The sequence below is a fragment of the Enterobacter sp. JBIWA008 genome (genome assembly GCF_019968765.1).
Classification (GTDB): domain Bacteria; phylum Pseudomonadota; class Gammaproteobacteria; order Enterobacterales; family Enterobacteriaceae; genus Enterobacter.
Window position 1 is genome coordinate 743,909 of sequence record NZ_CP074149.1, and the last position, 57,671, is coordinate 801,579.

At 56.4% G+C, this 57,671-nt stretch carries 47 protein-coding genes and 1 riboswitch (2 of these 48 running past the window's edge); of the genes, 25 read left to right on the forward strand and 22 right to left on the reverse strand.

Annotated elements, in window-relative coordinates; all coding sequences use genetic code 11:
* From carB to folA, 5 genes are all read left to right on the forward strand, one after another.
* Nucleotides 1-2,435 carry the 3' portion of a carbamoyl-phosphate synthase large subunit gene (gene carB / locus KGP24_RS03590; RefSeq protein WP_023310356.1) on the forward strand. 790 nt of this gene lie to the left of the window's left edge, so the window shows 2,435 of its 3,225 coding nt (coding positions 791-3,225); its start codon lies beyond the left edge, outside the window; it ends in the stop codon at nucleotides 2,433-2,435.
* A gap of 139 nt (nucleotides 2,436-2,574) precedes the next feature.
* Nucleotides 2,575-2,808: a YgdI/YgdR family lipoprotein gene (locus tag KGP24_RS03595; RefSeq protein WP_003856439.1), complete on the forward strand. Its 234-nt coding sequence runs from the start codon at nucleotides 2,575-2,577 to the stop codon at nucleotides 2,806-2,808.
* Nucleotides 2,809-2,911: 103 nt separating this feature from the next.
* Nucleotides 2,912-3,442: a glutathione-regulated potassium-efflux system oxidoreductase KefF gene (kefF, locus tag KGP24_RS03600; RefSeq protein WP_024907429.1), complete on the forward strand. Its 531-nt coding sequence runs from the start codon at nucleotides 2,912-2,914 to the stop codon at nucleotides 3,440-3,442.
* On the forward strand, nucleotides 3,435-5,300 hold the full coding sequence (gene kefC / locus KGP24_RS03605) for a glutathione-regulated potassium-efflux system protein KefC (protein ID WP_223562396.1): 1,866 nt from the start codon (nucleotides 3,435-3,437) through the stop codon (nucleotides 5,298-5,300). Before kefF ends, kefC begins: the two co-directional genes overlap by 8 nt.
* Before the next feature lie 114 nt (nucleotides 5,301-5,414).
* On the forward strand, nucleotides 5,415-5,894 hold the full coding sequence (folA, locus tag KGP24_RS03610) for a type 3 dihydrofolate reductase (protein ID WP_008502023.1): 480 nt from the start codon (nucleotides 5,415-5,417) through the stop codon (nucleotides 5,892-5,894).
* A 39-nt stretch (nucleotides 5,895-5,933) separates the two neighbouring features.
* On the opposite strand, the gene apaH is transcribed toward folA, so the two are convergent.
* Genes apaH through lptD form a run of 6 tightly spaced genes read right to left on the reverse strand, consistent with a single transcriptional unit; the run spans nucleotide 5,934 to nucleotide 12,663 of the window.
* Nucleotides 5,934-6,782, reverse strand: coding sequence for a bis(5'-nucleosyl)-tetraphosphatase (symmetrical) ApaH (gene apaH, locus KGP24_RS03615; protein ID WP_223562397.1), 849 nt, complete (start codon nucleotides 6,780-6,782; stop codon nucleotides 5,934-5,936).
* Nucleotides 6,783-6,786: 4 nt separating this feature from the next.
* Nucleotides 6,787-7,164: a Co2+/Mg2+ efflux protein ApaG gene (gene apaG / locus KGP24_RS03620; protein WP_047346321.1), complete on the reverse strand. Its 378-nt coding sequence runs from the start codon at nucleotides 7,162-7,164 to the stop codon at nucleotides 6,787-6,789.
* A 3-nt stretch (nucleotides 7,165-7,167) separates the two neighbouring features.
* A complete protein-coding gene (gene rsmA / locus KGP24_RS03625) occupies nucleotides 7,168-7,989 on the reverse strand; it encodes a 16S rRNA (adenine(1518)-N(6)/adenine(1519)-N(6))-dimethyltransferase RsmA (RefSeq protein ID WP_023310362.1) in 822 nt (273 codons plus the stop codon).
* Nucleotides 7,986-8,972, reverse strand: coding sequence for a 4-hydroxythreonine-4-phosphate dehydrogenase PdxA (gene pdxA / locus KGP24_RS03630; protein ID WP_223562398.1), 987 nt, complete (start codon nucleotides 8,970-8,972; stop codon nucleotides 7,986-7,988). Before pdxA ends, rsmA begins: the two co-directional genes overlap by 4 nt.
* The gene (gene surA, locus KGP24_RS03635; RefSeq protein ID WP_045907775.1) at nucleotides 8,972-10,258 is read right to left on the reverse strand and encodes a peptidylprolyl isomerase SurA; all 1,287 of its coding nucleotides are present in this window, start codon (nucleotides 10,256-10,258) and stop codon (nucleotides 8,972-8,974) included. The genes pdxA and surA overlap by 1 nt, the downstream gene beginning before the upstream one ends.
* A 53-nt stretch (nucleotides 10,259-10,311) precedes the next feature.
* Nucleotides 10,312-12,663 (reverse strand): LPS assembly protein LptD, encoded by a 2,352-nt coding sequence (gene lptD / locus KGP24_RS03640; RefSeq protein ID WP_223562399.1) that lies wholly within the window; start codon nucleotides 12,661-12,663, stop codon nucleotides 10,312-10,314.
* Nucleotides 12,664-12,902: 239 nt separating this feature from the next.
* Here lptD and djlA point away from each other — a divergent pair, with 239 nt between their 5' ends.
* A complete protein-coding gene (djlA, locus tag KGP24_RS03645) occupies nucleotides 12,903-13,718 on the forward strand; it encodes a co-chaperone DjlA (protein WP_008502016.1) in 816 nt (271 codons plus the stop codon).
* Between the two features lie 28 nt (nucleotides 13,719-13,746).
* Here the strand turns inward: djlA and rluA are convergent, their stop codons facing one another.
* The 6 genes from rluA to araB form a co-directional block, all read right to left on the reverse strand.
* Nucleotides 13,747-14,406, reverse strand: a complete 660-nt coding sequence (rluA, locus tag KGP24_RS03650) for a bifunctional tRNA pseudouridine(32) synthase/23S rRNA pseudouridine(746) synthase RluA (protein ID WP_223562400.1) — start codon at nucleotides 14,404-14,406, stop codon at nucleotides 13,747-13,749.
* A 12-nt stretch (nucleotides 14,407-14,418) separates the two neighbouring features.
* Nucleotides 14,419-17,325 (reverse strand): RNA polymerase-associated protein RapA, encoded by a 2,907-nt coding sequence (rapA, locus tag KGP24_RS03655; protein ID WP_223562401.1) that lies wholly within the window; start codon nucleotides 17,323-17,325, stop codon nucleotides 14,419-14,421.
* 128 nt (nucleotides 17,326-17,453) lie between these two features.
* A complete protein-coding gene (polB, locus tag KGP24_RS03660) occupies nucleotides 17,454-19,811 on the reverse strand; it encodes a DNA polymerase II (RefSeq protein WP_223562402.1) in 2,358 nt (785 codons plus the stop codon).
* A 74-nt stretch (nucleotides 19,812-19,885) separates the two neighbouring features.
* Nucleotides 19,886-20,581 carry an L-ribulose-5-phosphate 4-epimerase gene (gene araD / locus KGP24_RS03665; RefSeq protein ID WP_032660728.1) on the reverse strand — a complete coding sequence of 232 codons (696 nt, stop codon included), beginning with the start codon at nucleotides 20,579-20,581 and terminating at the stop codon, nucleotides 19,886-19,888.
* Between the two features lie 47 nt (nucleotides 20,582-20,628).
* Nucleotides 20,629-22,131 carry an L-arabinose isomerase gene (gene araA / locus KGP24_RS03670; protein WP_223563446.1) on the reverse strand — a complete coding sequence of 501 codons (1,503 nt, stop codon included), beginning with the start codon at nucleotides 22,129-22,131 and terminating at the stop codon, nucleotides 20,629-20,631.
* Between the two features lie 10 nt (nucleotides 22,132-22,141).
* Nucleotides 22,142-23,851, reverse strand: coding sequence for a ribulokinase (gene araB / locus KGP24_RS03675; RefSeq protein WP_223562403.1), 1,710 nt, complete (start codon nucleotides 23,849-23,851; stop codon nucleotides 22,142-22,144).
* 337 nt (nucleotides 23,852-24,188) lie between these two features.
* Between araB and araC the strand changes: the two genes are divergently transcribed.
* Nucleotides 24,189-25,034, forward strand: a complete 846-nt coding sequence (gene araC, locus KGP24_RS03680; RefSeq protein WP_023310373.1) for an arabinose operon transcriptional regulator AraC — start codon at nucleotides 24,189-24,191, stop codon at nucleotides 25,032-25,034.
* 128 nt (nucleotides 25,035-25,162) lie between these two features.
* Nucleotides 25,163-25,930: a DedA family protein gene (locus KGP24_RS03685; protein WP_223562404.1), complete on the forward strand. Its 768-nt coding sequence runs from the start codon at nucleotides 25,163-25,165 to the stop codon at nucleotides 25,928-25,930.
* A gap of 31 nt (nucleotides 25,931-25,961) precedes the next feature.
* Here KGP24_RS03685 and thiQ read toward each other — a convergent pair whose 3' ends face one another.
* The 4 genes from thiQ to sgrR form a co-directional block, all read right to left on the reverse strand.
* Nucleotides 25,962-26,663: a thiamine ABC transporter ATP-binding protein ThiQ gene (gene thiQ, locus KGP24_RS03690; RefSeq protein WP_223562405.1), complete on the reverse strand. Its 702-nt coding sequence runs from the start codon at nucleotides 26,661-26,663 to the stop codon at nucleotides 25,962-25,964.
* Nucleotides 26,647-28,257 (reverse strand): thiamine/thiamine pyrophosphate ABC transporter permease ThiP, encoded by a 1,611-nt coding sequence (gene thiP, locus KGP24_RS03695; RefSeq protein WP_223562406.1) that lies wholly within the window; start codon nucleotides 28,255-28,257, stop codon nucleotides 26,647-26,649. Before thiP ends, thiQ begins: the two co-directional genes overlap by 17 nt.
* Nucleotides 28,233-29,216, reverse strand: coding sequence for a thiamine ABC transporter substrate binding subunit (gene thiB / locus KGP24_RS03700; protein WP_223562407.1), 984 nt, complete (start codon nucleotides 29,214-29,216; stop codon nucleotides 28,233-28,235). Before thiB ends, thiP begins: the two co-directional genes overlap by 25 nt.
* Nucleotides 29,217-29,247: 31 nt before the next feature.
* A riboswitch (TPP riboswitch) is annotated at nucleotides 29,248-29,348 on the reverse strand.
* A gap of 36 nt (nucleotides 29,349-29,384) precedes the next feature.
* A complete protein-coding gene (gene sgrR, locus KGP24_RS03705; protein ID WP_223562408.1) occupies nucleotides 29,385-31,040 on the reverse strand; it encodes an HTH-type transcriptional regulator SgrR in 1,656 nt (551 codons plus the stop codon).
* 88 nt (nucleotides 31,041-31,128) lie between these two features.
* On the opposite strand from sgrR, the gene sgrT reads away from it, so the two are divergent.
* Together sgrT and KGP24_RS03715 are read left to right on the forward strand one after the other, a co-directional pair.
* Nucleotides 31,129-31,281, forward strand: a complete 153-nt coding sequence (sgrT, locus tag KGP24_RS03710; RefSeq protein WP_198886619.1) for a glucose uptake inhibitor SgrT — start codon at nucleotides 31,129-31,131, stop codon at nucleotides 31,279-31,281.
* A 120-nt stretch (nucleotides 31,282-31,401) separates the two neighbouring features.
* Nucleotides 31,402-32,580, forward strand: coding sequence for a sugar efflux transporter (locus tag KGP24_RS03715; RefSeq protein ID WP_223562409.1), 1,179 nt, complete (start codon nucleotides 31,402-31,404; stop codon nucleotides 32,578-32,580).
* Nucleotides 32,581-32,628: 48 nt separating this feature from the next.
* Here the strand turns inward: KGP24_RS03715 and KGP24_RS03720 are convergent, their stop codons facing one another.
* From KGP24_RS03720 to leuA, 6 genes are all read right to left on the reverse strand, one after another.
* The gene (locus KGP24_RS03720) at nucleotides 32,629-33,210 is read right to left on the reverse strand and encodes a cytochrome b/b6 domain-containing protein (protein WP_223562410.1); all 582 of its coding nucleotides are present in this window, start codon (nucleotides 33,208-33,210) and stop codon (nucleotides 32,629-32,631) included.
* A 105-nt stretch (nucleotides 33,211-33,315) separates the two neighbouring features.
* Nucleotides 33,316-34,206: a cation diffusion facilitator family transporter gene (locus KGP24_RS03725; protein ID WP_223562411.1), complete on the reverse strand. Its 891-nt coding sequence runs from the start codon at nucleotides 34,204-34,206 to the stop codon at nucleotides 33,316-33,318.
* Nucleotides 34,207-34,367: 161 nt separating this feature from the next.
* Nucleotides 34,368-34,973 carry a 3-isopropylmalate dehydratase small subunit gene (gene leuD, locus KGP24_RS03730; protein ID WP_039260825.1) on the reverse strand — a complete coding sequence of 202 codons (606 nt, stop codon included), beginning with the start codon at nucleotides 34,971-34,973 and terminating at the stop codon, nucleotides 34,368-34,370.
* 10 nt (nucleotides 34,974-34,983) lie between these two features.
* Nucleotides 34,984-36,384, reverse strand: a complete 1,401-nt coding sequence (leuC, locus tag KGP24_RS03735) for a 3-isopropylmalate dehydratase large subunit (RefSeq protein ID WP_223562412.1) — start codon at nucleotides 36,382-36,384, stop codon at nucleotides 34,984-34,986.
* Nucleotides 36,385-36,386: 2 nt separating this feature from the next.
* On the reverse strand, nucleotides 36,387-37,478 hold the full coding sequence (gene leuB / locus KGP24_RS03740; protein WP_223562413.1) for a 3-isopropylmalate dehydrogenase: 1,092 nt from the start codon (nucleotides 37,476-37,478) through the stop codon (nucleotides 36,387-36,389).
* Nucleotides 37,478-39,049: a 2-isopropylmalate synthase gene (gene leuA, locus KGP24_RS03745; RefSeq protein WP_223562414.1), complete on the reverse strand. Its 1,572-nt coding sequence runs from the start codon at nucleotides 39,047-39,049 to the stop codon at nucleotides 37,478-37,480. Before leuA ends, leuB begins: the two co-directional genes overlap by 1 nt.
* A 783-nt stretch (nucleotides 39,050-39,832) precedes the next feature.
* On the opposite strand from leuA, the gene leuO reads away from it, so the two are divergent.
* From leuO to murC, 15 genes are all read left to right on the forward strand, one after another.
* The gene (leuO, locus tag KGP24_RS03755; RefSeq protein WP_223563447.1) at nucleotides 39,833-40,777 is read left to right on the forward strand and encodes a transcriptional regulator LeuO; all 945 of its coding nucleotides are present in this window, start codon (nucleotides 39,833-39,835) and stop codon (nucleotides 40,775-40,777) included.
* 380 nt (nucleotides 40,778-41,157) lie between these two features.
* The gene (ilvI, locus tag KGP24_RS03760; protein ID WP_223562415.1) at nucleotides 41,158-42,882 is read left to right on the forward strand and encodes an acetolactate synthase 3 large subunit; all 1,725 of its coding nucleotides are present in this window, start codon (nucleotides 41,158-41,160) and stop codon (nucleotides 42,880-42,882) included.
* Between the two features lies 1 nt (nucleotide 42,883).
* A complete protein-coding gene (ilvN, locus tag KGP24_RS03765) occupies nucleotides 42,884-43,375 on the forward strand; it encodes an acetolactate synthase small subunit (protein ID WP_223562416.1) in 492 nt (163 codons plus the stop codon).
* 179 nt (nucleotides 43,376-43,554) lie between these two features.
* Nucleotides 43,555-44,562: a catabolite repressor/activator gene (cra, locus tag KGP24_RS03770; RefSeq protein WP_008501993.1), complete on the forward strand. Its 1,008-nt coding sequence runs from the start codon at nucleotides 43,555-43,557 to the stop codon at nucleotides 44,560-44,562.
* Nucleotides 44,563-45,162: 600 nt separating this feature from the next.
* The gene (mraZ, locus tag KGP24_RS03775) at nucleotides 45,163-45,621 is read left to right on the forward strand and encodes a division/cell wall cluster transcriptional repressor MraZ (RefSeq protein WP_021240528.1); all 459 of its coding nucleotides are present in this window, start codon (nucleotides 45,163-45,165) and stop codon (nucleotides 45,619-45,621) included.
* Between the two features lie 2 nt (nucleotides 45,622-45,623).
* Nucleotides 45,624-46,565 carry a 16S rRNA (cytosine(1402)-N(4))-methyltransferase RsmH gene (rsmH, locus tag KGP24_RS03780; RefSeq protein ID WP_021240527.1) on the forward strand — a complete coding sequence of 314 codons (942 nt, stop codon included), beginning with the start codon at nucleotides 45,624-45,626 and terminating at the stop codon, nucleotides 46,563-46,565.
* On the forward strand, nucleotides 46,562-46,927 hold the full coding sequence (ftsL, locus tag KGP24_RS03785) for a cell division protein FtsL (protein WP_008501989.1): 366 nt from the start codon (nucleotides 46,562-46,564) through the stop codon (nucleotides 46,925-46,927). The genes rsmH and ftsL overlap by 4 nt, the downstream gene beginning before the upstream one ends.
* A gap of 15 nt (nucleotides 46,928-46,942) precedes the next feature.
* Complete coding sequence (locus tag KGP24_RS03790; protein ID WP_223562417.1) at nucleotides 46,943-48,709, forward strand: peptidoglycan glycosyltransferase FtsI; 1,767 nt, start codon at nucleotides 46,943-46,945, stop codon at nucleotides 48,707-48,709.
* A complete protein-coding gene (murE, locus tag KGP24_RS03795; protein WP_223562418.1) occupies nucleotides 48,696-50,183 on the forward strand; it encodes a UDP-N-acetylmuramoyl-L-alanyl-D-glutamate--2,6-diaminopimelate ligase in 1,488 nt (495 codons plus the stop codon). The genes KGP24_RS03790 and murE overlap by 14 nt, the downstream gene beginning before the upstream one ends.
* Nucleotides 50,180-51,538 (forward strand): UDP-N-acetylmuramoyl-tripeptide--D-alanyl-D-alanine ligase, encoded by a 1,359-nt coding sequence (murF, locus tag KGP24_RS03800; RefSeq protein WP_223562419.1) that lies wholly within the window; start codon nucleotides 50,180-50,182, stop codon nucleotides 51,536-51,538. Before murE ends, murF begins: the two co-directional genes overlap by 4 nt.
* Nucleotides 51,532-52,614, forward strand: coding sequence for a phospho-N-acetylmuramoyl-pentapeptide-transferase (mraY, locus tag KGP24_RS03805; RefSeq protein WP_008501985.1), 1,083 nt, complete (start codon nucleotides 51,532-51,534; stop codon nucleotides 52,612-52,614). The genes murF and mraY overlap by 7 nt, the downstream gene beginning before the upstream one ends.
* Before the next feature lie 2 nt (nucleotides 52,615-52,616).
* A complete protein-coding gene (gene murD, locus KGP24_RS03810; protein WP_223562420.1) occupies nucleotides 52,617-53,933 on the forward strand; it encodes a UDP-N-acetylmuramoyl-L-alanine--D-glutamate ligase in 1,317 nt (438 codons plus the stop codon).
* Nucleotides 53,933-55,177 carry a cell division protein FtsW gene (ftsW, locus tag KGP24_RS03815; RefSeq protein ID WP_223562421.1) on the forward strand — a complete coding sequence of 415 codons (1,245 nt, stop codon included), beginning with the start codon at nucleotides 53,933-53,935 and terminating at the stop codon, nucleotides 55,175-55,177. Before murD ends, ftsW begins: the two co-directional genes overlap by 1 nt.
* Nucleotides 55,174-56,238, forward strand: coding sequence for an undecaprenyldiphospho-muramoylpentapeptide beta-N-acetylglucosaminyltransferase (gene murG / locus KGP24_RS03820; RefSeq protein ID WP_223562422.1), 1,065 nt, complete (start codon nucleotides 55,174-55,176; stop codon nucleotides 56,236-56,238). The genes ftsW and murG overlap by 4 nt, the downstream gene beginning before the upstream one ends.
* A 56-nt stretch (nucleotides 56,239-56,294) precedes the next feature.
* Nucleotides 56,295-57,671, forward strand: the 5' portion of a protein-coding gene (gene murC, locus KGP24_RS03825; protein WP_223562423.1) for a UDP-N-acetylmuramate--L-alanine ligase. Its footprint extends 99 nt past the window's final position; 1,377 of the gene's 1,476 nt are visible here — the first part of the coding sequence; its start codon is at nucleotides 56,295-56,297; its stop codon lies beyond the right edge, outside the window.

Here is a 57,671-nt window from a genome sequence, read left to right on the forward strand (position 1 = left end):
TGCGTAACGCCTCGATGGCGGTACTGCGTGAAATCGGCGTGGAAACCGGTGGTTCAAACGTGCAATTCTCGGTGAACCCGAAAACCGGTCGTCTGATTGTTATCGAGATGAACCCGCGCGTGTCCCGTTCCTCTGCGCTGGCCTCTAAAGCGACCGGCTTCCCGATTGCAAAAGTGGCGGCGAAACTGGCGGTAGGTTACACCCTCGACGAGCTGATGAACGACATCACCGGTGGCCGCACGCCTGCGTCCTTCGAGCCGTCCATCGACTACGTTGTCACCAAAATCCCACGCTTCAACTTCGAGAAATTCGCGGGTGCGAACGACCGTCTGACCACCCAGATGAAATCGGTTGGTGAAGTGATGGCGATTGGCCGCACGCAGCAGGAATCCCTCCAGAAAGCGCTGCGCGGCCTCGAAGTGGGCGCGACCGGCTTCGACCCGAAAGTGAGCCTGGACGACCCGGAAGCGCTGACCAAAATCCGCCGCGAGCTGAAAGACGCGGGTGCGGAGCGTATCTGGTACATCGCCGATGCCTTCCGTGCCGGCCTTTCCGTCGACGGCGTGTTCAACCTGACCAACATCGACCGCTGGTTCCTGGTGCAGATTGAAGAGCTGGTGCGTCTTGAAGAACAGGTCGCAGAGCTGGGCATCACCGGCCTGGACGCTGATTTCCTGCGCGTGCTGAAGCGTAAAGGCTTCGCCGATGCGCGTCTGGCTAAGCTGGCGGGCGTGCGTGAAGCGGAAATCCGCAAGCTGCGCGACCAGTACGACCTGCACCCGGTCTACAAGCGCGTGGACACCTGTGCGGCTGAATTCTCGACCGACACCGCCTACATGTACTCCACCTATGAAGACGAGTGCGAAGCGAACCCGTCCGTCGACCGCGACAAGATTATGGTGCTGGGCGGCGGTCCAAACCGTATCGGCCAGGGCATCGAGTTCGACTACTGCTGCGTGCACGCCTCGCTGGCGCTGCGTGAAGACGGTTACGAGACCATCATGGTCAACTGTAACCCGGAAACCGTATCGACCGACTACGACACCTCTGACCGCCTCTACTTCGAGCCGGTTACCCTGGAAGACGTGCTGGAAATCGTGCGCATCGAGAAGCCAAAAGGCGTCATCGTGCAGTACGGCGGTCAGACCCCGCTGAAGCTGGCGCGCGCGCTGGAAGCGGCAGGCGTGCCGGTTATCGGCACCAGCCCGGATGCGATTGACCGTGCGGAAGACCGCGAGCGTTTCCAGCAGGCGGTTGACCGTCTGAAGCTGAAGCAGCCTGCAAACGCCACCGTCACCGCCATCGAAATGGCCGTTGAGAAGGCGAAAGAGATTGGCTACCCGCTGGTGGTGCGTCCTTCCTACGTGCTGGGCGGCCGCGCGATGGAAATCGTTTATGACGAAGCCGACCTGCGCCGCTACTTCCAGACTGCGGTGAGCGTGTCGAACGATGCGCCAGTGCTGCTCGACCGCTTCCTCGACGACGCGGTTGAAGTAGACGTTGACGCCATCTGCGACGGCGAAATGGTGCTGATTGGCGGCATCATGGAGCACATCGAGCAGGCAGGCGTGCACTCCGGCGACTCCGCCTGTTCTCTGCCAGCGTACACCCTGAGCCAGGAGATTCAGGACGTGATGCGCCAGCAGGTGCAGAAGCTGGCCTTCGAATTGCAGGTTCGCGGTCTGATGAACGTCCAGTTCGCGGTGAAAGACAACGAAGTCTACCTGATTGAAGTCAACCCACGTGCGGCACGTACTGTACCGTTCGTCTCCAAAGCCACCGGCGTACCGCTGGCGAAAGTGGCGGCGCGCGTGATGGCGGGCCAGACGCTGGCGCAGCAGGGCGTGACCAAAGAGATCATTCCACCGTACTACTCGGTGAAAGAAGTGGTGCTGCCGTTCAACAAATTCCCGGGCGTTGACCCGCTGTTAGGGCCAGAAATGCGCTCTACCGGGGAAGTGATGGGCGTGGGCCGTACCTTCGCAGAAGCGTTCGCGAAGGCGCAGCTGGGCAGTAGCTCCACCATGAGAAAATCAGGCCGTGCGCTGCTCTCCGTTCGCGAAGGCGACAAAGAGCGCGTGGTTGACCTGGCCGCCAAGCTGCTGAAGCAGGGCTTCGAGCTGGATGCAACCCACGGTACCGCGATTGTGCTGGGCGAAGCCGGCATCAACCCGCGTCTGGTGAACAAGGTGCATGAAGGTCGTCCGCACATTCAGGACCGTATCAAGAATGGCGAATACACCTACATCATCAACACCACCGCAGGCCGCCAGGCGATTGAAGACTCTAAGCTGATTCGCCGCAGCGCGCTGCAGTACAAGGTGCACTACGACACCACCCTGAACGGCGGTTTCGCGACGGCCATGGCGCTGAACGCGGATGCCACCGAGAAGGTGATTTCGGTTCAGGAAATGCACGCGCAGATTAGCAAGTAAGTAAAAATGCCCGGTGCCGTTCGGCTGCCGGGCACTCTCCCCATCTTCAGAACCTTCTGGTTTTTCATCCGCTTTCAGTCAGTTAGCCTAAAATGGTTAGGTCGATAACGAAATTCAACTGAGAGCAGGGGAAAACACCATGCAAAATAAATTACTGATCGCTTCCGTTCTGGCTGCTACGGCAATGTTTACCGTTGCGGGCTGTTCGTCTAATCAGGCCGTAAAAACCACCGATGGCAAAACCATTGTCACCGACGGCAAGCCGCAGGTGGATGACGATACCGGTCTGGTGTCGTACAAAAATGCCGAAACTGGTCAAACCGAGCAGATCAACCGTGACCAGGTGAAATCCATGGGCGAGCTGGATAACTAATTCAGAATTGTGACGTAAGCCCGTCAATAATATTCACTATTAGCCTGTTGAATTACTGACTACACTCTTTTGTTAAAAGAAAGCAGTAACAACAGGCTAATCAATGATTCTGATAATTTATGCCCATCCTTATCCGCAGCACTCGCATGCGAATAAGCGGATGCTTGAGCAGGTAAGGACGCTTGATAACGTAGAGATACGTTCCCTCTATCAACTCTATCCCGATTTTAATATCGATATCGCCGCCGAACAGGAGGCGCTTTCTCGTGCCGATCTGATTATCTGGCAGCATCCGATGCAGTGGTACAGCACGCCCCCGCTCCTGAAGCTGTGGATTGATAAAGTCTTCTCCCACGGCTGGGCGTACGGCCACAACGGCAATGCGCTTAAAGGGAAAAGCCTGATGTGGGCGGTTACCACCGGCGGTGGGGAAAGCCATTTTGATATCGGTTCCTTCCCGGGTTTTGACGTCCTGGCGCAGCCGCTGCAGGCGACGGCGCTCTATTGCGGTCTGAACTGGCTCCCGCCGTTTGCGATGCACTGCACGTTTGTTTGCGACGATGAAACGCTGCAGGCGCAGGCTCGCCATTATAAACAACGCTTGCTTGAGTGGCAGGAGGCGCACCATGGATAGCCATACGCTGATACAGGCGCTGATTTACCTCGGTGCGGCGGCGCTGATTGTGCCCGTGGCGGTACGCCTGGGGCTGGGCTCGGTTCTTGGCTACCTGATTGCGGGCTGCGTCATTGGGCCGTGGGGCTTTCGACTGGTCACGGATGCCGAGGCGATTCTCCATTTTGCTGAAATTGGCGTGGTGCTGATGCTGTTTGTGATTGGCCTGGAGCTCGACCCGCAGCGGCTGTGGAAGCTTCGCGCCTCGGTATTTGGCGGTGGGGCGCTGCAGATGGTGGCCTGCGGCCTGCTGCTGGGCGGGTTCTGCATCCTGTTGGGCATGGACTGGAAAGTGGCGGAGCTCATCGGCATGACGCTGGCGCTCTCCTCGACGGCGATTGCCATGCAGGCGATGAACGAGCGAAATCTGACGGTTTCTCAGATGGGACGCAGCGCGTTCTCGGTTCTGCTGTTCCAGGACATTGCCGCTATCCCGCTGGTGGCGATGATCCCGCTGCTGGCGGCCAGCGGTTCCTCTACCACGCTGGGTGCTTTCGCGCTGTCGGCGCTGAAGGTGGCGGGTGCCCTGGCGCTGGTGGTGCTGCTGGGCCGCTACGTGACACGACCGCTGCTGCGGTTTGTCGCCCGTTCAGGCCTGCGCGAAGTATTCAGCGCCGTGGCGCTGTTCCTGGTGTTTGGCTTCGGCCTGCTGCTGGAGGAGGCCGGGCTGTCGATGGCAATGGGGGCGTTCCTCGCAGGCGTTCTGCTGGCGAGCTCTGAATACCGTCACGCGCTGGAAAGCGATATCGAGCCGTTCAAAGGGTTGCTGCTGGGGCTGTTTTTTATCGGCGTTGGGATGTCCGTCGACTTCGGCACGCTGGTGACGCACCCGCTGCGGATCGTCATCCTGCTCGTCGGCTTCCTGGTCATTAAAATGGTGATGCTGTGGCTGATTGCGCGTCCATTGAACGTGCCGGGCAGGCAGCGCCGCTGGTTTGCCGTGCTGCTGGGGCAGGGGAGTGAATTTGCGTTCGTGGTCTTTGGCGCCGCGCAGATGGCAAACGTGCTCGATCCCGAGTGGGCGAAAGCGCTGACGCTGGCGGTCGCACTGTCGATGGCGGCGACGCCTGTGCTGCTGGTGGTGCTGACGCGCCTGGAAAAATCGGACAGCGAGCAGGAGCGCGAAGCCGATGAGATTGACGAGGAGCAGCCGCGCGTCATCATTGCCGGATTTGGCCGCTACGGGCAGATCGTGGGCCGTCTGTTGCTGTCCAGCGGGGTGAAAATGGTTATCCTCGATCACGATCCCGACCATGTCGACACCCTGCGTAAATTTGATATGAAGGTGTTCTACGGGGATGCGACTCGCGTCGATCTGCTGGAATCCGCCGGGGCGGCAAAAGCCGAGGTGTTGATTAACGCCATTGACGATCCGGAAACCAGCATGCAGATGGTGGAGCTGGTAAAAGAACATTTCCCGGCGCTGACCATTATTTCCCGCGCCCGCGATGTGGATCACTACATCCGCCTGCGACAGGCGGGCGTAGACGCGCCGGAGCGTGAAACGTTCGAAGGTGCGCTCAAGTCTGGCCGCGTGGCGCTGGAAAACCTGGGGCTCGGCGCGTATGAAGCACGTGAGCGTGCAGACCTGTTCCGCCGCTTTAATACCGAGATGGTCGAAGAGATGGCGGCGATGGCCGGCAGTACGGCCACCGAGCGTGCGGCGGTGTTTAAACGCACCAGCGCGATGCTGACGGAAATCATTAACGAGGATCGAAACCACCTGTCGCTGATCCAGCGTCATGGCTGGCAGGGCACGGAAGAGGGCAAGCATACCGGCGATCCGTCTGACGAGCCCGAGAGTAAACCTTCCGCGTGAAGTGGGGTTGCCAGCAATATTAAAAAATTTCTTTATCTTTACCCTGCCGCCAGTCGACGAAAGATTAAGCTTTCCGTATAGTGGCGGCAATTTTTTGCATCCGGGAAATTTTCAATGATCAGTCTGATTGCAGCGCTGGCGGTGGACCGCGTTATCGGTATGGAAAATGCCATGCCGTGGAACCTGCCTGCCGATCTCGCATGGTTTAAACGTACTACGTTAAACAAGCCGGTAGTGATGGGCCGCCTGACCTGGGAGTCGATTGGTCGTCCATTGCCGGGCCGTAAGAATATCGTTATCAGCAGCCAGCCGGGCACTGACGATCGCGTCGAATGGGTAAAATCAGTAGACGAGGCGATTGCAGCATGCGGCAATGCCGAAGAGATCATGGTGATTGGCGGTGGGCGCGTATATGAGCAGTTCCTGCCAAAAGCGCAGAAGCTGTATCTGACCCACATTGATGCAGAAGTGGAAGGGGATACCCATTTCCCGGACTACGATCCGGACGAGTGGGAATCGGTATTCAGCGAGTTCCACGACGCGGATGCACAGAACTCCCACAGCTACTGCTTCGAGATTCTGGAACGTCGTTAAGTGATTTTCCCTCTCCCGGCCGGGAGAGGGAATAGCGTATCAGGAGGCAACGGCCTCACTTTCCCCCAAGTCCAGCTGTCGGTTGGACGGCTGCACAAAGTAAGCTTTATCTTCCCAGCGTAAGCAGGTTAAGTCTCCGCCCCAGCAGCATCCGGTATCCAGACCATAGATCCCTTCCGGTGTTCCTTTTCCTTCCAGTGCAGCCCAGTGACCAAATACCACGCTGTACTCGCTTGTCACCGGCCCCGGAATGGCAAACCACGGTTTCAGCGGTGCGGGCGCGCTTTCCGGCGTCTCTTTGGAATACATGTCCAGCTGTCCGTTCGGGAAGCAGAAACGCATGCGGGTGAACGCGTTGGTGATAAAGCGCAGGCGGGCCAGACCGCTGAGTTCCTCGCTCCAGTGGTTCGGCATATCGCCGTACATGGCATCGAGGAAGAAAGGATACGAGTCGCTCGCCAGCACCGCCTCAACGTCACGCGCGCAGGTTTTCGCCGTCTCAAGATCCCATTGTGGCGTGATTCCGGCATGCGCCATGACCAGCTTTTTCTCTTCGTCGATCTGCAGCAGGGGCTGACGGCGCAGCCAGTTAATCAGATCGTCCGCATCCGGCGCATCCAGCAGTGGGGTAAGACGATCTTTAGGTTTGTTGCGGCTGATCCCGGCGAAAACCGCCAGCAGATGCAGATCGTGATTGCCCAGCACCATGCGCACGCTGTCGCCCAGCGATTTGACGAAACGTAATACTTCAAGGGAGCCGGGGCCACGCGCGACTAAATCGCCCGTCAGCCAGAGTGTGTCCTGTCCTGGCGTAAAGTCGACCTGTTTTAATAATGCGATCAGTTCATCGTAGCAACCGTGAACGTCGCCAATCAGATATGTAGACATTAGATTAATGAATGAGTGTTGTAACGGCGAGACGGAACACAGGAATGGCAACGCGGAAACTATTGCCATCGACATCGACCATTTCATAATGGCCTTGCATGGTACCCATCGGCGTTTCAATTACCGCGCCGCTGGTGTACTGGTACTCTTCGCCAGGGGCGATATGGGGCTGCTCACCGACCACACCTTCGCCCTGAACTTCGATTTCGCGGCCATTGCCGTTAGTGATAAGCCAGTAACGCCCGCGCAGCTGCACGGGCATCCGCCCCAGATTACGAATGGTCACGGTGTAAGCGAAAACAAAACGTTCTTCGTCCGGGGAGGACTGTGATTCAACATAGACGCTTTGTACATGGACACATACGCGGGGCGAATCAATCATGGCTTAACTCTCCTTCGGCGGCGCATTATCGCTGATGTAATTAGCCAGCTTGCAGTACTGCTCTACGGAAATATTCTCCGCACGCATTGCCGGGTCGATCCCCAGCTCGGCTAACACCTCAACGGTAAACGAATTGCTCAGGCTGTTACGGATCGTTTTACGGCGCTGGTTAAAGGCTTCTGTAGTAATGCGGCTCAGTACGCGCAGATCTTTAACCGGATACGGTTTCGTCTTGTGCGGCACAAGGCGCACAACCGCTGAATCCACTTTCGGTGGTGGTGTGAACGCTGACGGCGGTACTTCGAGTACCGGGATCACGTTGCAGTAATACTGTGCCATCACGCTTAAACGACCATACGCTTTACTGTTCGGGCCTGCAACCAGACGGTTAACAACCTCTTTTTGCAACATGAAGTGCATGTCGGCAATGGCATCAGTATAGCTAAAGAGGTGGAACATGAGCGGTGTGGAGATGTTGTACGGCAGGTTGCCGAAGACGCGCAGCGGCTGGCCCATTTTTTCCGACAGTTCGCCAAAGTTCATGGTCATGGCGTCCTGCTGATAGATGGTCAGCTTCGGCCCGAGGAACGGGTGCGTTTGCAGGCGTGCGGCCAGATCGCGGTCCAGTTCGATGACGGTCAGCTCGTCAAGGCGTTCGCCTACTGGCTCGGTCAGCGCGGCAAGGCCCGGGCCGATTTCAACCATCGCCTGACCTTTTTGCGGATTAATAGCCGAGACAATACTTTCGATCACGAACTGATCGTTAAGGAAGTTTTGCCCGAAACGTTTACGGGCTAAGTGGCCCTGATGGACTCGATTAGTCATTGAGTATTAACAATCATTTTGATGGCGAGATTAAGCGCCGTAATAAAACTGCCGACATCCGCTTTCCCCTGGCCTGCCAGATCCAGCGCAGTACCGTGGTCAACGGACGTTCGAATAAAGGGTAAACCGAGGGTAATATTCACCCCGCGGCCAAAGCCCTGGTATTTTAGCACGGGCAGGCCCTGATCGTGGTACATCGCGAGCACGGCATCGGCATTATCCAGGTATTTCGGCTGGAAAAGGGTATCTGCAGGCAGCGGCCCGCTGAGATTCATCCCCTTCGCCCGCATTTCGTTGAGCACCGGAATAATGGTGTCGATCTCTTCGGTTCCCATGTGCCCGCCTTCGCCGGCGTGCGGATTGAGGCCACAAACCAGCACGTGCGGCTGCAGGATCCCAAATTTTGTCTGCAGATCGTGGTGCAAAATCCCGATGATCTCACGCAGGAGTTCAGGGGTGATCGCATCAGGAATGGCTTTGATCGGCAGATGGGTTGTCACCAGCGCAACGCGCATCTCCTCCGTCGCCAGCATCATCACCACTTTCGGGCTGTGCGAGCGTTCTTCGAAGAACTCCGTATGCCCGGTAAAGGGTATACCCGCTTCGTTGATAACGCCTTTGTGGACGGGGCCGGTGATCAGGGCGGCAAATTCGCCCTTCAGACAACCGTCGCAGGCGCGCGCCAGAGTTTCAACGACATAGTGGCCGTTTTCCGTGCTGAGCTGGCCCGGAATAACCGCTGTACGAAGGGGAACTGAAAGAAGGGTGAGCGTACCGGCTTGCTGCGGTGCAGGCTGTTGGCCTTCAACGTAAGGGATGAGCGTTAAAGGCAGACCGAGCAGCGTTGCCCGGTCCTGTAACAGTGTTGCATCCGCGCAGACAACCAGTTCAACCGGCCAGCTGCGCTGGGCGAGCTGGACAACGAGGTCAGGCCCAATCCCGGCGGGTTCGCCGGGCGTGATAACAACACGATGCTGTTTCATTAGTTGCTCAGAACTTTCACATAAGCGCTGGCGCGTTGTTCCTGCATCCAGGTTGCTGCTTCTTCAGAGAACTTACGGTTAAACAGCATACGGTAGGCTCTGTCTTTCTGTGCCGCATCCGTTTTATCAACGTTACGGGTGTCCATCAGCTCGATCAGATGCCAGCCAAATGAAGAGTGGACCGGCGCGCTGATCTGACCTTTGTTCAGCTTCATCAACGCATCGCGGAACGCAGGATCGTAAATATCCGCAGCCGCCCAGCCCAGATCGCCGCCCTGGTTAGCAGAGCCTGGATCCTGAGAGAACTCTTTTGCTGCCTTCGCAAACGAGGTTTTACCGCTCTTAATGTCAGCAGCGATCTGTTCCAGCTTCGCACGCGCCTGATCGTCAGTCATGATCGGTGACGGTTTCAGAAGAATATGGCGAGCGTGAACTTCGGTGACGGAGATATTTTGACTCTGGCCGCGCAGATCGTTCACCTTCAGAATGTGGAAGCCCACGCCTGAACGGATAGGACCAACGATATCCCCTTTCTTCGCCGTGCTCAGCGCCTGAGCAAAGATGGAAGGCAGCTCCTGAATACGTCCCCAGCCCATCTGGCCGCCTTTCAGCGCCTGTTGGTCAGCGGAGTAGGTGATTGCCAGCTTGCCAAAGTCACCGCCGTTACGCGCCTGTTCAACAATAGAACGCGCCTGGCTTTCTGCTTCCGCAGCCTGATCGGACGTTGGGTTCTCTGGCAGTGGGATCAGAATGTGGCTCAGGTTCAGCTCTGTGCTCGCATCGTTCTGGTTACCCACCTGTTTTGCCAGCGCGTCCACTTCCTGAGGCAGGATTGTAACGCGGCGACGCACTTCGTTGTTACGCACTTCCGAAATCAGCATCTCTTTACGGATCTGGTTACGGTAGGTGGCGTAGCTGATGCCGTCATAGGCCAGACGGCTGCGCATCTGGTCTAAAGACATATTGTTCTGCTTCGCGATATTAGCGATCGCCTGATCGAGCTGCTCGTCAGTGACCTTCACACCCATTTTCTGCCCCATCTGCAGAACGATCTGATCCATGATCAGACGCTCCAGAATCTGGTGGCGCAGCGTGGCGTCATCCGGAAGCTGTTGACCGGCTTCGCCCGAATTGAGCTTCACCGATTTCATCAGACCATCAACGTCACTTTCAAGCACGACGCCGTTGTTAACCACAGCAGCGACTTTATCAACAACCTGGGGGGCCGCGAAGCTGGTATTCGCAACCATAGCGACACCGAGCAGCAGCGTTTTCCAGTTCTTCATACTTTTTCCATTTCAATTAACCGCAAAGCGGATTACGTTGCAAATCAAGCACATTACAAGGCGCTACTGTACGGCAGAATATTCGAGCGCAGCATTTTCTGTGTACCCAGACCGTAGTTGGAACTCAGGCCGCGTAACTCGAAGTTAAAGCCAATCACGTTATCGTATTTGCTCTGATTGTTTTCACTGTTCCAGCCGTTAAGCTTACGTTCGTAGCCGACACGCAGCGCGTAACAGCAGGAGTTATATTGCAGACCTACCATCTGGTCAGCAGCTTTATTGGCGTTAGTGTCGAAGTAGTACGCGCCTACGATTGACCAGCGGTCGGCGATTGGCCAACTCGCTGCCCCACCCACCTGCGAAATACCGTCTTTATACTGCTCTGCAGTACCATAGTTTGGTAACGTCGCCTGAATATATTCCGGGCTGGCATAACGATAGGTCAACTGCACCATACGATCTTCATCCCGGCGGTACTCGATCGCCGCCGTACTGTTGGCGATATTGTCGAGACGGGTGTCATATTGCACGCCACCGCGAAGACCCCAACGATCGGTCATGCGCCAGTAGGTATCACCAGCCCAAATCAGCGAACCTGTCTTGTTATCTTTCTCCCACTTAATATTGTCATCGCCCGTGCGAGACTCGGTGAAATAGTAGATTTGACCAACAGAAACGTTAAAACGTTCAACGGCAGCGTCATCATAAACGCGCGATGTGACCCCGGTCGTTAACTGGTTCGCTGAGGCGATGCGGTCAAGGCCACCGTAGGTACGGTCGCGGAACAGGCCGCTATAGTCAGACTGCAGTAAAGAGGAGTCGTAGTTATTGATGTTGCTCTGGTCGCGATAAGGCACGTACAGGTACTGCATACGTGGCTCCAGCGTCTGGGTATAGCCATCCGCCAGAAGTCCCATGTTGCGCTCGAAGATCAGCTTACCGTCCATTTTGAACTGCGGAAGCGTGCGGTTTACGCTTTCCTCAAGACGGGCGTTGTTGCTGGTATTGTAATCATCAATATTTTTTTGCTGATAGTGTGTCGCCATCAGCTTGGCTTCAGTATTCAGGCTTGCCCAGTCATTTGACCATGGCAAGTTGATGACGGGCTCAAGGTGAACTCGGGTGGCTTCCGGCATATTGGAATTGGTGTTTACAAAATGCACCGCCTGACCATAAATACGGGTGTCGAACGGACCCACGTCATTTTGGTACCAGTTAACGTCCAGCTGTGGCTCGGCGCCATAGGTACTTGCCGTCTGGCTGGAGAACACCTGGAACTGCTTGTTGGTTACCGTCGCATCGAAGTTCTGCACCGCATAGCCAACGCTGAAGATCTGCGTGGCATAACCATCGGTACTCGAACCGTATTTTGAGGAGAAATCGTTAAAGTAGTTCGGGTCACTGACCTTGGTGTAGTTAACGTTGAAACGCCAGACCTGATCCATCACCCCGGAATGCTGCCAGAAATACATCCAGCGGTGCTTGTCGCCTTCGGTCGGATGCTCGTCCTGGAAGACTTTATCCGACGGCAGATAGTCCAGCTCCATCAGACCCGCACCGGCGTGGGTCAGATAGCGGAACTCGTTCTCCCACATGATGTTGCCGCGCTTGTGGATATAGTGCGGCGTGATCGTCGCATCCATGTTTGGCGCGATGTTCCAGTAATACGGCAGGTAGAACTCAAAATAGTTCGACGTGCTGTATTTGGCATTCGGGATCAGGAAACCGGAGCGACGTTTGTCACCCACGGGAAGCTGCAGATAAGGGCTGTAGAATATGGGCACCGGACCCAGCTTAAAGCGGGCGTTCCAGATCTCTGCGACCTGTTCTTCGCGGTCATGGATAACCTCGCTACCGACCACGCTCCAGGTATTTGAACCTGGCAGACATGACGTGAACGTACCATTTTCCAGGATCGTATAGCGGTTTTCACCGCGCTGTTTCATCAGGTCTGCGTCACCGCGCCCCTGGCGACCCACCATCTGGTAATCACCTTTCCAGACGTTAGTATCTTTAGTATTCAGGTTTGACCAGGCTTTCGGACCTTTCAGGATGACCTGATTGTCGTCATAGTGCACATTACCCAGCGCATCCACCGTTCGTACCGGCTCGGCCGCACCTTCCGGCTGCTTCTGGTGCAATTGCACTTCATCTGCCTGCAGGCGGCTATTGCCCTGGTTAATATCTACATTGCCCGTAAACGTGGCATTGTCAGGGTAAGTCCCTTTCGAACTGTCGGCAGTAATGGTTACCGGCAAGCTATTTGTATCGCCACTCACCAGTGGGCGATTATAACTTGGGACGCCAAGCATACACTGCGAGGCGAGATCGGCCGCCAGCCCCTGTTGACTGTACAGGGCGGTGCCAATCATTGTGGCCAGGAGGGTGGGGATACGTTTTTTCATACGTTGTATTTTATTGTTCCGTCATCAGTGGCTACGGCTTACAAACGCTCAGAGACTATCTTACTCATCTGCGCAGTACCAGCGTTAATCCTGCCCGTTTGCGTGCCAGAGTGTTAGGCTCGCTATCGAATGACGAGTATGATAAAGCAAATTATAGGCGATGTCCTTCAATTGACCGTGACTTGAACACAGTGATGATGACGTTGCGTCGGCAAGGAATATGACTATCCGGGGAGTATATGCAGTATTGGGGTAAAATAATCGGCGTTGCGTTCGCCATCATCATGGGTGCCGGGTTCTGGGGGATTGTGCTTGGGCTTATTATCGGCCATATGTTTGATAAGGCGCGCAGCCGCAAAATGGCCTGGTTTGCCAATCAGCGCGAGCGTCAGTCACTCTTTTTCTCCACCACCTTTGAGGTCATGGGGCACTTAACCAAATCCAAAGGGCGTGTCACAGAAGCCGATATTCAGATTGCCAGCGTCTTTATGGATCGCATGAACCTGCATGGCGACTCCCGTCTGGAAGCGCAAAATGCGTTTCGCATCGGTAAATCGGATAATTATCCGCTTCGCGAAAAAATGCGTCAGTTCCGCAGCATCTGCTTCGGACGCTTTGATTTAATTCGGATGTTTCTGGAAATTCAAATTCAGGCTGCCTTCGCCGATGGTTCACTTCACCCTAATGAACGTGACGTGCTGTACGTCATTGCGGAAGAGCTGGGTATCTCCCGTATGCAGTTCGACCAGTTCCTGCGCATGATGCAGGGCGGGGCGCAGTTTGGCGGCGGTTATCACCAGCAGTCGTCCGGCGGTGCCTGGCAGCAGGCGCAGCGTGGTCCGACGCTGGAAGACGCCTGCAACGTGCTTGGCGTTAAGCCCTCTGACGATCAGACCACGATTAAACGTGCCTATCGTAAGCTCATGAGTGAGCATCATCCGGACAAACTGGTCGCGAAAGGCTTACCGCCAGAAATGATGGAGATGGCGAAGCAAAAAGCGCAGGAAATCCAGAAGGCGTACGAGCTCATTAAAGAGAAGAAAGGTTTCAAATAAAAAAAAGCCCGACGATGTCGGGCTTTTTTTAGAAGTCCACCGGGGCTTTAAACGTCATCGCGTTACCGAAGGCCGGATGGGTGATGGTGAGCGTCTGCGCGTGCAGCTGCAGACGTGGCGCTAAGGCCAGCGCTTCAGGCGGCGCGTAAAAGCGATCGCCCAGAATCGGATGACCCAGGGCGAGCATATGCACGCGCAGCTGGTGTGAACGTCCGGTAATCGGCTTAAGCAGGACGCGCGCGGTATTATCCGGCGCGTACTCCAGCACTTCATACTCGGTCTGCGCGGCCTTGCCGGTTTCATAACACACCTTCTGCTTAGGCCGGTTCGGCCAGTCGCAGATCAGCGGTAAATCCACCAGCCCTTCCGCCTGCGCGGGGTGGCCCCAGACGCGGGCGACATACTGCTTTTTCGGCTCGCGCTCGCGGAACTGGCGCTTTAACTCGCGTTCCGCCGCTTTGTTCAGCGCAACCACAATCACGCCGCTGGTGGCCATATCCAGGCGATGGACGGACTCCGCCTGCGGATAATCGCGCAGAATGCGCGTCATCACGCTGTCTTTGTGCTCGTCCAGACGCCCCGGCACGGACAACAGGCCGCTGGGCTTGTTGACCACCATAATGTGTTCATCCTGATACAGAATGACCAGCCAGGGATCCTGCGGCGGATTGTAAGGCTCCATCACCATCTTGCGCTCCGTTTACTGATGCGTCACAACGATAAGACGCAGGGCGTCCAGACGCCAGCCAGCCTGATTCAGGCTTTCCAGCACCTGCTGACGGTTGCTTTCAATCGCCGCCAGCTCGTCGTCACGGATGTTCGGGTTGATTGCTTTTAACGCTTCCAGACGTGACAGCTCCGCAGACAGTTTCTCATCGGCTTCGCTGCGCGCGGCGTCGATCAGCGCTCTGGCCGCTTTTTCAATCTGGGTTTCGCCCAGTTGCAGAATGGCGTGCACATCCTGCTGTACCGCGTTCACCAGCTTGCTGCCCGTATGGCGGTTTACCGCGCTCAGCTGTCGGTTGAAACTCTCGAATTCAACCTGTCCCGCCAGGTTAGTGCCGTTTTTGTCCAGCAGCAGGCGGACGGGTGTTGGCGGCAGGAAGCGGTTAAGCTGCAGCTGTTTCGGCGCCTGCGCTTCCACAACGTAAATCAGCTCCACCAGAAGCGTGCCTACTGGCAGTGCCTTGTTTTTCAGCAGGGAGATCGTGCTGCTGCCGGTATCGCCGGAGAGGATCAGGTCCAGCCCATTGCGGATCAGCGGGTGTTCCCAGGTGATGAACTGAGCATCTTCGCGGGACAGCGCCACATCACGCTCGAAGGTGATGGTACAGCCATCTTCCGGCAGGCCCGGGAAATCCGGAACCAGCATGTGATCGGACGGAGTCAGGACAATCAGGTTCTCGCCGCGGTCGTCCTGGTTGATGCCGACGATGTCGAACAGGTTCATGGAGAAGCTGATCAGACTGGTGTCATCATCTTGTTCTTCAATGCTCTCGGCCAGCGCCTGCGCTTTTTCACCGCCGTTGGAGTGGATCTCCAGCAGTCGGTCGCGGCCTTGTTCCAGCTGCGCTTTCAGCGCATCGTGCTTCTCACGGCAGGACTTGATCAGCTCATCAAACCCTTCCGCATTTTCCGGCGCGGCCAGGTAGCCGATCAGATCGCCATGCACCCGATCGTAAATGGTGCGGCCCGTCGGGCAGGTATGCTCAAACGCGTCCAGACCTTCGTGGAACCAGCGCACCAGCACGGACTGGGCGGTTTTTTCCAGATACGGCACGTGGATCTGAATATCATGCGCCTGACCGATACGATCCAGACGGCCGATACGCTGCTCCAGCAGATCCGGGTTAAACGGCAAATCGAACATCACCAGGTTGCTGGCGAACTGGAAGTTACGGCCTTCAGAGCCGATTTCCGAGCACAGCAGAACCTGTGCGCCGCTGTCCTCTTCCCCGAACCACGCCGCGGCGCGGTCGCGTTCGACGATGGACATGCCTTCGTGGAACACGGCTGCACGAATACCTTCGCGCTCGCGCAGGACCTGCTCCAGCTGCAGCGCGGTGGCCGCCTTGGCGCAGATCACCAGCACTTTCTGGGAGCGGTGCGCGGTCAGGTAGCCCATCAGCCACTCCACGCGCGGATCGAAGTTCCACCAGGTACCGGTATCGCCTTCAAATTCCTGGTAGATTTGTTCCGGATAGAGCATGTCGCGGGCGCGCTCTTCCTGGGTTTTACGCGCACCCATAATGCCGGAGACCTTGATCGCCGTCTGGTACTGCGTCGGCAGCGGCAGCTTGATGGTGTGCAGCTCGCGTTTCGGGAAACCTTTTACGCCGTTACGGGTGTTGCGGAACAGCACGCGGCTGGTGCCGTGGCGATCCATCAGCATATCGATCAGCTCTTTACGCGCGGATTCCGCGTTGTCGCTGTCGCTGTTCGCAGCCTGCAAAAGCGGCTCGATGTCCTGCTCGCCAATCAGATCGCTCAGAGTGTTGAGTTCTTCATTTGAAAGACGCTTGCCCGCCAGCAGCATAGCGACGGCATCCGCGACCGGACGGTAGTTATTCTGTTCTTCCACGAACTGCTCAAAGTCGTGGAAACGGTTTGGATCGAGCAGGCGCAAGCGGGCGAAGTGGCTTTCCAGACCAAGCTGCTCAGGCGTAGCGGTCAGCAGCAGAACGCCAGGCACGCGCTCGGCAAGCTGCTCGATAGCCATGTATTCGCGGCTCGGCGCGTCTTCGCTCCAGACCAGGTGATGCGCTTCGTCAACGACCATAATGTCCCACTCGGCATCGCACAGGTGCTCAAGACGCTGCTTGCTGCGGCGCACGAAGTCCAGGGAACAAATCACCAGCTGTTCGGTTTCAAACGGGTTATCGGCATCGTGCTGCGCTTCGGCATAGCGTTCATCGTCGAACAGGGAGAAACGCAGGTTAAAGCGGCGCAGCATCTCTACCAGCCACTGGTGCTGCAGGGTTTCTGGCACCACGATCAGCACACGTTCGGCAGCCCCGGAAAGCAGCTGTTGATGCAGGATCATGCCCGCTTCGATGGTTTTACCCAGGCCCACTTCATCTGCCAGCAGCACGCGTGGCGCATGGCGACGGCCCACGTCATGGGCGATGTTCAGCTGGTGGGGGATGAGGCTGGTGCGCTGGCCGCGCAGGCCGCTCCACGGCATACGGTACTGTTCACTTTGGAACTTACGCGCGCGATAGCGCAGGGAGAAGCGATCCATACGGTCTATTTGCCCGGCAAACAGGCGGTCCTGCGGCTTGCTGAACACCAGTTTGCTGTCGAGCAGCACTTCACGCAGGATGACATTGGCCTCTTCGGTGTCCAGGCGAGTCCCGATGTAGGCGAGCAGTCCATTCTCTTCTTTTACGTCTTCAATCTTGAGCTGCCAGCCGTCGTGGCTGGTCACGGTGTCACCCGGATTAAACATCACGCGGGTTACAGGGGAGTCATTGCGAGCGTACAGGCGGTTTTCACCGGTGGCAGGGAAGAGGAGGGTAACCATGCGCGCATCAACGGCAACGACGGTTCCTAATCCAAGTTCGCTTTCTGTATCGCTGATCCAGCGTTGACCAAGTGTAAAAGGCATAGTTGTTCGGCTCTAATCTTTAATTGCAGGCAATAGTTCGACCCCCGTCAAAAAAGACGGTCATCGAAAAATGGGTCCGGGAATGGAAAGGGCGCTATGGTACTGGATGGCAGCCATTTCGTCACGCGTCAAAATAGGCCAAGTTGCCCTGTAACTAGTGTAGCAAAGTCGTCGTCGATGAAGGGCAAAATTCCGTCGGCAACCGGCTGAAGCTGACGCGTCAGATAGTGTTCGTAATCCAGAGGCGAGTGCTGATAATCCACCGGTTCCGGACCGTTTATCGTCCAGACGTATTTGATGGTTCCCCGGTTTTGATACTGCGGCGCGCGGCCACGGCGGACGTTTTCTTCGTCAGCGAGGCGCGCGGCGCGGACGTGCGGAGGAACGTTGCGCTGGTACTCCGCGAGCGGGCGGCGCAGGCGTTTGCGATACACCAGCTGCGCGTCAAGTTCACCCGCCATCAGGCTGGCTATCGTCTCACGCACGTAGTCCTGATACGGCTCATTGCGAAACACCCGCAGATAGAGCGTCTGCTGGAACTGCTGGGCCAGAGGCGTCCAGTCCGTACGCACTGTCTCGAGCCCTTTAAAAACCATCCGCTGCGCGTCACCTTCCTGAATCAGCCCGGCGTAGCGCTTCTTGCTGCCCTGATCGGTACCGCGGATGGTGGGCATTAAAAAGCGGGCGAAATGGGTTTCAAATTCCAGCTCCAGCGCGCTGGTTAACCGCTCTTTCTGCAAATGTTTCTGCCACCAGTCGTTCACGAAGGCGACCAGCGCTTTGCCGATTTGCGCGGCCTCGTCTTCTGAATGCGCGCCCTTAAGCCACACAAAGGTGGAGTCCGTGTCGCCGTAGATGACGTCATAGCCCCGGGACTCAATCAGCGCTTTGGTCTGGCGCATAATCTCGTGTCCGCGCATGGTGATCGAGGAAGCCAGACGCGGGTCAAAGAAGCGGCAGGCGCTGGTGCCCAGCACGCCGTAAAAGGCGTTCATGATGATTTTCAGCGCCTGAGAAAGAGGCTTGTTGCCGTGGCGCTTGGCCTCATCGCGGCCGTACCAGATGTTTCCCACAATCTCAGGCAGGCAGTGTTTTTCCCGCGAGAAGCGGGCGCCGAGAAAGCCTTCGGTGCTGTGCTCATCATCCGGCTGGGCCATGCCCTCAACCAGCCCGACGGGATCGATCAGGAAGGTGCGGATAATCGACGGGTACAGGCTTTTGTAGTCCAGCACCAGAACGGAGTCATACAATCCTGGCCGGGAATCCATGACGTAGCCGCCGGGGCTGGCCTGCGGCGGCACGTCCCCGAGGTTAGGGGCGACGTATCCTGCCCGGTGCATCCGCGGAAAATAGAGGTGGCTAAAGGCAGCAACCGAACCACCGTGCCTGTCGACCGCAAGGCCGTTCACCGTCGCGCGCTCCAGCAGGAAAGGCATAATCTCGGTTTTGTGGAATATCTGCGTGACCAGCTCGCAGTCTTTCAGGTTATAGGTGGCGAGCGCGGGTTTATCTTCGTTAAAGCGCCGGTCTATCTCGTCCATTCTGTCCCAGGGGTTGTCGATGGATTTGCCTTCGCCAAGCAGCTCCTGCGCGACCGCTTCCAGGGAGAAAGAGGAAAAATTCCAGAAAGCCGATTTCAGCGCTTCGATGCCGTCAATTATCAGGCGACCGTTAGCCTGCGCGAAGAAAACGCCGTTCTTAAATCCGTGTTCGCGCCATTCCAGCTCGCTGTTTCCGCGCCCCAGCATCAGCGGGATGCGGTAACGCTCGGCGTGCTTTTGCAGGACGCGCAGATCAAACTGCACCACGTTCCAGCCGATCAGAACGTCGGGATCGTAGTCGGCAAACCACTGGTTAAGCTTCTCCAGCAGCTGCGGGCGGCTGTTGACGTACTCCAGACGGAAATCCAGCGCGGACGTATCACCGTTTGGCGGCCCGAGCATATAGACAACCCGATCGCCGCAGCCTTCCAGGCCAATGCAGTACAGCTCGCCGTGACGGGTGGTTTCGATATCCAGGGAGACCCACTTCAGCGGCGGGCGGTAGTGCGGATTGGGCTTCAGGCGCGCGTTGATGAAACTGCCATTTTGTGGGGAACCATCGACCCAGACGGGGGCGGTAATAAACCGCTCCATCAGAAAGCGTTCCGGTGGGCGGATGTCGGCTTCGTAGAGCGTCACGCCCGCCTCGCGGAGCAGTTTTTCATAGCGCATCAGCTGTCGATGGGCGCGACAGTAGAGGCCGTAAACCGGCTGGCGGTGGAAATCTTTCAGTTCAAGCGGGGTGATGCGCCAGCCGTTTTCGCCGTGCAGCAGCTGCTTCACCTTCTCGACGTGGGCTTCCGGAATAAAGGCCACGGATTCCTGCGGGGGCAGCGTAACGTGCAGCGGGCCGTTGTCGGTTGCCAGCCAGAACGCGACCTCGGTGCCCTGAGGGGTATCCCGCCAGTGTCGGGTTAGTAAAAAGCCTTCTTGCGCCTGCGCCACGCCGTTATCCCATAAAACAAAACCAGGCCTGATTATAGCCTGGTTAAGATTTTTATGCTGGGTTTATATACAGCCTACTGCCCGTAATAGGCCTTCGCACCGTGCTTGCGCAGGTAATGTTTATCCAGCAGGGTTTGCTGCATATCCGGCAGCTGCGGCGCCAGCTGACGACAGAAGATCCCCATGTAGGCGACCTCTTCGAGCACGATGGCATTATGCACCGCGTCTTCCGCGTTTTTACCCCAGGCAAACGGGCCGTGGGAGTGCACCAGCACGCCTGGCATTTGCGCCGCGTCGATTCCCTGCTTTTCGAAGGTTTCGACTATCACGTTCCCCGTTTCCCACTCGTACTCACCGCCGATCTCCGCATCGGTCATCAGACGCGTGCAGGGAATGGTGCCGTAAAAGTAGTCCGCGTGGGTGGTGCCGGTCGCCGGGATGGACTGGCCCGCCTGTGCCCAGATGGTCGCATGGCGTGAATGGGTATGCACAATGCCGCCGATGGTCGGGAATGACCGGTACAGCAGGCGATGAGTCGGCGTATCGGAGGACGGTTTTTTCTTACCTTCGACCACTTCGCCGGTCTCGAGGCTGACAACGACCATATCGTCCGCCGTCATCACCGTGTAATCCACGCCGGAAGGCTTAATCACGAACACGCCTTTTTCCCGGTCAACGGCGCTGACGTTGCCCCAGGTCAGGGTCACCAGATTATGTTTCGGCAGCGCCAGGTTGGCTTCGAGCACCTGACGTTTGAGATCGTCTAACATTGTTGTCTCCCTGCCCGGTGAGCGGAGCGTCACCGGGCACTCCGTACTTAGCGTTTTGAACCGTAATAGACTTCGTTCCAGCGCAGCGCGTCTTTGAAGGCGGGCAGGCGGGTATCGTTATCAATCACGGTCAGCTCGATATCGTGCAGCTCGGCGAACTGACGCATGTCGTTCAGATCCAGCGCGTGGCTGAACACCGTGTGGTGCGCGCCGCCGGCCAGGATCCAGGCCTCTGAGGCGGTTGGCAGGTCAGGCTGTGCTTTCCACAGGGCGTTAGCGACCGGCAGTTTCGGCAGAGAGTGCGGCGTTTCAACCGCATCGACGCAGTTCACCAGCAGGCGGAAGCGATCGCCCAGATCGATCAGGCTGGCGTTGATGGCCGGGCCCGTGCGGGTGTTGAAGATCAGGCGAGCCGGATCGGCTTTACCGCCGATGCCGAGATACTGCACGTCGAGGATCGGTTTCTCTTCGACGGCGATAGAAGGGCACACTTCCAGCATATGCGAGCCGAGTACCAGGTCGTTGCCGTTTTCGAAGTGATAGGTGTAGTCCTCCATAAAGGAGGTGCCGCCCTGCAGACCGGTCGACATCACCTTCATGATGCGAAGCAGAGCGGCAGTTTTCCAGTCGCCTTCGCCCGCAAAGCCATAGCCCTGCTGCATCAGACGCTGCACTGCCAGGCCCGGCAGCTGTTTCAGGCCGTGGAGGTCTTCAAAGGTGGTGGTAAAGGCGTGGAAGCCGCCCTGTTCAAGGAAGCGCTTCATGCCCAGCTCGATGCGCGCCGCGTCCAGCACGTTCTGGCGCTTGTCGCCGTTGATTTGTGCCGCAGGCGTCAGGCGGTAGCTGCTTTCGTACTCGTCCACGAGCGCGCTCACGTCGCCATCGCTGATTTCATTCACCACCTGCACCAGGTCGCCCACGGCCCAGGTATTCACGGAGAAGCCGAACTTGATCTGCGCAGCTACTTTGTCGCCGTCGGTGACCGCCACTTCACGCATGTTGTCACCGAAACGCACCACTTTCAGGTGTCGGGTATCCTGCTTAGAGACCGCCTGACGCATCCAGGAGCCGATACGTTTTTGGGCCTGGCCATCCTGCCAGTGGCCGGTGACCACCGCGTGCTGCTGACGCATACGCGCGCCGATGAATCCGAACTCGCGGCCGCCGTGCGCGGTCTGGTTCAGGTTCATAAAGTCCATGTCGATGCTGTCCCACGGTAGGGAGGCGTTAAACTGGGTATGGAACTGCAGCAGCGGTTTGTTGAGGATAGACAGACCGTTGATCCACATTTTGGCGGGTGAGAAGGTATGCAGCCACACCACCAGACCGGCGCATTTATCGTCGTAGTTGGCGTCGCGGCAGATGTGAGTGATTTCGTCCGGCGTTGTGCCCAGCGGTTTCAGCACCAGTTTGCACGGCAGTTTAGCTTCCGCGTTCAGCGCGTTAACCACGTGCTCCGCGTGCTTCGTCACCTGCTGCAGCGCCTCCGGTCCGTACAGATGCTGGCTGCCAATCACAAACCACACTTCATAGTTATTAAAAATGGTCATCATCGTGTCCTTAATGGGTCAGGGTTGCCGTAGTGTCCGCGGTGCTTTTGGCCGGGGCGGCGACAGGGAGATAGTGAAGTTCGGCGCTTTTTGCCCATTGCTGGTAGCGCTGATAAAGCTGTTCAAAGCGTTGCGCCTGCTGGGCACGCGGCTGGAGTGTGTTTTCGACGGCGCTCGCCATATGCTGCTGCGCGGTCGGAATGTCGGCGTGAACGCCTGCGGCCACGGCGGCGAAAATCGCCGCGCCCAGCGCGCAGCACTGATCGGAGGCCACAATCTGCAGCGGACGGTTCAGCACGTCGCAGCAGGCCTGCATGATCACCGGGTTTTTACGGGCGATGCCGCCCAGCGCCATCACGTTGTTCACGTCGATGCCCTGCTCGGTGAAGCACTCCATAATGGCGCGGGCACCGAAGGCCGTTGCGGCAATCAGGCCGCCAAACAGCGCAGGCGCGTCGGTCGCCAGGTTGAGATCCGCGATCGCTCCTTTCAGGCGCTGATTGGCAAACGGCGTGCGGCGGCCGTTAAACCAGTCCAGCACCACCGGCAGATGTTCGAGAGACGGATTTTTTGCCCAGGCTTCGGTGAGCTGTGGCAGAAGCTGCTTTTTGCTCTCGGCGATCTGGGTTTTCAGTTCAGGATGCGCCGCCGCCAGCCGATCCAGCGGCCAGCCCAGCACGCGACCAAACCAGGCGTAGATATCGCCAAACGCGGACTGACCGGCTTCAAGACCGATAAAGTCCGGTACTACGCTGCCGTCAACCTGGCCGCAGATGCCTTTCACCGCGCGGTCGCCGACGGTGGCTTTATCCGCCGTCAGGATGTCGCAGGTGGAGGTGCCGATGACTTTGACCAGCGTGTTTGGCTGTGCGCCCGCGCCCACGGCGCCCATATGGCAGTCAAAGGCGCCGCCGGAGATCGCCACGTTTTGCGGCAGTCCGAGACGCTTCGCCCACTCTTCGCAGAGGGTACCGACGGGAATATCGGCGGTGAAGGTGTCGGTAAACAGCGGGTATTTCAGGCTCTTGTTGAGGATCGGGTCGAGCTCATCGAAGAACGCGGCGGGAGGCAGGCCGCCCCAGCTTTCATGCCACAGGGATTTATGCCCGGCGCTGCAGCGACCGCGGCGTATATCCTGCGGGCGGGTGGTGCCGGAGAGCAGGGCAGGCACCCAGTCGCACAGCTCAACCCATGACGCCGTAGCCTGTGCGACGGTTGCATCGGCGCGGGTGACGTGGAGGATCTTGGCCCAGAACCATTCGCTGGAATAAATCCCGCCGATATAGCGCGAGTAGTCTGTTTTGCCCGGCTGATGGCACAGGCGGGTGATGGCTTCGGCCTCTTCCACGGCGGTGTGGTCTTTCCACAGCACGAACATGGCGTTCGGATTGTCGGCGAACTCCGGGCGCAGCGCCAGCACGCGGCCTTCGGCATCCACAGGGGCAGGCGTGGAGCCGGTGCTGTCGACGCCAATTCCGACAATCTTAGACCGCTGGGCGTCAGTCAGTTCAGCCAGGACGGTTTTGATCGCCGCTTCCATCGACACGATATAGTCACGCGGGTGGTGGCGGAACTGGTTGTTAGGCGCATCGCAGTAGCGCCCCTCTTGCCAGCGCGGGTACCACTCAACGCTAGTTGCTATCTCCTGGCCGGACGTACAGTCCACTGCCAGCGCGCGAACCGAATCGCTGCCAAAATCGAGGCCAATCGCAATTGCCATGGTGTTGCTCCATCGAAAAAACAGGTATGGAAGAACATTAGAGACTGGGGAAAAAAGTCGTCAGGCAGGATCCGCTAATCTTATGGACTAAATTGCTGTTACAACGGAAAGTGTGACGCCGTGCAAATATTCAATGTGGACATTTCTGCCGCACTTATAGACACTTTTGTTACTGGCTATCTGCCTGCTCTGGCGGAGAAATCAGGGGGAAAGGCTGAAACATGGCGGACGTAAAAGCGGCGTGATGCTTTTTGGATCTTTTCGCTGGCCATTTTTAACCTGCTTTTAGTGATATGGACAATTGGTTTCCTTCAGGACCCTTGGGAGAACTGAATCTATGGCCGAAACGCAAAACGATCCCCTGCTGCCGGGATACTCGTTTAACGCGCACCTTGTGGCGGGACTGACCCCTATCGAGGCTGAGGGATACCTCGACTTTTACGTTGACCGACCGCTCGGAATGAAAGGGTATATCCTCAACCTGACCGTGCGGGGTGAAGGGATCATTAAGAACGGTGACCAGCAGTTCGTCTGCCGCCCCGGCGATATCCTGTTGTTTCCACCGGGGGAGATCCACCACTATGGCCGTCATCCGGATGCCAAAGAGTGGTATCACCAGTGGGTCTACTTCCGTCCGCGCGCCTACTGGCAGGAGTGGCTTTCGTGGCCAGCGATTTTTGCGCACACCGGTTTTTATCGCCCGGATGAGGTTCATCTGGCGCAGTTTCGCGAGCTTTTTGCGCAGATTATTGAGGCGGGACAGGCCGGTGGTCGCTACGCCGAACTGCTGGCGATTAACCTGCTCGAACAGCTGCTGCTGCGCCGCATGGAGGCAATTAACGAGTCTCTTAATCCCCCGCTGGATAACCGCGTGCGCGACGCCTGCCAGTACATCAGCGACCACCTGGCCGATAGTCAGTTTGATATCGCCAGCGTTGCTCAGCACGTCTGCCTGTCGCCGTCGCGGCTGTCGCATCTGTTCCGCCAGCAGCTTGGGGTAAGCGTGCTGAGCTGGCGCGAGGATCAGCGGATCAGCCAGGCAAAGCTTCTGCTCAGCACCACCCGGATGCCGATCGCCACCGTGGGGCGTAACGTGGGCTTTGAGGATCAGCTCTATTTCTCCCGGGTATTTAAAAAATGTACCGGTGCCAGCCCGAGCGAATTCCGCGCGGGATGTGAATAAACGGTAAAAAAAGATAAACAAACAGGTGAATGCGGAAAGCAACCTGTAAACTATTCAGACAATTGTTGCCTTGACGCGGTGCGGGGCGCTAAGCAGAATCGCTGATTCGTTTTCTGACCGGAATAGTTATGCAGGCATTGCTGGAACACTTTATTACCCAGTCCGTTATGTACTCGCTCATCGCCGTGGCGCTGGTGGCGTTTCTGGAATCGCTGGCGCTCGTTGGGCTGATCCTGCCCGGTACGGTGATGATGGCAGGGCTAGGGGCGCTGATCGGCAGCGGCGAGGTTAATTTCTGGCAGGCGTGGCTGGCCGGGATTATCGGCTGCCTGCTCGGCGACTGGATCTCCTTCTGGCTGGGCTGGCGCTTTAAGAAGCCGCTGCACCGCTGGTCGTTCATGAAAAAGAACAAAGCCTTGCTGGATAAAACCGAGCATGCGCTGCACCAGCACAGCATGTTTACCATCCTCGTCGGACGCTTTGTCGGGCCAACGCGTCCGCTGGTGCCGATGGTGGCCGGAATGCTGGATCTGCCCGTCGCGAAATTCGTGGTGCCGAACATTATCGGCTGCGTCTTCTGGCCGCCGTTCTACTTCCTGCCGGGGATCCTCGCGGGTGCTGCCATCGATATTCCTGACGGCATGCAAAGCGGTGAGTTTAAGTGGCTGCTGCTGGGCACGGCTGTGCTGCTGTGGCTGGCTGCATGGCTTTGCTGGCGGCTGTGGCGCAGCGCGAAAGCCAGCGTCGATCGCCTGGCGCGCTATCTTCCGCGCTCTCGCCTTTTGTGGCTGGCCCCGCTGACGCTGGGTGTTGCCGTGGTGGCGCTGGTCGCGCTGATTCGCCACCCGCTGATGCCGGTATACGGCGAGATCTTGCTGAAGGTGGTGAGCCGTTAAGGTTTTTTCCCTCTCCCACAGGGAGAGGGCATCAGACCGCACGAATGCCCAGTAGTGAAGACGCGCCCGCTTTACCGCTCAGCAATTCTTCTGTTTTTCCGTCCCACAAAATACGCCCTTCGGCAATCACCACCGATCGCGGCGCGATGCGGGCGGCATCTTCGATACTGTGCGAAACCATCAGCATCGTCAGCTGCTGGCGCTGACAGACGTCCTGCACCAGCGCCAGCATCTCCTGACGCAAAGCAGGATCGAGCGCCGAGAACGGCTCATCCAGCAGCAGTATCGGCTGCTCGCGCACCAGACAACGCGCCAGAGCTACGCGCTGGCGTTGGCCGCCGGATAGCTCGCCCGGCAGCCTGTCGATGAACCCGACGATCCCCATCTGTGCGGCAATGATCTCCAGCTTCTGGCGCTGGGCATCGTTCAGCCTGAGCCCCGGATGCATTCCCAGCGCGATGTTTTGCCGCACCGTCAGATGGGTAAACAGGTTGTTTTCCTGAAACAGCATTGAGACAGGACGTTTTGCGGGCGGCGTGTGGGTATGATCTTGGTTTTTAATGACGATCGCGCCGCTTGCCGGCTGCAGAAAACCCGCAATCAAATTAAGCAGCGTGCTTTTTCCTGCTCCACTTGGGCCCAGAACCGCAATCATCTCTCCCTGGCGGGCAGAAAGCGTGAATCGCATTGGCAGGTGCTGGTAGAGCCAGGTCACATCAATCAGTTTTAACATCACGCCCCGGGAGTTTTTCGATAACGGTAAATAAGGCAAAGCACAGCAGGAGCAGTAACAGCGCGGTGACCGCGCCGTCCTGGCTACGATAAGAGCCGATTTGCTGATAGAGCCAGTATGGCAGCGTGCGGAAATCGTCATTGCCAAAGAGAGCCACTACGCCAAAATCCCCAATCGACAGCACGCAGGCAAACGCCAGCGCCTGCGCCAGCGGACGTTTTAGCGCGCGCAGTTCGACCACCTTCAGCCGCTGCCATCCCTGCATGCCCAGCGACTGGCACAGCAAACCGTAGCGGCTGTTGACGTCGCGCATCGGGTTTTCCAGCACTTTAAGCGCGTAGGGGATGGCCATCAGGGCGTTGGTGAAAATCACAATGCCGTCGGCGCTTTCCGGCAGGCCGATGGTGCTGTTGAACAGTAAAAAGAAGCCCGTCGCCAGCACGATGCCCGGCATCGCCAGAATCAGCATGCCCGTCAGCTCCAGCGCCTGTCCGGCCTTTTGGGCCTGCCGGGCATAGAGTTCACGGCTGCTCCACAGCAGCATCATGGTCAGCATGACGCACAGCAATCCTGCCGCCAGGGCGATACGCAGCGAGGTCCAGGTCGCCTGCCAGAGGACGGGCTGTTGCAGGACGGACATGAGATTGAGGTTCAGTCCGTCAACGATAACGGCCATCAGCGGCGGCAGCAGAAGCAGGAGCGCCAGCGCGATCAGGATAAAATCGGTAACGCGGCTGTGCAGGCTATCCTGCGGATCGCGCCAGCCGGTAATTTGATTGCTTCCTGCGGGAATGGCTTTACTCAGCCGCTGGCTCAACAGCACCAGCGCAAGGCAGCACGCCATCTGCATCATCGCCAGCAGCGCGGCGCGACCGGGATCGTAGTCGTAGCTTAAGGCCTGGTAAATCGCCAGCTCAATGGTGGTGGCCTGCGGCCCGCCGCCGAGCGACAGCACGGTGGCAAAGCTGGCAAAGCAGAGCATGAAGATTAACGCCGCGACGGGCGGGATCTGGCGGCGCAGCCAGGGCCATTCGACAAAGCGGAAGAACGACACGCCGCGCATGCCGAGCTGGGCAGCAACCTGACGCTGTTCGCCGGGAATGTTTTCCAGCGCCTGCAAAAAGAGGCGCGTCGCCATCGGCATATTGAAAAATACGTGCGCCAGCAGAATGCCCTGCAGGCCGTATGGAGAGAATGACCATTCCAGACCAAGCTGGCCGAACAGCGAAGCCAGCCAGCCCTGGCGACCGTAAACGCTGAGGATCCCAAATACCGCCACCAGCACGGGCAGGATCAGCGTCATGGCACACAGGCGAAGCAGCGCCTCTCTGCCTGGGAAACGCCGACGATACAGTGCGCGTGCCAGAAAAATGGCCGGGATAACCGACAGCAGGGCAGAAAGTAACGCCTGCCAGAAGGAGAACCGGATAACGTGCCAGAGGTAGCTGTCGTGCCAGAGGGCGAGCAGGTCACTCTCTGGCGCGTTGAACCACAGTGCAAGAAAAGCCCCCAGGCTGACCACTACCATCACTACGGCGGCGAGCAGCCCGGGAAGTAACCAGCCGGGAATCAACGGCTGACGGCGCGTTGCCATTCACTTACCCATGCCGCACGCTGCGCGGCGACCTGCTGCGGCGTAAACTCCAGCGAGGCTGTTGGTTTGGTCAACTGCTCGAAACCTGCGGGCAGCGCAACGCTGGTGACCGGATACATCCAGTTGCCTGCGGGAATGGCATTCTGGAACGCCGGTGAAACCATGAACTTCAGGAACTTCTCGGCCAGCTCCGGCTGTTTGCTGGCGGCGGTACGCGCGGCGACTTCCACCTGCAGATAGTGCCCTTCAGCAAAATCAGCGGCAGCATAGTTATCTTTCTTCTCGGCGATAATGTGATAGGCCGGAGAGGTGGTGTAGCTCAGCACCAGGTCGCTTTCGCCTTTCAGGAACAGGCCATAGGCTTCGCTCCAGCCTTTGGTGACGGTGACGGTTTTGGCGGCCAGTTTCTGCCACGCTTCCGGTGCTTTATCCCCGTACACCTTTTGCATCCACAGCAGCAGGCCCAGACCCGGTGTGCTGGTACGCGGATCTTCATAAATCACGCGCCATTTCTGGTCACTCTCGACCAGCTCTTTCAGGCTCTTCGGCGGGTTTTTCAGCTTATTTTTGTCGTAAACAAAAGCAAAGTAGCCATAGTCGAACGGCACAAAGGTGTCGTTTTTCCAGCCGCCAGGCACGTTAACGGCATCTGCCGCTACGCCGCTTTTGGCAAACAGTTTGGTTTGCGAGGCGGCTTCCAGCAGGTTGTTATCCAGCCCGAGCACCACGTCGGCCTTGCTGTTTTTCCCTTCCATGCGCAGACGGTTGAGCAGCGACACGCCATCTTCCAGCGCCACGAACTTCAGCTCGCAGTTACAGTCCGCTTCAAAGGCTTTTTTAACCACCGGGCCAGGGCCCCAGTCGGCAGAGAAGGAGTCATAGGTGTAGACCGTCAGGACGGGCTTCGCAAAAGCAGGCAGCGCAAACAGCGCCAGCAGGGGGAGAACTTTTTTTAACACTTTGCACCTCAAAGTTGAGTGGCAAAGGATTTTGAGCGACAGCCTCAAATCCCTTCGCCGGCGTTATCCGGATCAGGTTCGACGGGTATTATCTCAGCGCACATCTGTGATGCAGCACCCCGTTGAGAACGGCGCTATTGTAATGATTTGGTGAATATTACGAAAGCGTTATGGCTCCGGCGGCGCAAACCAGGCGGATTTAAAATCAAACCAGCCCAGAGTATTCATCCGCAGGCCGCGCATGCTGCGCTGACCCTGGATCATCAGCCAGTGGTGGATCAACGGCACGATTGCCTGCTCGGCCAGCAGCTGCTGGCACCACGCAGCAAGATTCATTTCTCCCGCACGCCACTGGGCGGCATCCTGTTGCCAGTCACGGTCGATGCAGTGCTGGATCAGCGGGACTTCATACAGATGCGAGAAGAGCGAGAAATCGAGCGGCAGGGTAAAGTTGGCGCTGTTGAGCCAGATATCACTGGCGATCTCCCCCTGATGCCATTCGTCATAGTCCACTTCCCTGACGTCTAACGTGACCCCCTCTGCTGCCAGCAGTCGGGTCATGATTCTGGCGATAAAACGATGCTCCACGTGCTCGCGGTAGTAGGTCAGGGTGATGGACTCCAGTCCGGCGGGTTTGTCGCAGTGAACCGGGCGGGCGTGATGCCAGCGCGGAAGCAGGCCGTACGCCGGGAACCAGTATGTCTGGTACTGCTCTTCCGCATGGTAGATAAGATTGGAAGGGGATAAAACGTGGCTGATCCACTTGCGGACGGCCTGGTTTGCCCCACGGTGGGTGCGGCGGTCAAAGAGGAGGTAGTAACATCCCTCTTCCAGGCGACTCTCCACGGCTTTTTCTCCCGTGGTGGGGCCTTCAAGCGTTAGCCCGCAGCTTAGGTCTTCATTGAGATCCGGTAATACCCAGACGTTCACTTCGTCGATGAGCGCCCGATAGCCAAAGTAGTCATCGAACGCGCGGATTTTCAGCTGGTTGCTGTTATTGCGGGAGACGGAGTAAGGCCCGGTGCCAATTGGCAGGCTGGCAAAATTGTTCATTGATTCCCACTCACCGGGCAAAATCATCGACGGCACATAGCCCAGCAGCCAGGGAAGCCACTTGTCCTGCTGCGACAGCTCAATATCCAGCGTCCAGGCCGTGGGGGAGTGGATGCGCGAAATATGCGAGTAGAGCGGCAGCCTGCGGGCTCGTTCCAGAGAGGCAATGACGTCGTGCATTTCCAGCTCGCGGCCGTGGTGAAAGTGGATGCCGGGGCGTAAAAAGAAGCGCCAGTGGCGCGGGGAAAGTTGCTGCCAGTGGTGCGCGATATCCGCTTCCAGTTCCCCGTTTTCCTCATTTATCCGCGTCAGGCCGCTGAAGATTTGCCGGGCCATGTGGGTTTCTGAGCGGCGTAAGGCCGTGCCGGGCAACAGATTTTTCATCGGACGGTAGTAGAGCACCCGCAGGATGTGGCGGCCCTGACGAAAGCTGCGCCCGAGATGGGAAACCAGCATCTGGCGCACGGCGGCTTTGTCGCCAACCAGCTGTACCAGCTGATCGATGCGGTCCTGCTCGAGCAGATCTTCCGCGCGCTGCTGCTGCAGTGCCAGCCCGGTATAGAGAAAGGTCAGCCGCGAGCGTTTCCCACGTCCCGCCTCCGCTTCCCAACTTAGCCAACCCTGCTGCTGCATGGTGTTGAGCAGCGTACGCATATGGCGGCGGGAACAGCTAAGCAGGTCAGCCAGCTCGTTGAGCGTGGTCTCCTGCGATTGCCCCTCGCAGCACTGCCAGAGGCGGATAAACTGTTGTTGCAGACGACCGGAAGGCATAAAAGGGGAACTCCTGACAAAAAACCAGCAATTTATTTATCCCTATATTAGGCCAATAATTCTTCTCGATGAAGCGAGGAGGTAAATTATGAAGAGGTCTACCGCACGTCAGTTTTATCAGCAGTACTTTTCAGCGACAAAAGGATCGTCCTGGCTGGCCCGCCGGTGTGCAGAGCAACGGCTGAAAACGTTAGAAGAATTGATGCAGTGGGACGTTACAACACCGGCCTCTTCCCGCTAACTCGCCTCGATCATGTGTGACTGAGTATTGGTGCTTATCACCCGCCAGCAAAATGTTTTTGCTGGCTTTTTTCGTTTATTCTTTCACCCAATTTCGATTCGCTTTCACAAGGACTTGCGCATGCTGTGGTTGATGACGATGGGGCGACGCCTGAACGGCGTGTATGCCGCTTTTATGCTGGTGGCCTTTATGATGGGCGTGGCGGGGGCGCTGCAGGCGCCGACGCTGAGCCTGTTTCTCAGCCGCGAGGTGGGGGCACAGCCGTTTTGGGTCGGCCTGTTTTACACCGTCAACGCCATTGCCGGGATCCTGGTCAGCCTCGCGCTGGCGAAACGATCGGACAGCCAGGGCGATCGCCGCAGGCTGATCCTCTTTTGCTGCGCCATGGCCGTGGGCAACGCGCTGCTCTTTGCCTTCAACCGTCATTATCTGACGCTTATTACCTGCGGCGTGCTGCTGGCGTCGCTGGCGAACACCGCCATGCCGCAGCTGTTCGCGCTGGCCCGCGAATATGCGGATAGCTCGGCGCGGGAAGTGGTGATGTTCAGCTCGGTGATGCGTGCCCAGCTCTCGCTGGCGTGGGTCATCGGTCCGCCGCTGGCCTTCATGCTGGCGTTGAACTACGGCTTTACCGCCATGTTCTCCATCGCCGCCGGGATTTTTGTCATCAGTCTGGTATTGATTGCCTTCGCGCTGCCGTCCGTGGCGCGCGTCGAACAGGCGACGGACAAACCTGTCACCGAGGTGAGCGGCTGGCAGGACAAAAACGTCCGCATGCTGTTTATTGCCTCCACGCTGATGTGGACCTGCAATACCATGTACATCATTGATATGCCGCTGTGGATCAGCAGCGATCTGGGTTTACCGGACAAGCTTGCGGGGATCTTAATGGGAACTGCCGCCGGGCTGGAAATTCCGGCGATGATTCTGGCGGGTTACTACGTTAAGCGCTTTGGAAAGCGTCGGATGATGATCGTCGCCGTGGCGGCCGGGGTGCTGTTCTACGCGGGGCTGATTCTTTTCCATTCGCGTGAAGCGTTGCTGGCGCTGCAGCTGTTTAACGCCGTGTTTATTGGAATTGTTGCCGGGATCGGCATGCTCTGGTTTCAGGATCTCATGCCCGGGCGTGCAGGCTCGGCGACCACGCTTTTTACCAACAGTATTTCAACCGGAGTGATTCTGGCAGGCGTGATTCAGGGGGCACTGGCGCAGAGCTATGGGCATGCTTCTGTTTACTGGATGATTGCGGCGATCTCTGTCGTGACGCTTCTGCTGACCTGCCGCGTAAAAGACGTGTGATCGGATGAATGAAACGGAGCCCGGGAACGCCGGGCTCTGCGAACCGTTTTATTCTGAATACTGATATTTACGCTGCGCGCGTAGCGTCAGGTACATATGAACGAGGCCCATGAAACCGTGTGCCCAGAAATATGTCTCAATAAAGACCGTCAGGAATTTATGCAACTTTAAGGCGGATTCCGTGATGAACGAAACGGGCCCGAGCGTGGCGTTCAGCACAAACCAGGCCGCGCCGCAGAGTGCAACGCCCAGCAGAGCCAGTACGCCCAAACCTTGCACCGTTGCCGCCATTCCGCCGGCATGCGCGTCAGGAAGCTGGCGCTGCGTGAGGGTGCGAATATCGTCAACGATTCCGTGAAAATCCAGCGCCAGCCAGGAGAAGTAATACTTAAACCCGCGCTGGGTTAACATCCATGCCATCATGGCAATGCCACAGAAAATTAAACCAAACCCGGAGATAATATGCATCCAGGTGACAATTCCGTTCAGCCCGGATTCGTGGAGGGCTTCACTTTCGGTGAAATTAGAATTGATAATCTGGACCAGCACCAGGATGGCCACAAGAATGTGCAGTACGCGAAGAAAAGGCGTTTCTTTATGGGGAAGCGTATTGCGTAACGTTGGGTTCATCGCTTTTTACCTCAATAATGAGAGAGCTGATGCGATGCAGTGTGACGCAGATTAATTAACGAAACCTTAACGATGGGTGCGTCACACCGTATTTATGCGTTCCGATTAGCGGGCAGGATCAATATGCGTCATCACGTTCAGCACATTGAATTTTCGCATCACGTTGTTTCTGGCATTGACGGCAATCTGATGTCCTTCTTTTACGCTTAATTCGCCGTTAACCTCCAGATGGACATCGACAAGGGCTAAATCGCCCATCTTGCGGGTTTTTAAATCATGGAGTCCGGTGACCCCCTCGGTTGCGAGAAGACACGTTTTGATCTCGTGCTCCAGCTCGGGCTCAAGCGAACGGTCCATCAGATCGTGCAGGGCATCGGCAGAGAATTTGTAGCCCATATGGGCGATGAATACTCCGACAATCAGGGCCGCAATGAGGTCCATCGCGTGAAAACCCACTAAATTCCCGGCAATGCCGATTGCAACAACCACTGACGACGCTGCGTCAGAACGGGCATGCCAGGCATTGGCTATCAGCAGAGAGGACTGAATACGTTTTCCCGTGGCAAACATGTATCTGAACAGGCTTTCCTTTACCACCAGCGCCAGAATCGCCACCCACAACGCGGCCCCTTTCACCAGCTGATGCGTCTCGGGGTGAAGCAGTTTATTGCCTGCGGACCAGAGCATCCCGACCCCCACAAGCAGCAGAATAGCGCCAATTATGAGCTTTGCACCGTTTTCGAAACGCAGATGACCATAATGATGATCGATATCAGAAGCTTTCTGACTCTTTTTATTCGCAACCAGAACGACAAAGTCGGAGGATAAATCGGAAAGAGAATGAATCCCATCAGCAATTAATCCCTGTGAGCCGGAAAATATTCCTGCAACTATCTGAAAGGCGGTGAGTAAACTATTTATTATCACGCTCACTAATGTGCATTTATGTATTTCCAGAGAACGGATATGAGACTCATTGCCATTTTTCTTTTTCATGGTTATTTCCGCGGCCAACTGATTGAGCGGTTATTCTGCGCAGGAAACATTAAATCGGCATTAAATATAACGTCATTATTGGCTGAGTTTGGGAAGTATTTACAGAAGGAGGGGGTATCGGGATAAAACGCGGCCTGCAGAGTGGACTGCAGGCCGGAGGATTATTTCATAAATGCAGGCTGTTTGTTTTCGTAAGCGGCAATCGCCGCGTCGTGCTGGAGAGTTAAACCAATGCTGTCCAGACCGTTCAGCATGCAGTGACGGCGGAACGCATCAATGCTGAAGCTGTAGGTCTTATCACCGGCCTTCACCACTTCGGCTTCCAGATCCACTTCAAACGAAATGCCCGGATTCGCCTTAACCAGCGCGAACAACTCATCGACCTGTTCATCGCTCAGCGTGACGGGCAGCAGCTGGTTGTTGAAGCTGTTGCCGTAGAAAATATCCGCGAAGCTTGGGGCAATGACCACTTTAAAGCCGTAGTCGGTGAGCGCCCACGGCGCGTGTTCACGGGATGAACCGCAGCCAAAGTTTTCGCGTGCCAGCAAAATAGAGGCGCCTTTGTATTCCGGGAAGTTCAGAACGAATTCCGGATTAGGCACTTCTCCCTTATCGTCCAGGAAACGCCAGTCGTTAAACAGATGTGCGCCGAAACCGGTACGCGTCACTTTCTGCAGAAACTGTTTAGGAATAATAGCATCAGTATCGACGTTAGCGGCGTCCAGAGGGACAACCCGGCCCGTATGTTGGGTAAATTTCTCTGCCATGATTGTCTCCTTATTTCAGGCTGCGAATATCGGCGAAATGGCCGGTGACTGCCGCAGCGGCGGCCATTGCCGGGCTGACCAGATGGGTGCGTCCACCGCGGCCCTGACGGCCTTCAAAGTTACGGTTGCTGGTTGAAGCGCAGCGCTCACCCGGATTCAGGCGATCGTTGTTCATGGCCAGACACATGGAGCAGCCAGGCAGGCGCCACTCGAAGCCCGCTTCGATAAAGATCTTATCCAGACCTTCGGCTTCCGCCTGGGCTTTCACCGGACCCGAGCCTGGAACCACCAGCGCCTGCACGCCTGGCGCCACTTTGCGGCCTTTGGCAATTTCGGCGGCGGCACGCAAATCCTCGATACGGGAGTTGGTGCAGGAACCGATAAAGACTTTATCGATGGAGACATCGGTCAACGGCACGCCGGGCTTCAGCCCCATATAGGCCAGCGCTTTTTCCGCACTGGCGCGCTCGACCGGATCGGCGAAGGAGGCCGGATCGGGAATGGCGTCATTGACGGAAATCACCTGACCCGGGTTGGTGCCCCAGGTCACCTGAGGCGCAATTTCTTCAGCCTGCAGCGTGACAACGGTATCAAACGTTGCCCCATCGTCGGTTTTCAGGGTTTTCCAGTACGCTACCGCGTCGTCAAAATTCTGACCTTTCGGCGCGTGCAGACGACCCTTCACGTAGTTGAAGGTGGTTTCGTCCGGCGCGACCAGGCCGGCTTTTGCGCCCATCTCAATGGCCATATTGCACAGGGTCATGCGCCCCTCCATGCTCAGCGCCTGTATTGCTTCACCACAGAATTCAACAACATGACCGGTGCCGCCCGCGCTGCCGGTTTTACCGATGATGGCCAGCACGATGTCTTTTGCGGTAATACCTGGTGCGGCTTTACCCTTCACTTCAATCTTCATGGTTTTGGCGCGGCCCTGTTTCAGGGTCTGCGTTGCCAGCACATGCTCCACTTCGGAAGTGCCAATCCCGAACGCCAGCGCGCCAAACGCGCCGTGGGTCGCGGTATGGGAGTCCCCGCAGACGATGGTCATGCCCGGCAGGGTGATCCCTTGCTCAGGCCCCATCACGTGGACGATGCCCTGATAAGGATGGTTCAGGTCGTACAGCTCAACGCCAAATTCATTGCAGTTTTTAATCAGCTCCTGCATCTGGATACGCGCCATCTCACCCGAGGCATTAATGTCCTTGGTCTGGGTGGAGACGTTGTGATCCATCGTCGCGAAGGTTTTACCCGGCTGACGTACCGGGCGCTTGTGCGCGCGCAGGCCGTCAAATGCCTGAGGAGAGGTCACTTCGTGTACCAGATGACGGTCAATGTACAGCAGCGGGGTTTCGTTTGGTGCCTCGTAAACAACGTGCGCATCAAACAACTTTTCATATAACGTCTTAGCCATGATTACACCCCTTCAGCGACATAGCGGGCAATGATGTCGCCCATTTCATCGGTACTGACTGCCGCCGTGCCGCGTGCTAAATCGCCGGTACGGACGCCTTCTTCTAACGCCCGGTTAATGGCGTTTTCAATTGCGGTTGCTGCATCGCCTGCATCCAGGCTGTAGCGCAGCAGCAGGGCCAGGGAGAGGATCTGCGCAATCGGGTTAGCAATGTTTTTGCCTGCAATATCCGGCGCGGAGCCGCCCGCAGGCTCGTACAGGCCAAAGCCTTCTTCATTCAGGCTTGCGGATGGCAGCATGCCCATGGAGCCGGTGATCATCGCGCACTCGTCGGAGAGGATATCGCCGAACAGGTTGGAGCACAGCAGCACGTCAAACTGGGACGGATCTTTAATCAGCTGCATGGTCGCGTTGTCGATGTACATGTGCGACAGCCCGACGTCCGGGTACTGCTTAGCGACTTCACTGACGATCTCGCGCCACAAAATGGAAGACTGCAGCACGTTCGCTTTATCAATAGAGGTCACCTTATGGCGGCGTTTGCGCGCCGACTCGAACGCGATGTGGGCGATACGTTCGATTTCGAAACGGTGATACACCTCGGTGTCGAACGCTTTCTCGTGCTGGCCGCTGCCTTCGCGTCCTTTTGGCTGACCGAAATAGATCCCGCCGGTCAGTTCACGCACGCACAGAATGTCGAAACCGTTGGCGGCGATATCCGCGCGCAGCGGGCAGAACTCTTCCAGACCCTGGTACAGCTTCGCCGGGCGCAGGTTGCTGAACAGCTTGAAATGTTTACGCAGCGGGAGTAGCGCGCCGCGTTCTGGCTGCTCTGCTGGCGGCAGGTGTTCCCATTTCGGGCCACCAACGGAACCAAACAGCACGGCATCGGCATTTTCGCAGCCTTCCACGGTCGCTTTTGGCAGTGGCGTACCGTGGTTATCAATCGCAATACCGCCCACGTCGTAGTGGCTGGTGGTAATTTTCATCGCAAAACGCGCGCGAACGGCTTCCAGTACTTTCAGCGCCTGTGCCATCACTTCCGGACCAATACCGTCGCCCGGTAACACAGCAATATGGTAATTCTTCGACATTACACGGTTTCCTTGTTGTTCTCTTTATTCTGAGCTTTGCGTTGCAACTCTTTTTCGACTTCGGCGGCGCGCCAGATGTTGTTCAGCACATGCACCATCGCTTTCGCGGAGGATTCAACGATATCGGTCGCCAGGCCCACGCCATGGAAGCGGCGGCCATTGTGGGTAACAACAATGTCGACCTGACCCAGTGCATCTTTGCCGTGGCCCTTGGCCGTCAGGTCATACTTCACCAGCTCAACGTCGTACTCGGTGACGCGATTAATCGCCTGGTAGATGGCATCGACAGGGCCGTTACCGTTAGCGGCCTCTGCTTTAATTTCATCACCACAGGCCAGCTTGACCGAGGCAGTGGCGATGTCGCTGGATCCGGACTGCACGTTGAAGTAATCCAGACGGAAGTGCTCAGGCTCTTCCTGCTGTTTGTTAATAAAAGCCAGCGCTTCCAGGTCATAGTCGAACACCTGACCTTTTTTGTCGGCCAGCTTCAGGAACGCGTCATACAGCTGATCCATGTTGTAATCGCTGTCCTTATAACCCATCTCTTCCATGCGGTGCTTCACCGCCGCGCGACCGGAACGGGAGGTCAGGTTCAACTGTACCTGGTTCAGACCGATGGATTCCGGGGTCATAATTTCGTAGTTTTCACGGTTCTTCAGCACGCCATCCTGGTGAATACCGGAGGAGTGCGCGAAGGCGCCAGTGCCGACAATCGCTTTGTTAGCCGGAATGGGCATGTTGCAAATCTGGCTGACGGTCTGGCTGGTACGCCAGATCTCGTTATGATTGATGCGGGTGTGCACGTCCATGATGTCTTTGCGTACTTTGATCGCCATGATCACTTCTTCCAGCGAACAGTTGCCCGCACGTTCTCCGATGCCGTTCATCGCACCTTCAACCTGACGCGCCCCGGCGTGGACGGCGGCGATGGCATTGCCCACGGCCAGACCCAAATCATCGTGGGTGTGTACGGAGATAATTGCCTTATCAATATTCGGTACGCGGTCATACAGGCCGGTGATGATGTTGGAAAACTCAAACGGCATGGTGTAGCCGACGGTGTCCGGGATGTTAATGGTTTTCGCGCCCGCGCTGATGGCGGCTTCAACGACGCGCGCCAGATCTTCGATTGGCGTACGGCCCGCATCTTCACACGAGAATTCAACGTCATCGGTGTAATTGCGTGCGCGTTTAACCATATAGACCGCGCGCTCAATCACCTCATCCAGCGTGCTGCGCAGCTTGGTTGCGATGTGCATGGGCGAGGTCGCAATAAAGGTGTGGATACGGAACGCTTCGGCTACTTTTAATGACTCGGCGGCAACGTCTATGTCTTTCTCTACGCAGCGCGCCAGGGCACACACGCGGCTCTTTTTAATGGTGCGGGCGATAGTCTGTACGGATTCGAAATCACCCGGAGACGAGACTGGGAAACCGACCTCCATCACGTCGACACCCATACGTTCGAGAGCCAGCGCGATCTGCAGTTTCTCTTTAACACTCAGGCTTGCCTGTAATGCCTGTTCACCGTCACGTAAAGTAGTATCGAAAATAATGACTTGCTGGCTCATGGGTTAGGTCCTTGTCAGTCTTAGGGCGCCTTGCTACGAGCATAAAAAAACCCGCGCAGTGGCGCGGGTTTTTAGTCTTACTGGTGACGATTCAACGCTGAATTTCGCCCGCCAGTCTACCGCGCACAGTGGATGCGTTTAGTAGTAGTAGACCGGTGAAACGAATGGTGCGTGTCATGAATCGTGCTCCGTTAAATTCAATATGCTTTTAGTGGTACTGGATACGGCTGTTCATGTCAACCCCTGAGTATGAAAACGGGCCCGGCAGACGGAATCAGCAGGGTTTTCGCTTTAGCTAATTGTGCTGGGTTTAGCTTTTTAGTTCCGACTATTTGTCTAATTTTGGACTTAATAAAGGAGTTGCAGAAACAAATAAATAAATTTTTTTAAAAATGAGTGAAATGTATTGAAGAGGATGCGTTGAGCTTAAAGAGTTTTGATATCATTAAGTTATAAATGAAGTGAATCTGTTCCAGAACGCAGAGAAACGAACAGAGATAACAGATTGTTAACTAACTGTAGGGTGATAGCAATAATAGTTTAATAATACTTAAGTCATCATTAACATGATGGCAATTGTATATTTGTTTGGTTTATGGTTTCATTCGGCTCCTGAAGTCAAACATATCATTTTCGCTCATTAATGTTCGTTAATATAAAGTCTTTATATATTCCGAATTTTAAATAATTCTCTTTCGCTGATCGTATTTGCATGATAAATCACATTTTCGAGATTATTACCGTACGTTAGCAAAGGGGTGTAGCGTGACAGTGGAGTCAGAAGTGCCAGAAAATAATATTAAACAACCTCAAGCTACTGATGGGATTAAACCGCAGTTACGCACGGTGGACCTTAATCTTCTGACGGTATTTGATGCGGTTATGCAGGAACAGAATATCACCCGCGCGGCCCAAACGTTGGGGATGTCACAACCTGCCGTGAGTAATGCCGTTGCCAGGCTTAAGGTCATGTTTAACGACGAATTATTTGTTCGCTACGGGAGGGGAATCCAGCCTACGGCGCGCGCATTCCAGCTGTTCGGCTCCATTCGCCAGGCGTTGCAACTGGTCCAAAATGAGCTGCCGGGATCGGGCTTTGAACCCTTAAGCAGCGAGCGCGTTTTCCATCTTTGCGTCTGTAGCCCATTAGATAATTATTTAACGTCAATTATTTATAATAAAGTTGAAGAAATCGCACCAAATATCAATCTTGTTTTTAAATCATCCCTGAATCAAAACACGGAACATCAGTTACGCTATCAGGAGATCGAATTTGTTCTGGGATATGAAGAGTTCCGTCGTCCAGAATTTTCCTGTGTGCCGCTGTTTAAAGATGAAATGGTTCTGGTCGCCAGTAAAAAACATCCGCGCCTGAATTCTCCGCTGCGAGAAAGCGATGTTTATAACGAGCAGCACGCCGTTGTTGCACTCGACAGATATGCTTCCTTTAGCCTGCCGTGGTATGACACTGCGGATAAACAGGCGAGCGTGGCTTATCAGGGCATGGCAATGGTTAGCGTATTAAACGTGGTCTCTCAGACGCATCTGGTGGCGATTGCGCCACGCTGGCTGGCAGAAGAGTTTTCTGACCCTTTAAATCTGCAAATTTTGCCTCTACCGCTCAAGCTAAATAGCCGTACCTGTTATCTTTCCTGGCATGAAGCAGCGGGTCGGGATAAAGGACATCAGTGGATGGAAGAGTTGCTGGTTGGCATCTGTCGTCGGTAAACGCATCAGGATAAATCACATCGCATTATGTGATTTATCCTGAATTTTTTCAGTTAATTGCTATTTTATTCTGTGGTGCTTTTTTTCGGGCTGATCTCCGGCACGCAAAAATAGATGATTTCCTGCATTGTCGCGCTTTTCAGCGATGATTTATCATCCCATCCTCTATTCCCAGAGGAATTAACCATATCTTCTGTTAACGGCTGCTTTTTCTGCTTTACGCACCGTTTATCTCCACGGGTCTGCTAATTGCCTGCCTCATAACGAGCGGTTAAGGTAAAGAACACTCTGCAAAATATAAGATTGGTTTATCCCAATCGTAAGACGGTGCGGAAATGAATTCGGCAGTCCGTCTATAACAAAATGCCTGGAGGCAAAGCATGGAGATGTTGTCTGGCGCGGAAATGGTCGTTCGGTCGCTGATCGATCAGGGCGTAAAGCAAGTGTTCGGCTACCCTGGCGGCGCGGTTCTTGATATTTATGATGCGCTGCATACGGTTGGGGGCATTGACCATGTTCTGGTGCGCCATGAGCAGGCGGCGGTGCACATGGCTGACGGCCTGGCGCGGGCGACGGGTGAAGTGGGCGTAGTGTTAGTCACGTCTGGCCCCGGCGCGACAAACGCCATTACCGGCATTGCGACGGCCTATATGGACTCCATCCCGCTGGTGATCCTCTCCGGGCAGGTAGCAACCTCACTGATTGGCTACGATGCGTTTCAGGAGTGCGACATGGTTGGGATTTCGCGTCCCGTTGTGAAGCACAGCTTCCTGGTCAAGCAAACAGAAGACATTCCCGGCGTACTGAAAAAAGCCTTCTGGCTGGCGGCAAGTGGGCGTCCCGGACCGGTGGTGGTCGATCTGCCTAAAGATATTCTCAACCCGGCAAACAAGCTGCCTTATGTCTGGCCGGAATCGGTCAGCATGCGCTCTTATAACCCAACAACTCAGGGGCATAAAGGCCAGATCAAGCGAGCGTTGCAAACGCTTCTGGCAGCTAAAAAACCGGTGGTCTATGTCGGTGGCGGGGCGATTAACTCTGCCTGCGAAGTCCAGCTTCGTGAACTGATTGAAAAGCTTAACCTGCCCGTTGCGTCGTCACTGATGGGGCTGGGAGCCTTTCCTGCCACCCATCGTCAGGCGCTGGGGATGCTGGGTATGCACGGTACCTATGAAGCCAACATGACGATGCATCATTCCGATGTCATCTTTGCCGTCGGCGTGCGCTTTGACGATCGCACCACCAACAACCTGGCGAAGTATTGCCCGAACGCCACCGTGCTGCACATTGATATCGATCCAACGTCAATTTCAAAAACGGTGTCGGCTGATGTGCCGATCGTCGGTGATGCCCGTCAGGTTCTGGAGCAAATGCTGGACCTGCTGACCCAGGAGAGTGCAACCCAGCCGCTGGATGAGATCCGCGACTGGTGGCAGCAGATTGAACAGTGGCGCGCACGTCAGTGCCTGAAATATGACACGCAAAGTGGAAACATTAAGCCACAGGCGGTCATTGAAGCCGTGTGGCGACTGACGAAAGGTGAGGCGTACGTGACCTCAGACGTGGGGCAGCATCAGATGTTTGCCGCCCTGTATTACCCGTTTGATAAACCTCGACACTGGATCAACTCCGGTGGTTTAGGAACCATGGGCTTTGGTCTGCCTGCCGCGCTGGGCGTGAAGCTGGCGCTGCCGAATGAAACCGTCGTCTGCGTGACGGGGGACGGCAGTATTCAGATGAACATTCAGGAGCTGTCTACCGCTCTGCAATATGAACTGCCGGTACTGGTGCTTAACCTGAATAACGGGTATCTCGGTATGGTGAAGCAGTGGCAGGATATGATCTACTCAGGCCGACACTCTCAGTCCTACATGAAATCGCTGCCGGATTTTGTTCGTCTTGCTGAAGCTTACGGTCATGTAGGCATGCGGGTGACCGACCCGGCTGAGCTGGAAGCGAAGCTCGCACAAGCGCTTGAGCACGTTAAAAACAACCGCCTCGTCTTTATGGATGTGATTGTTGATGGAACCGAGCACGTTTATCCGATGCATATTCGTGGTGGTGGTATGGATGAAATGTGGTTAAGCAAAACGGAGAGAACCTGATATGCGCCGGATATTATCTGTTTTACTGGAAAACGAGTCTGGCGCACTGTCGCGCGTCATTGGCCTTTTTGCGCAGCGCGGCTATAACATTGAAAGCCTGACCGTTGCCCCGACGGACGACCCGACGCTGTCGCGCATGACAATCCAAACCGTCGGCGATGCCAAAGTGCTTGAGCAAATTGAAAAACAGCTGCATAAGCTGGTTGACGTACTGCGCGTGAGCGAGTTGGGACAGGGGGCCTACGTTGAACGTGAGGTCATGCTGGTGAAAATCCAGGCCAGTGGCTACGGGCGTGATGAAGTCAAACGCAATGCGGATATTTTCCGCGGACAGATTATCGACGTCACGCCTTCTCTTTATACGGTTCAACTGGTCGGGACAAGCGACAAGCTGGATGCTTTCCTGGCGTCTGTGCGGGATGTCGCAAAAATTGTCGAGGTGGCGAGATCGGGTGTAGTAGGTCTGTCACGCGGCGAGAAAATCATGCGTTAGTTGTCAAAAAGGTTCGCCTCTTTCTGCCCGGTCACCAATGCCGGGCTTTTTTTTGCGTAATCAGCCGACAACGCAGATAAAAGCGGTTGCCGCGAAGGCTTTTCTGCGTTTAGATGTTAAAAGATTTAACCATAACCTTGACAGGGCCATGGACTCTTTTCTTTTTTTAAGGGGCAATTGTGAAACTGGATGAAATCGCCCGGCTAGCCGGCGTGTCACGAACAACGGCCAGCTATGTGATTAACGGTAAAGCAAAGCAGTACCGTGTCAGCGACAAGACCGTTGAAAAAGTTATGGCGGTCGTTCGTGAGCATAACTACCATCCGAATGCTGTCGCAGCCGGTCTGCGTGCCGGGCGTACCCGCTCTATTGGTCTGGTGATCCCTGACCTGGAAAACACCAGCTATACTCGTATCGCCAACTATCTTGAACGTCAGGCGCGCCAGCGCGGCTATCAGTTGCTGATTGCCTGTTCGGAAGACCAGCCCGACAACGAGATGCGCTGCATTGAGCATCTGCTCCAGCGTCAGGTGGATGCCATTATCGTGTCGACTTCCTTACCGCCAGAGCACCCGTTCTACCAGCGCTGGGCGAACGATCCGTTCCCAATCGTTGCGCTTGATCGCGCGCTCGATCGCGAGCATTTCACCAGCGTCGTGGGTGCGGATCAGGATGATGCAGAAATGCTGGCTGCAGAGCTGAGAACGTTCCCCGCTGAGACGGTGCTGTATCTTGGCGCGTTGCCCGAGCTTTCCGTGAGCTTCCTGCGCGAACAGGGATTCAGAACCGCCTGGAAGGATGATCCGCGAGAGGTTCACTACCTCTATGCCAACAGCTACGAGCGTGAAGCCGCCGCGCAGCTGTTCGAGAAATGGCTGGAAACGCATCCGATGCCTCAGGCGCTGTTCACCACATCTTTCGCGCTCTTGCAGGGCGTTATGGATGTGACCTTACGCCGTGAAGGTAAACTGCCCTCCGATCTGGCGATAGCCACGTTTGGTGATAACGAGCTGCTCGACTTCCTCCAGTGCCCGGTGCTGGCGGTAGCACAGCGTCACCGCGATGTGGCTGAACGCGTGCTGGAGATTGTGCTGGCGAGTCTGGATGAACCCCGCAAACCGAAGCCGGGCCTGACGCGTATCAAACGTAATCTTTATCATCGCGGAATTTTAAGCCGCCAAAAATGAAATGACCGGGGCGGTGAAATCTGCCCCGTTTTGTTGTGATAATTCGCGCAGATAATTCCCGGAGAGAAATTAGGATAATTCTTGAGGGATCATAATCACCTATTTTTCTTAATTCATTCTGGCTTTTAAATTGTCTCTTTAAAGAAAATCCGGGCGATTTTAAATAGCACTCTTTGTATTATTTTGTTACAAACCCTCTTCGGTCGATGAATATTCAGACGTTTTTCCTCCTCGTTTGCCAGCTTACGTGGCAACCGCCGTGCTTACCGGGTGCCTGAGTGAATCTGGCGCTGTTATCCCCTGAGAATCTGTCATAAAATGCTGCCCGCGTCGCAAACTGACACTTTATATTTATCTGCGATGATATTGAGTGAGCTTTAACGCTAGTGTGCATATTCGGTTTTTTTCTTACAAATATTCATAACGTTAATTTTGCCTCGCCAGTTGTGCAGTTATTAACCAGGACTGTTTATCTCTGTAAATAGAGGGCTTTCGAGTCCTTCTACAGAGAGTCCTGGCTTGACAAGCTTTTCCCTCGCTCCGTAAACTCCTTTAAGTGGGAATTTGTGGGTTAAAGTGGTGAGGAGGGGTGAGACTGGCATGTTCCGTGGAGCTACGTTAGTCAATCTCGACAGTAAAGGGCGTTTATCGGTACCAACCCGATACCGCGACCAGCTGATTGAGAACGCTGCGGGTCAAATGGTTTGCACCATTGACATTAACTCCCCCTGCCTGCTGCTTTACCCCCTGCCTGAATGGGAAATTATTGAGCAAAAGCTGTCGCGACTGTCGAGCATGAACCCGCAGGAACGCCGCGTGCAGCGGTTGTTATTGGGACATGCCAGTGAATGTCAGATGGATAACGCAGGGCGATTACTGATTGCCCCTGTGTTGCGGCAACATGCCGGTCTGACCAAAGAAGTGATGCTGGTCGGGCAGTTCAACAAGTTTGAACTGTGGGATGAAACGACCTGGTATCAACAGGTCAAGGAAGATATCGACGCTGAGCAGTCTGATTCCGCGACATTATCGGAACGGCTGCAGGACTTGTCTCTATAAATATGATGGAAAATTATAAACATAAGACGGTGTTACTGGACGAGGCCGTTAACGGTCTGAATATTCGTCCGGATGGCATCTACATTGATGGCACGTTTGGTCGCGGTGGTCACTCGCGTTTGATTCTCTCCCAGCTTGGAGAGGAAGGACGTCTGCTGGCAATCGATCGCGATCCGCAGGCAATTGCCGTTGCACAGACCATCAATGACCCACGCTTTTCCATCGTGCATGGACCTTTCTCTGCGCTCGCGGATTATGTTGCCGAGCGCGGCCTGACGGGCAAGATCGACGGGATTCTTCTCGATCTTGGCGTCTCTTCACCCCAACTTGATGATGCTGAACGTGGTTTCTCCTTTATGCGTGATGGTCCGCTGGACATGCGGATGGACCCGACGCGCGGTCAGTCTGCCGCTGAGTGGCTACAGACCGCTGACGAAGCAGATATTGCATGGGTCATCAAAACGTTTGGCGAAGAGCGCTTTGGTAAACGTATTGCGCGCGCCATCGTTGAGCGCAATCGCATTGAGCCCATGACCCGCACCAAAGAGTTGGCTGAGGTGATCGCGGCGGCGACACCGGTGAAGGATAAGCACAAACATCCCGCGACCCGTACCTTCCAGGCGGTTCGCATCTGGGTAAACAGTGAACTGGAGGAAATAGAGCTGGCGCTAAAAAGCTCGCTCGACGTGCTGGCCCCGGGTGGGCGGTTATCCATCATCAGCTTCCATTCGCTGGAAGACCGTATTGTTAAACGCTTTATGCGTGAACAAAGCCGCGGTCCGCAGGTGCCAGCGGGGCTGCCGATGACGGAAGAACAACTCAGGAAGCTGGGTGGCCGTCAGTTGCGAGCATTAGGCAAGTTGATGCCGGGCGAAGAAGAAGTGGCAGAGAATCCACGCGCCCGTAGTTCAGTGCTGCGTGTTGCAGAGAGGACGAACGCATGATCGGCAGAGTGACAGAGACCCTAAGCAAAGTTAAGGATTCGTTAGGAAGCAACGAGCGCCATGCCTTGCCTGGCGTGATCGGCGACGATCTTTTGCGGTTTGGGAAACTGCCACTCTGTCTGTTCATTTGCATCATTGTCACGGCAGTTACGGTGGTGACCACCGCCCACCATACACGTTTATTGACTGCGCAACGCGAGCAGATGGTACTGGAACGCGATGCGCTGGATATTGAATGGCGAAATCTGATCCTTGAAGAAAACGCGCTCGGCGATCACAGCCGGGTTGAACGGATCGCAACGGAAAAGCTGCAACTGCAGCATGTTGATCCCTCGCAGGAAAATATCGTAGTACAAAAATAAGGGAAAACGCGACGCATGAAAGCAGCGGCAAAAACGCTAAAACCAAAACGTCAGGAAGAACAGGCCAACTTTATCAGTTGGCGTTTTGCGTTGCTTTGCGGCTGCATTTTACTCGCTCTGGGTTTTCTGCTGGGACGCGTGGCCTGGCTGCAAATCGTCGCTCCTGACATGCTGGTGCGCCAGGGCGACATGCGCTCCCTGCGCGTCCAGGAAGTGTCGACATCCCGCGGGATGATCACCGACCGCTCGGGTCGTCCGCTGGCGGTGAGCGTGCCGGTAAAGGCGATCTGGGCCGATCCAAAAGAACTGCATGATGCTGGCGGGATCACGCTTGATAACCGCTGGAAGGCGCTTGCGGACGCGTTAAAGATGCCGCTGGACCAGTTAGCTTCACGCGTGAATACGAACCCGAGAGGGCGTTTTATCTATCTGGCGCGTCAGGTGAACCCTGACATGGCGGATTACATCAAAAAATTGAAGCTGCCGGGGATTCATCTGCGTGAAGAATCCCGTCGTTACTATCCATCCGGCGAAGTGACTGCTCACCTCATTGGCTTTACTAACGTTGATAGCCAGGGGATTGAAGGCGTTGAAAAAAGCTTTGATAAATGGCTTACCGGTCAGCCGGGCGAGCGCATTGTGCGTAAAGACCGCTATGGTCGCGTAATCGAGGATATTTCCTCGACGGACAGCCAGGCCGCACACAACCTCGCGCTGAGTATCGATGAGCGGCTACAGGCGCTGGTTTACCGCGAGCTGAACAACGCCGTGGCCTTCAACAAAGCGGAATCGGGCAGTGCCGTGTTAGTCGATGTTAACACGGGTGAAGTGTTGGCGATGGCCAATAGCCCGTCCTACAACCCTAACAATCTTTCCGGTACGCAGAAGGATGTTATGCGTAACCGTACCATCACCGACGTGTTTGAGCCGGGTTCGACCGTTAAGCCGATGGTGGTTATGACTGCACTTCAGCGCGGTATCGTCAATGAAAACACCGTACTGAATACCATTCCATACCGAATTAACGGCCACGAAATCAAAGACGTGGCGCGCTACAGCGAATTGACCCTGACCGGGGTGTTACAGAAGTCGAGTAACGTCGGTGTTTCAAAGCTGGCGTTAGCGATGCCGTCCTCAGCGTTAGTAGAGACTTACTCACGTTTTGGGCTTGGAAAGGCGACCAATTTGGGGTTGGTCGGAGAACGCAGTGGCTTATATCCTCAAAAACAACGGTGGTCTGACATAGAGAGGGCCACCTTCTCTTTCGGCTACGGGCTAATGGTGACACCGTTACAGTTAGCGCGAGTCTACGCAACGATCGGCAGCTATGGCGTATATCGTCCGCTGTCGATTACCAAAGTTGATCCACCGGTTCCCGGTGAGCGTATCTTCCCGGAATCAACCGTCCGTACGGTTGTTCATATGATGGAAAGCGTGGCGCTGCCCGGCGGCGGCGGCGTGAAGGCGGCAATCAAAGGTTATCGCATCGCCATCAAGACCGGTACGGCGAAAAAAGTAGGGCCGGACGGCCGCTATATCAACAAATACATTGCCTATACCGCAGGCGTTGCGCCTGCAAGCAATCCGCGTTTTGCGCTGGTGGTCGTGATAAACGATCCACAGGCGGGTAAATACTACGGCGGCGCCGTCTCCGCGCCTGTGTTCGGGGCTATCATGGGCGGCGTGTTACGCACCATGAACATTGAACCGGATGCGCTGGCGACGGGCGAAAAAAGTGAATTTGTAATTAATCAAGGCGAGGGTACAGGTGGCAGATCGTAATTTGCGCGACCTTCTCGCTCCGTGGGTGCCAAATGCACCGGAGCGAGCACTGCGAGAGATGGTACTGGACAGCCGCGTGGCTGCGTCTGGCGATCTTTTTGTGGCGGTGGTCGGTCATCAGGCGGACGGGCGTCGTTATATCCCGCAGGCGATTGCGCAAGGTGTGGCTGCCATTATTGCTGAGGCCAAAGATGAGGCAACCGACGGTGAAATCCGTGAAATGCACGGGGTGCCGGTCATCTATCTCAGCCAGTTAAACGAGCGTCTTTCCGCGCTGGCGGGACGTTTTTATCACGAACCTTCCGACCAGCTGCGTTTGGTAGGCGTGACGGGTACCAACGGTAAAACCACCACCACGCAGCTGATGGCGCAGTGGGCCCAGTTGCTGGGTGAAACCGGTGCGGTGATGGGGACCGTGGGTAACGGCCTGCTTGGCAAAGTGAGCCCTACGGAAAACACCACCGGCTCGGCGGTAGACGTACAGCATGTGCTTGCCGGTCTGGCAGGGCAGGGGGCAACCTTTGCCGCGATGGAAGTCTCTTCGCACGGTCTGGTACAGCACCGCGTCGCGGCGCTGAAATTTGCCGCGTCCGTGTTTACCAACCTGAGCCGCGATCACCTTGATTATCATGGTGATATGGAGCACTACGAAGCCGCGAAATGGCTGCTGTTCTCTACTCACCATTACGGACAAGCCATCATCAACGCCGACGACGAAGTGGGCCGCCGCTGGCTGGCGAAGCTGCCGGATGCGGTTGCGGTGTCGATGGAAGATCATATTAACCCGAACTGCCACGGACGCTGGCTGAAGGCCGTTGACGTTAACTATCACGACAGCGGGGCGACCATCCGCTTTGCCTCTTCCTGGGGTGAAGGCGAAATTGAAAGCCGCCTGATGGGCGCATTTAACGTCAGCAACCTGCTGCTGGCGCTGGCGACGCTGCTGGCGCTGGGTTATCCGATGGCTGAACTGCTGAAAACCTCAGCGCGTCTGCAGCCGGTTTGCGGTCGTATGGAAGTGTTCAGCGCGCCGGGCAAGCCGACCGTTGTGGTTGATTATGCCCATACGCCGGATGCGCTCGAAAAAGCGCTGGAAGCGGCGCGCCTGCATTGTACCGGTAAGCTCTGGTGCGTGTTTGGCTGCGGCGGCGATCGCGACAAAGGCAAACGCCCGCTGATGGGGGCTATTGCGGAGCAGTTCGCAGATATTCCGGTAGTCACCGATGACAACCCGCGTACGGAAGAGCCGCGCGCCATCATCAATGACATTCTGGCGGGCATGCTGGACGCGGGACGTGCTCGCGTGGTGGAAGGCCGTGCGGAAGCTGTGACTAACGCCATCATGCAGGCGCGGGAGAATGATGTTGTCCTGCTGGCGGGTAAAGGCCATGAAGATTATCAGATCGTTGGCAATCGCCGTCTGGACTACTCGGACCGCGTAACGGCAGCTCGTCTGCTGGGAGTCGTGGCATGATTAGCATCACGTTAAGCCAGGCCGCTGCCATCCTGCAGGGCGACCTGCACGGGCAAGACCTGACGATTGATGCCGTAACGACGGACACCCGCAAAATCACTGCAGGCTGTCTGTTTGTGGCGCTGAAAGGCGAGCGTTTTGACGCGCATGATTTTGTTGAACAGGCCAAAGAGAACGGCGCTGGTGCGCTGCTGGTCAGCCGCAAGCTTGATATCGATCTGCCGCAAATTGTGGTGAAAGATACGCGTCTCGCGTTCGGTGAGCTGGCCGCCTGGGTTCGTCAGCAGGTTCCTACGCGCGTTGTCGCCTTGACCGGGTCATCAGGCAAGACGTCGGTGAAAGAGATGACGGCGGCGATCCTCAGCCAGTGCGGCAATACGCTTTATACCGCGGGCAACCTCAATAATGACATCGGCGTGCCGATGACATTACTCCGCCTGACCAAAGAACATGAATTTGCGGTGATCGAGTTAGGGGCAAACCACCAGGGCGAAATCGCCTGGACCGTGAGCCTGACTCGCCCGGAAGCCGCGCTGGTGAATAACCTCGCGGCTGCGCATCTGGAAGGTTTTGGCTCGCTGGAAGGCGTCGCGAAAGCCAAAGGTGAGATTTATACCGGCCTGCCGGATGACGGTATCGCCATTCTGAACGCCGATAACAACGACTGGCTGAACTGGCAGAGCATTATTGGTTCGCGTAAAACCTGGCGCTTTTCGCCGAATGCGGCCAACAGTGATTTTACCGCGACCAATATCCATGTGACGTCGCACGGTACGGAGTTCACCCTCACCACACCAACGGGTGGCGTCGATGTGCTGCTGCCACTACCAGGTCGCCATAACATCGCCAATGCGCTTGCGGCGGCGGCGTTGTCGACGGCGGTGGGCGCGTCGCATGAAGCGATTAAAACCGGGCTGGCGAACCTGAAAGCCGTGCCGGGACGACTGTTCCCGATTCAGCTTTCGGAAAACAAGCTGCTGCTGGATGACTCCTACAACGCGAACGTTGGCTCAATGACGGCGGCGGTGCAGGTGTTATCTGAAATGCCGGGCTATCGCATCATGGTGGTTGGCGATATGGCAGAGCTGGGCGACGAAAGCGAAGCCTGTCATACCCAGGTCGGTGAAGCGGCGAAAGCGGCGGGGCTGGACTGTGTGCTGAGCGCAGGAAAACTGAGCCAGGCGATTAGCCATGCCAGCGGCGTTGGCGAGCATTTTGCTGACAAAGCCGCGTTGATAGAGCGCCTTAAGGCGTTGATTACAGAAAAACAAATTGTGACTGTGTTAGTGAAAGGTTCACGTAGTGCCGCCATGGAAGAGGTTGTGCACGCTTTACAGGAGAACGGGACATGTTAGTTTGGCTGGCCGAACATTTGGTCAAATATTATTCAGGCTTTAACGTCTTTTCATATCTGACGTTTCGCGCCATCGTCAGCCTGCTGACTGCGCTGTTCATCTCGTTGTGGATGGGCCCGCGCATGATTGCCCGCCTGCAAAAACTCTCTTTCGGCCAGGTTGTACGTAACGACGGTCCGGAATCGCACTTCAGCAAGCGCGGCACGCCGACCATGGGCGGGATCATGATCCTGACCGCCATCGTCGTTTCCGTGCTGCTGTGGGCATATCCCTCCAACCCGTACGTCTGGTGCGTTCTGACGGTACTGGTGGGCTACGGGATCATCGGTTTTGTGGATGATTACCGCAAAGTCGTTCGCAAAGATACTAAGGGCCTGATCGCGCGCTGGAAATATTTCTGGATGTCGGTGATCGCGCTGGGCGTGGCCTTCGCGCTGTATCTGGCCGGGAAAGATACGCCAGCCACCGAGCTGGTCGTGCCGTTCTTCAAGGACGTGATGCCACAGCTGGGGCTGTTCTACATCCTGCTGGCGTACTTTGTGATCGTCGGTACCGGTAACGCCGTCAACCTCACTGACGGTCTGGATGGCCTGGCCATTATGCCAACCGTCTTTGTGGCCGCTGGTTTTGCGCTGGTCGCATGGGCGACAGGTAACATGAACTTTGCGAACTACCTGCACATCCCTTATCTGCGCCACGCGGGTGAACTGGTGATCGTCTGTACGGCGATTGTTGGCGCGGGGCTGGGCTTCCTGTGGTTCAACACCTATCCGGCGCAGGTATTTATGGGGGACGTCGGTTCTCTGGCTTTGGGCGGTGCGCTTGGCATTATCGCCGTACTGCTGCGTCAGGAGTTCCTGCTGGTGATCATGGGCGGCGTGTTTGTGGTTGAAACCCTGTCGGTGATTTTGCAGGTCGGTTCCTTCAAGCTGCGCGGTCAGCGCATCTTCCGTATGGCGCCGATTCACCACCACTATGAACTGAAAGGCTGGCCGGAGCCGCGCGTGATCGTGCGCTTCTGGATTATTTCGCTGATGCTGGTGCTGATTGGCCTGGCAACGCTGAAGGTACGTTAATCATGGCAGATTACCAGGGCAAAAAAGTCGTTATCATCGGGTTGGGCCTCACGGGGCTCTCCTGCGTGGACTTTTTCCTCGCACGCGGCGTGACGCCACGCGTGATGGATACGCGTGTCTCTCCGCCGGGTCTGGACAAACTGCCGGAACAGGTTGAACGCCACCTTGGTGGTCTGAACGATGACTGGCTGCTGGCAGCCGATCTGATTGTTGCAAGCCCAGGTATGGCACTGGCGCACCCTTCGCTGAGCGCTGCCGCGGATGCGGGCGTTGAGATTGTCGGCGATATCGAGCTGTTCTGCCGCGAAGTGCAGGCGCCCGTTATCGCGATTACCGGTTCTAACGGTAAAAGCACCGTCACCACCCTGGTGGGGGAAATGGCGAAAGCGGCAGGGATGAACGTCGGCGTTGGCGGTAATATTGGTTTGCCTGCTCTGATGCTGCTGGACAAAGGCTGCGAGCTGTATGTTCTCGAGCTTTCCAGCTTCCAGCTGGAAACTACCTCTAGCCTGCACGCTGCAGCTGCGACTATCCTCAACGTGACTGAAGATCATATGGACAGATATCCATTTGGTCTGCAGCAGTACCGTGCCGCAAAGCTGCGCGTGTATGAAAATGCCAAAGTCTGCGTTGTTAACGCCGATGATGCGCTGACCATGCCGGTGCGCGGCGCGGACGATCGCTGCATTAGCTTCGGTATCACGATGGGGGATTACCACCTGAATCGCCAGCTGGGCGAAACCTGGCTGCGCGTGAAGGGTGAGAAAGTGCTGAACGTGAAAGAGATGAAGCTCACAGGTCAGCACAACTATACCAATGCCCTGGCGGCGCTGGCGCTGGCGGATGCAGTTGGGCTGCCGCGCTCCTCCAGCCTGAAAGCGTTAACCACGTTTTCTGGTCTGGCACACCGTTTCCAGCTGGCGCTGGAGCACAACGGCGTACGCTGGATCAACGACTCCAAAGCCACCAACGTGGGCAGTACCGAGGCCGCGCTGAACGGTCTGCACGTTGACGGCACTCTGCACTTGCTGCTGGGCGGCGACGGTAAATCAGCTGATTTCTCCTCCCTGAAGCCGTATCTCGCCGGTGATAACGTCCGTCTGTACTGCTTTGGCCGTGACGGCAGCGAGCTGGCTGAACTGCGCCCTGAGGTTGCCGAGCAAACCGAAACCATGGAACAGGCGATGCGGCTGATTGCTCCTCGCGTGAAGCCAGGCGATATGGTGCTGCTTTCTCCGGCCTGTGCCAGCCTCGATCAATTCAAGAATTTCGAACAGCGTGGTGATGTCTTTACCCGCCTGGCGAAGGAGTTAGGCTGATGCGTTTATCTCTCCCTCGCCTGAAAATGCCGCGCCTGCCAGGGTTTGGGATCCTGTTATGGTTGTTTACGGCGCTCAAAGGCTGGGTGATGGGCTCTCGTCAAAAAGATAACGACAGCCTGGTCATGTACGACCGCACGCTGTTCTGGCTCACGATGGGGCTGGCGGCGGTCGGCTTTATTATGGTGACGTCAGCGTCAATGCCCGTCGGGCAGCGTCTGGCGAACGATCCTTTCCTGTTTGCCAAGCGTGATGGTCTTTACATCATCCTGGCGTTCTGCCTGGCGCTGGTGACCTTGCGTCTGCCTATGGCGTTCTGGCAGCGGCACAGTACGGCGATGCTGATCGCCTCGATTATTATGCTGCTGATCGTACTGGTGGTGGGCAGCTCTGTTAACGGGGCATCGCGCTGGATCGCCTTTGGCCCGCTGCGCATTCAGCCTGCGGAATTTACCAAGCTCTCCCTGTTTTGCTACCTGGCGAACTACCTGGTGCGTAAGGTAGATGAAGTGCGTAATAACCTGCGCGGCTTCTTAAAACCGATGGGCGTGATTTTGGTGCTGGCGGTATTACTGCTGGCGCAGCCTGACCTCGGTACCGTTGTCGTGCTGTTCGTTACCACCCTGGCCATGCTGTTCCTGGCCGGCGCAAAGCTGTGGCAGTTCATCGCTATCATCGGGATGGGGATTTCGGCGGTTGTGCTACTGATCCTCGCCGAGCCTTACCGTATTCGCCGTGTGACCTCGTTCTGGAACCCGTGGGAAGATCCGTTCGGCAGCGGTTACCAGCTTACGCAGTCGCTGATGGCCTTTGGTCGCGGTGAAGTCTGGGGGCAGGGGCTGGGTAACTCGGTACAGAAACTGGAGTATTTACCGGAAGCGCATACTGACTTCATCTTCTCCATTATTGCGGAAGAACTGGGTTATATCGGTGTGGTATTAGCGCTATTAATGGTATTCTTCGTCGCTTTCCGCGCCATGTCCATCGGCCGGAAAGCGCTGGAGATCGATCACCGCTTCTCAGGATTCTTAGCCTGTTCAATTGGTATCTGGTTTAGCTTCCAGGCATTGGTTAACGTCGGGGCCGCAGCGGGTATGCTGCCGACCAAAGGTCTGACGTTGCCGTTGATCAGTTATGGTGGTTCCAGTCTGTTGATTATGTCGACGGCCATCATGTTTTTGTTACGCATAGATTATGAGACGCGTCTGGAGAAAGCCCAGGCGTTTACACGAGGTTCACGATGAATCAACCGAAGCGGTTAATGGTGATGGCAGGCGGTACTGGCGGACACGTATTCCCGGGGCTGGCGGTTGCGCACCATTTAATGGATCAGGGCTGGCAGGTACGCTGGCTGGGAACCGCAGACCGCATGGAAGCCGATCTGGTACCGAAGCACGGTATCGAGATCGATTTTATTCGTATTTCCGGCCTTCGGGGCAAAGGCCTCAAGGCAATGCTGCTGGCACCGGTGCGTATTTTTAACGCCTGGCGTCAGGCGCGCACCATCATGAAGCGCTTTAAACCCGATGTGGTGCTGGGCATGGGCGGCTATGTCTCTGGTCCTGGCGGGCTGGCGGCGTGGTCGTTAGGCATTCCCGTCGTGCTGCATGAGCAGAACGGTATTGCCGGTCTGACCAACAAATGGCTGGCGAAAATCGCCACCAAAGTTATGCAGGCGTTTCCCGGCGCGTTCCCGAAAGCTGACGTGGTGGGTAACCCGGTGCGTGTGGACGTGCTGGCGCTGCCGCTGCCGGACGCTCGCCTGACGGGCCGTGAAGGGCCGGTTCGTGTACTGGTCGTCGGCGGCTCTCAGGGCGCGCGCATTTTAAACCAGACGATGCCGCAGGTTGCCGCAAAGCTGGGGGATACCGTGACCATCTGGCACCAGAGCGGAAAAGGCGCTCAGCAGACCGTTGAGCAGGCTTACGCAGGCGAAGGTCAGCCGCAGCATAAAGTCACTGAGTTTATCGACGACATGGCGGCAGCGTATGCCTGGGCCGATGTCGTAGTCTGTCGCTCAGGTGCGCTGACGGTGAGCGAGATCGCCGCCGCGGGTCTGCCGGCCCTGTTTGTGCCGTTCCAGCACAAAGACAGACAGCAGTACTGGAATGCGCTGCCGCTTGAGAAAGCCGGTGCCGCGAAGATATTTGAACAGCCGCAATTCACCGCCGACGCGGTCGCCACTACCCTGGCGGGCTGGAACAGAGACGCACTGCTGGAGATGGCGAAACGCGCACGCGCGGCCGCTATCCCTGATGCGACGGAACGGGTGGCAAAAGAAGTGAGCCTGGCAGCCCAGGCTTAACCCTCGCAGCGCGTGTTGCGCTGCACGAATTTTAAGTAGTCGATGGCGTTTAGAGAATGAATACACAACAACTGGCAAAACTGCGTTCAATCGTGCCCGAGATGCGTCGCGTCCGGCACATTCACTTTGTTGGCATCGGTGGTGCTGGCATGGGCGGTATTGCCGAAGTGTTAGCTAACGAAGGCTATCAGATCAGCGGGTCTGACCTGGCGCCAAACCCTGTTACGCAGCAGCTGGCGTCGCTTGGGGCGACTATCTATTTTAACCATCGTCCGGAAAACGTGCGCGATGCGAGCGTGGTGGTGGTCTCAAGCGCCATCTCTTCTGACAATCCGGAAATCGTTGCCGCGCACGAAGCGCGCATTCCGGTGATCCGCCGTGCAGAAATGCTGGCGGAACTGATGCGTTTCCGTCACGGCATCGCCATTGCCGGGACTCACGGTAAAACCACGACCACGGCGATGGTTTCCAGTATTTATGCGGAAGCGGGTCTCGACCCGACGTTCGTCAACGGCGGTCTGGTCAAAGCCGCGGGCGTACATGCGCGTCTGGGTCACAGCCGTTATCTGATTGCTGAAGCGGATGAGAGCGACGCGTCGTTCCTGCACCTGCAGCCGATGGTGGCGATTGTCACTAACATCGAAGCTGACCATATGGATACCTACCAGGGTGACTTCGAGAACTTAAAGCAGACCTTCATCAACTTCCTGCACAACCTGCCGTTCTATGGACGCGCGGTGATGTGCGTAGACGATCCGGTGATCCGCGAGCTACTGCCGCGCGTGGGTCGTCAAATCACCACTTACGGCTTCAGCGAAGACGCTGACGTTCGCGTGGAAGAGTACAAACAGATTGGTGCGCAGGGGCATTTCACGCTGGCGCGTCAGGACAAAGAACTGCTGCACGTCACGCTGAATGCGCCAGGGCGCCATAACGCCCTCAATGCCGCAGCGGCAGTGGCCGTCGCGACGGAAGAAGGCATTGATGATGACGCGATTCTGCGCGCGCTGGAAAGCTTCCAGGGCACCGGCCGTCGTTTCGACTTCCTTGGTCAATTCCCGCTGGATGCGGTAAACGGCAAAGCTGGCACAGCGATGCTGGTGGACGACTACGGCCACCATCCGACCGAAGTAGACGCCACCATTAAAGCCGCACGTGCAGGCTGGCCTGACAAAAATCTGGTTATGGTCTTCCAGCCGCACCGCTTCACGCGTACGCGCGATCTGTATGACGATTTCGCCAGCGTCCTGTCACAGGTTGACACCCTGTTAATGCTGGACGTGTACGCCGCAGGCGAGACGCCGATTCCGGGGGCAGACAGCCGTTCCCTGTGCCGTACCATCCGTGGACGCGGCAAAGTTGATCCTATTCTGGTTTCTGATCCTGCACAGGTGGCGGAAATTCTGGCTCCGGTCCTGACAGGTAACGATTTG

What these genes read in the sequence shown, in the direction of transcription:
- KGP24_RS03595 (WP_003856439.1), top strand. Translation starts at nt 2,575, where the DNA reads ATGCAAAATAAATTACTGATCGCTTCCGTTCTGGCTGCTACGGCAATG.
- kefF (WP_024907429.1), top strand. Translation starts at nt 2,912, where the DNA reads ATGATTCTGATAATTTATGCCCATCCTTATCCGCAGCACTCGCATGCG.
- kefC (WP_223562396.1), top strand. Translation starts at nt 3,435, where the DNA reads ATGGATAGCCATACGCTGATACAGGCGCTGATTTACCTCGGTGCGGCG.
- folA (WP_008502023.1), top strand. Translation starts at nt 5,415, where the DNA reads ATGATCAGTCTGATTGCAGCGCTGGCGGTGGACCGCGTTATCGGTATG.
- apaH (WP_223562397.1), bottom strand. Translation starts at nt 6,782, where the DNA reads ATGTCTACATATCTGATTGGCGACGTTCACGGTTGCTACGATGAACTG.
- apaG (WP_047346321.1), bottom strand. Translation starts at nt 7,164, where the DNA reads ATGATTGATTCGCCCCGCGTATGTGTCCATGTACAAAGCGTCTATGTT.
- rsmA (WP_023310362.1), bottom strand. Translation starts at nt 7,989, where the DNA reads ATGACTAATCGAGTCCATCAGGGCCACTTAGCCCGTAAACGTTTCGGG.
- pdxA (WP_223562398.1), bottom strand. Translation starts at nt 8,972, where the DNA reads ATGAAACAGCATCGTGTTGTTATCACGCCCGGCGAACCCGCCGGGATT.
- surA (WP_045907775.1), bottom strand. Translation starts at nt 10,258, where the DNA reads ATGAAGAACTGGAAAACGCTGCTGCTCGGTGTCGCTATGGTTGCGAAT.
- lptD (WP_223562399.1), bottom strand. Translation starts at nt 12,663, where the DNA reads ATGAAAAAACGTATCCCCACCCTCCTGGCCACAATGATTGGCACCGCC.
- djlA (WP_008502016.1), top strand. Translation starts at nt 12,903, where the DNA reads ATGCAGTATTGGGGTAAAATAATCGGCGTTGCGTTCGCCATCATCATG.
- rluA (WP_223562400.1), bottom strand. Translation starts at nt 14,406, where the DNA reads ATGGTGATGGAGCCTTACAATCCGCCGCAGGATCCCTGGCTGGTCATT.
- rapA (WP_223562401.1), bottom strand. Translation starts at nt 17,325, where the DNA reads ATGCCTTTTACACTTGGTCAACGCTGGATCAGCGATACAGAAAGCGAA.
- araD (WP_032660728.1), bottom strand. Translation starts at nt 20,581, where the DNA reads ATGTTAGACGATCTCAAACGTCAGGTGCTCGAAGCCAACCTGGCGCTG.
- araA (WP_223563446.1), bottom strand. Translation starts at nt 22,131, where the DNA reads ATGACCATTTTTAATAACTATGAAGTGTGGTTTGTGATTGGCAGCCAG.
- araB (WP_223562403.1), bottom strand. Translation starts at nt 23,851, where the DNA reads ATGGCAATTGCGATTGGCCTCGATTTTGGCAGCGATTCGGTTCGCGCG.
- araC (WP_023310373.1), top strand. Translation starts at nt 24,189, where the DNA reads ATGGCCGAAACGCAAAACGATCCCCTGCTGCCGGGATACTCGTTTAAC.
- KGP24_RS03685 (WP_223562404.1), top strand. Translation starts at nt 25,163, where the DNA reads ATGCAGGCATTGCTGGAACACTTTATTACCCAGTCCGTTATGTACTCG.
- thiQ (WP_223562405.1), bottom strand. Translation starts at nt 26,663, where the DNA reads ATGTTAAAACTGATTGATGTGACCTGGCTCTACCAGCACCTGCCAATG.
- thiP (WP_223562406.1), bottom strand. Translation starts at nt 28,257, where the DNA reads ATGGCAACGCGCCGTCAGCCGTTGATTCCCGGCTGGTTACTTCCCGGG.
- sgrR (WP_223562408.1), bottom strand. Translation starts at nt 31,040, where the DNA reads ATGCCTTCCGGTCGTCTGCAACAACAGTTTATCCGCCTCTGGCAGTGC.
- sgrT (WP_198886619.1), top strand. Translation starts at nt 31,129, where the DNA reads ATGAAGAGGTCTACCGCACGTCAGTTTTATCAGCAGTACTTTTCAGCG.
- KGP24_RS03715 (WP_223562409.1), top strand. Translation starts at nt 31,402, where the DNA reads ATGCTGTGGTTGATGACGATGGGGCGACGCCTGAACGGCGTGTATGCC.
- KGP24_RS03720 (WP_223562410.1), bottom strand. Translation starts at nt 33,210, where the DNA reads ATGAACCCAACGTTACGCAATACGCTTCCCCATAAAGAAACGCCTTTT.
- KGP24_RS03725 (WP_223562411.1), bottom strand. Translation starts at nt 34,206, where the DNA reads ATGAAAAAGAAAAATGGCAATGAGTCTCATATCCGTTCTCTGGAAATA.
- leuD (WP_039260825.1), bottom strand. Translation starts at nt 34,973, where the DNA reads ATGGCAGAGAAATTTACCCAACATACGGGCCGGGTTGTCCCTCTGGAC.
- leuC (WP_223562412.1), bottom strand. Translation starts at nt 36,384, where the DNA reads ATGGCTAAGACGTTATATGAAAAGTTGTTTGATGCGCACGTTGTTTAC.
- leuB (WP_223562413.1), bottom strand. Translation starts at nt 37,478, where the DNA reads ATGTCGAAGAATTACCATATTGCTGTGTTACCGGGCGACGGTATTGGT.
- leuA (WP_223562414.1), bottom strand. Translation starts at nt 39,049, where the DNA reads ATGAGCCAGCAAGTCATTATTTTCGATACTACTTTACGTGACGGTGAA.
- ilvI (WP_223562415.1), top strand. Translation starts at nt 41,158, where the DNA reads ATGGAGATGTTGTCTGGCGCGGAAATGGTCGTTCGGTCGCTGATCGAT.
- ilvN (WP_223562416.1), top strand. Translation starts at nt 42,884, where the DNA reads ATGCGCCGGATATTATCTGTTTTACTGGAAAACGAGTCTGGCGCACTG.
- mraZ (WP_021240528.1), top strand. Translation starts at nt 45,163, where the DNA reads ATGTTCCGTGGAGCTACGTTAGTCAATCTCGACAGTAAAGGGCGTTTA.
- rsmH (WP_021240527.1), top strand. Translation starts at nt 45,624, where the DNA reads ATGATGGAAAATTATAAACATAAGACGGTGTTACTGGACGAGGCCGTT.
- ftsL (WP_008501989.1), top strand. Translation starts at nt 46,562, where the DNA reads ATGATCGGCAGAGTGACAGAGACCCTAAGCAAAGTTAAGGATTCGTTA.
- KGP24_RS03790 (WP_223562417.1), top strand. Translation starts at nt 46,943, where the DNA reads ATGAAAGCAGCGGCAAAAACGCTAAAACCAAAACGTCAGGAAGAACAG.
- murF (WP_223562419.1), top strand. Translation starts at nt 50,180, where the DNA reads ATGATTAGCATCACGTTAAGCCAGGCCGCTGCCATCCTGCAGGGCGAC.
- mraY (WP_008501985.1), top strand. Translation starts at nt 51,532, where the DNA reads ATGTTAGTTTGGCTGGCCGAACATTTGGTCAAATATTATTCAGGCTTT.
- murD (WP_223562420.1), top strand. Translation starts at nt 52,617, where the DNA reads ATGGCAGATTACCAGGGCAAAAAAGTCGTTATCATCGGGTTGGGCCTC.
- ftsW (WP_223562421.1), top strand. Translation starts at nt 53,933, where the DNA reads ATGCGTTTATCTCTCCCTCGCCTGAAAATGCCGCGCCTGCCAGGGTTT.
- murG (WP_223562422.1), top strand. Translation starts at nt 55,174, where the DNA reads ATGAATCAACCGAAGCGGTTAATGGTGATGGCAGGCGGTACTGGCGGA.